The sequence below is a fragment of the Staphylococcus pasteuri genome (assembly GCF_003970495.1).
GTDB classification, from domain to species: Bacteria; Bacillota; Bacilli; order Staphylococcales; family Staphylococcaceae; genus Staphylococcus; species Staphylococcus pasteuri.
Genome location: NZ_RXWW01000002.1, coordinates 1 through 57,671, shown reverse-complemented (window position 1 = coordinate 57,671; position 57,671 = coordinate 1). Strand labels below are relative to the sequence as shown.

The window sequence follows — 57,671 nt, the reverse complement described above, 5'->3', positions numbered from 1 at the left end:
ATAAGCACCATTATCTTTTAACAATAATAGGAATAATTCCCCTTCATTAAGCCAAAAGTTCAAAGCATATTCAAAAAATTGAAGACGATGTGTAAAGTGAATGTTCGCTAAGCGTTTCTTTCCTTTCTTCATCATTGCTTGCTGATATTTAAATAAAAAATCATCTTTATCTTTATAATGTTGATAGAAAGTCCCTCTACTAATACCACTTTTAAGACAAATGTCTTTTACAGTAATTTCATTATATGATTTATTTTCTAATAACTTAATTATGCCTTTTTCTATTCTCATTAACGTTTTATATACACGTTTATCAACCACTTGTTCATCCATTTTCTTCATCTCACTAACTTTATTGAACATCTATTTATGATTTGTCTAATACTTTTCAATTAATATACTTTTATATGTAAATCTGATTTATATTGAATATACAGTAATTAGACACAGTGTCAAATAAGGAGGTAAATGAATATGACAAAGCCAATCGCAGCATTAACTGATGCAGTAAAAATATACGATAAACATAAAGTATTAGATCATATTAGCCTTGAAATTCATGAAGGAGAACTATTAGGACTAATTGGTCCAAGTGGTTCAGGTAAGACAACAACAATTAAATGCTTATTAGGTATGGAAAAATTAAATTCTGGTTCAACACAAGTTTTTAATAAAAAAATGCCCCATCGACGTGTATTGAGTCATATTGGTTATATGGGACAAACTGATGCACTATATGAATCATTATCAGCTAAAGAGAATTTAACCTTTTTTGGTCATTTAGCAGAATTAAAAGGTGAACAATTAAAACAGAGTATTGGTAAAAATTTACAATTAGTCAATTTAGAAAATTCACTAACTAAGACTGTTAATACATTCTCCGGTGGTATGAAACGTCGATTATCACTGGCAATTACACTATTAGCTAATCCAAGCCTTATCATACTAGATGAACCGACTGTCGGTATTGATCCTAAGCTGAGACAACAGGTCTGGTCTCAATTAAAAAATTTAACTCATGAAGGTAAAAGTGTCATTGTCACTACACATGTAATGGACGAAGCTGAACGTTGTGACAAAATAGGTCTCATAGTTGAAGGACGACTATTTGCTATAGGAACACCTAATGAATTAAAACAAAAATTCAAAGTCAAAACAATTGAAGAAGTCTTTATAAAAGCAGAGGAGGTTAAACACTAATGAAACTGATGGCTATCATTCAACGTGTCATTATAGAATTACTAAGAGATAAGCGCACATTGGCACTTATGTTCTTAGCACCTTTATTAGTTCTCACACTCATGTATTTTGTATTTAATTCTGATGAAGATACCGATTTGAAAATTGGTGTTGCCGATTCTGTATCAAGCCATGTTACTGATAATATTAAAAATGATGATGTTTCTTTTAAACACTTTGATTCAGACAAAAATATTAAATCTAAAATAGAAAACAACGATTTAGATGCCTATATTTATCAAGATAAACATACTTTGCATGTCACATATACAAACGAAGATCCAAGTAAATCAGGTTCAATTAAACAATTATTACATCAGTCAATTCAGAAAAATAAAATGTCTGACGTTAAAAAGATAATCAATTCTATGCCTCAAGCTGCAAAAGGAAAACAATCAGAAGATACTAAAATAGACAATAGCTATTTATATGGAGACAAAGATAGTAACTATTTTGATAAAATGTTCCCAATTTTAATGGGATTCTTTGTATTTTTCTTCGTCTTTCTTATTTCAGGAATTGCACTACTGCGTGAACGTACGACAGGTACTTTAGAACGTGTGTTATCAACTCCTATCAGACGTAGTGAAATTGTCTTTGGTTATCTATTCGGCTACGGTATTTTCGCTATTATACAAACGCTTATCATTGTCCTGTTTTCAATCTATTTATTAAGTATCAACTTAGCAGGTAGTCTGGGGTATGTCTTGCTCATTAATATTTTACTAGCTATTACAGCGTTAGTAATGGGAATATTTATCTCTACATTTGCTAATTCAGAATTTCAAATGGTTCAATTCATACCTATCGTTGCCATCCCACAAGTGTTCTTTTCTGGTATCTTTCCACTAGAAAACATGACACCTTGGTTAAGTAATATTGGCTACTTGTTCCCACTTCGATATGCTGGTGACGCTTTAACAAATATTATGATTAAAGGGCAAGGTTGGTATCATATTTGGTTTGATGTAATGATACTTTGTTTATTTATCATTATTTTCATTCTACTCAATATCATTGGACTCAAACGCTATCGAAAAGTTTAATCATTTAATCTTCATAATAAAGAAGTACTTGATTTCAACTATAATCAAGTACTCTTTTTTATTCTAATCTATTTATTTAACAATGCTTTTACTTCACGGGCAACATGTTCTGGTGATTGTGGGTTTTGGCCAGTAACGATTTGTCCATCAACAACAACATATGGACGAAATGGCAATTTAGCTTTACTATAATGTGCGCCACGACGTTTAATTTCGTCTTCTAATTTAAAAGGAACGACATTTTTACGATTGGCCAACACTTCTTCTACATTTGAAAATCCAGTCAATTGATGTTGATCAATAATGAAACGTCCTTTACTATTCTTAGCATTTAATAATCCTGCGATGCCGTGACATACAGCTGAAACAATACCACCATGATTATAAATTTCATTAATTGCATTTTGTGCATCTTTATTATCAGGAAAATCAAACATCACACCATGACCACCTGTAAAATAAATGGCGTCATATTGCTTAGGGTCCGCTTCAGCAATAGGTTGCGCATAGTTCAATAAATTCATAAAGTTCTCATCATATAAATATGATTTAGTCGTTTTATCTAATGTTAGACGTCCAAGACTTACTGGATCGATAGGTGTGTTGCCACCTGTAATGTTGAATAAATCGACTTGGTAGTCATCACTTCTAAATTGATTATAAAAATGTACGAGTTCACTTAACCATAAACCAGTTGGTATTTCAGTACCTTCAAAGACATCAGTACTTGTATTTACTATCATTATTTTTTTCATTGTATCGGCTCCCTATTCTCTATTTATCTTCCATCTTAATAATAATTTTCCCTTTAGCTCTACCGCTATTTGAATATTCAATAGCTTGTTGAGTATCTTTAAAATCATATACTCTATCTATAACTGGTTTAATTTGACCTTTTTCAATTAAGTTGCGAATGATTTCAAGCTGTTCGCCGCTAGGTTCCATAAATAAAAATTCATAATTGACATGATGTTTCTTTGCTTTAAGTAATAGTTTTAAAGATGCCAAGCCTAATAGCGTAGTTTTAGCAAATCCAAGTTTCAAACGTCGTCCTAGTTTAGCTGTTGGAATACCTGAAACTGATGCCACTGTACCGCCAGTCTTGAGTACCTCAAATGAATGATTCAAATTATCTCCACCCAATGTATCAAATACACCATCATAGTTTGATATTTCTTTCCAAAAGTTTTGTTCTCTATAATTAATTATTTTATCAGCACCTAATTGTGATACAAGGTCGTATCCTTTAGGACTTGCTGTTGTCGCTACAAATAATCCCATTGCTTTAGCCAATTGAATAGCAAATGTACCTACACCACCTGATCCAGCTTGAATTAATACTTTATCACCTTTTTTAAGTTTCATCATATCATTAAACGCTTGATATGATGTTAGACCAACAAGAGGTACACTCGCTGCTTCTTCAAAAGTTAAATTATTTGGTTTTAAAGCAATATCATGTTCATCAATTGAAATATACTCTGCAAATGTGCCTATTTTCTTTTTCCGTGGACGACCATATACCTCGTCTCCAATTTTAAATTGTTTTACGTTACTACCAACTTCTGTAATGACACCAGAAAAATCATTTCCTAGTATGAGCGGGAATTGATATTTCAATAATATACGTAACTCACCATCTCTAATTTTAAAATCTATAGGATTTATACTTGCTGCTATAATTTTTACTCTTACTTCATTTGGATTCATACTTGGTATCGGCATACGTGTTTCAGTTACAGGGTTATTTCCATATTGATAGATAACCATTGCCCTCATATCTGTTTTCATCTTTATCTCTCCTTTAAATGAATGTTTAATGATGTCTGCTTAATACTTGTTCTAGTTGATCGAGTTGATTCACGAAGTCGATAAGTTCTTGCTCACTAAATTCATTATTTAATCTTGATTTCAAAGTATTAGCAATTTTTGAAGTTACTTCACTAATCAATTTCTCACCCTCATCAGTTAATGTGATTAATTTAATTCGCTTATTATCAGAAGGTGCTTGCGCTACATAGCCTTTGTCTTGAAGTTTATTTATTCTCTTTGAGGCTGCCGTCTTAAATATATTTTGCTGTGTGGCTAATTCTCCAATAGTCATTGAACCATTAGCTTGTATCATTCTAAGTGCTTCAATTTGTTCTCTTGATAATACATCATCAAGTCCTGTTTCTTTAACCATGTCATCGATTTCTTTATTAATGTGCATCATTACAACATGAAATTGGTTAATGGATTGTTCTAGTTGATTAATATTCATTTTATTGCCCCTATTTCAAAAGTAATTATTTAATAGTACACCGGGTGTACTATTAAATATAAGATACCTTTCTTTATAATTCAAATGATTGATTTGATTAATACTTTTTAGAAATTAAAAACCTCTGATTAGCCGTTCAAAAAGAAGACTATCAGAGGTTTATATAATTATTCTACTTCTTCTGCTAAAGGAATAGAGGCTTGTGCGCCTGATTTTTGTACTGTAAGTGAAGCTGCCCTGTTAGCAAAATCAATGGCTTCAACAAGATTACGTTCTTCCATATTAAATCGACTGACGAAAGCGCCGATAAAAGTATCTCCTGCTGCTGTTGTATCAATGGCTTTTACTTTTTGAGCTGGTACTAATCCAGAATCATTTTCAACGGCATAATATGTACCTTGTTCTCCTAAAGTAATGATGACCACTTTTGCACCTAATCCTAAGAAATAATTCGCATTTTGTGCCATAGACGCTTCATCTGTGACAGGGGTGCCTGATAATATTTCTGCTTCAAATTCATTAGGCACAATCACATCAATTAATTCCAATAATTCTTGTGGTAATTCCTTGGCTGGTGCTGGATTTAAGACTGTCGTTACACCTGCTGCTCTTGCTACTTTGAAAGCTTCAATGATTGCTGGTACCGGTACTTCTAACTGTGCAACAATGAAATCTGCTTGTGTAATTGCCTCTTTAGCACTAACAACATCTTCTGGTGTAATGGCCATATTTGCACCGCCATAGACGTAAATCGTATTTTGACCTTGCGCGTCAACAGTGATAAATGCTTGGCCAGTTGATTCAGTTTCAGATTCTAAAATATAATCTATATTCATACCTGCATCTTTAAAATCGTCGAACATAAATTGCGCTAATCCATCTTTACCTACTTTAGAAATAAATGTCGTATTAGCTTTCATACGTGCTGTTGCAATAGCTTGGTTGGCACCTTTACCGCCACCATAGGATTGTTGTGCTTTTTCCACATGTAATGTTTCCCCTGGTTTGGCATATCGTTCAACTGTTAAAAATTGGTCTACATTTGTAGATCCCAAAATAACGACTTTATTAGTCATAACAACCTCTCCGTTTCAATTAATTAAAATGTTACGTTTGATTCAAGGATGATATTAGAGAATGGTGTAGTTTCACCAGTACGTATATTTCCTTTATTTAATGGATGACTTAAATATGCTTTCATTTCTGAATGTGGAATAAATTCAATTTCCACATCATCATCAATTAAATTTTTAATTTGTTTTAACTGTGTCGCATTATTTGTTTTGATTTCTTCAGCTAAATAAATTTTTTGAATTTTCATTTCTGATAATACTGTTTCTAGTACATCAATAAATTTAGGTAATTCCTTTGTTACTGCTAAATCAATTCTTCTATCATCATTTGGGATAGGCATTCCCGCGTCGTTAACTGTCAGTAAATCATAATGACCAATCGTTGCGATAGCTTTTGATACATGACTATTGAGTAATGCTGTTTTCTTCATCAAAATCTCTCCTCTTTATTATTTGATAAATACTGTTACAGTCGCTGCTACTAAAATAAGTACTAATCCAATGACAGTGACTAACATTTCTTTAGATGTTTTACGTTGGTTTAAGAAGTAAATGCCAGTTAAAGTTGCAAGCACAACAGAAGTTTGAGATAGTACGAAACCTGTTGCTAAACCATTCATATTTGGTTGTGCAGAGATAAGATATGTCAACGCTGCAAATGCAAAGAAGAAACCTGAGATAATTTGCAACCATGTTACTTTCATAGTAAATGGATTACTTTCTTTCATGTTCATCAATCCATAAATAACAGCTACAATCACCATACCGATTGCTTGTGGTAAGAATGCTGCTTTACCACCGATATCTGTCGCTTGTGGTGCTGCTGAATATAACCAATAACCAATTTCACCAATTAATAAAATCACAACTGCTTTTCTTAATGATTTGCTATTTGTTGCTTCTGGATGCTCATCCCAAACTGTCATACGCGCACCAATTAAAATAACAATTAATGCGATAAATCCGATAATTTTATTTGTAACACCAGGCCAGTTACCAAGTGCAAAGACGCCCCATAAAGAAGCACCTAACAATTGAAATGCTGTTGTTACTGGCATTGCACGTGATGATCCTACATATTCAAATGCTTTGAATGTCATGATTTGACCAAAACTCCACCCTGCGCCTGATAACAGTGCAAAGAATAAATCCATACCTGTTGGGAAACTATGACTTGTCGATGCAAAGAACACAATGGCAAAAATTAATGTTCCGACAGTAGCACCTATAATTTGGTTTACTGGTTTACCACCAAATTTTGAAGCGATAGTTGGAAATAGACCCCAACCTATTAGTGGTCCTAAACCAATAAGTATTGCGACTAAATTCATTATTAAACACCTCTATCTATATTTTTTATAATGACCAAATTTTTAGGAAAACGCTTTACTCAAGTATAGCACTATCATGTATAATTGATGAAATATTAAGAGGACAAAAGATTTATTCTGATTTATTGTCATAACTTATTCAAAATATAAAAGGAGCATTCCAATCGGAACGCTCCTTTTTTAAATACTATTATTTATTTGAAAATCCTAACAATTTACTTGCATTGTTATATAAGAATTTTTCTTTTTGTTCATTAGATAATTGATCTGTAGATTCAAGCTGATTCGCTAATAATTTAATTACTTCATCAGTTGTATAAGGCGCATCTGCACCATACACAATTTTATCTTCATCCACCATTTCTAATAATGTTGGTAATTGATAAGGTAATACCATACCAGCTAAATCAAAGTATAAGTTTTTCATAACTTGTTCGATATCATCCGGTCCATTTTCAACATTAAACATTTTATTACCTATGCTCACACGTTGTGCAATCACTGGTAACAATGCACCGCTATGTGGCACAATCCATTTAATATTAGGATATTTACTAAACACATTATTTTGACTCATGAAAATAATCGCGCGTGTCGTATCAAAGAAAAATTCCATCAATGGTGATAGTATTTTTTCTTTAATTGAATCATTAACTGGTTTAGGTTCATTGGGATGAATTGCTACTAATGCGTGACGTTCATCTAGTTTAGCAAGAATTTTATCTAAACGATCATCACCTAAATAAATACCTCGTGCATTGGTTGGTAATGTAAACCCTAATGCATGTTGGTCATCTAAGGCATGGTCGATCATTTGAATACTCTCGTCTACTAAAGGTAATGGTAATGATGCGAAGTAGTCTAATTTATCTTGATGCGCTGTTACCATCTCAGCAGCATAGGTATTCACTTCTTCAGTTAACTCAAGCATTTCTTTATCTGGTGCAGCACTTAAATGTGGGCTTGAAATTGATAATACACTATAATCTATCTCTTCATCTTCCATTAACTTTAAATAACTATCTATTGAAAATGAAGGCGTTGGTACACCGTCACCTTTACCATCAAAATAATCATCTAAAAATTTCACAAATCCTGGTGAAAGATAATGTGAATGTAAGTCTATTTTTTTCATCTTTAATACTCCTTTATTTATATCGTGTCGTTTTGATAAGTTAACCATTGATCTAAACGTTGATAATAATCGTTCAATTGCTCTGGTCGATCAATACCTTGTAATTCATGATTTACACTATAACCAATGTAATTTAGGCAATAACTTAAGCATGCATAACTTGAACGATATGCTTGTAACTGTTCGTCTGGAATAGTAATCGTTGAAGGTACGACTGGTGTAAGACTATCTTTTTCATAAACACATTCCATATTTTGGATATACCAAGTGTCTCCTTCTTTAACTAATCCATACACAATTTTCGCATCTGAATTGAGTTGCATTTGAACATCCTCAATAGGTAATCGTGCTTGGATTGTTGCCTGCATAATTGCAACTGCTCTATGTTGATTAATCCAAATCTGTGAATTATAAATTTGATGCGGTGCATAACGATTCATTTCTTTTGATGATTCTACAAATTCAGCGCCTGACCCTTTAAACCACGAAATATTTACCGTTGAATCTTTTGAAAAACATTGATACATACTGTCCCAAAGACTGTTATCACGACAAAATCTTTCAAATTGAATCAGTTCTAATATATTTTCTTTATCAAGTAATGTTTCGTTCGTAAATGGTTTATTTCTTTCGAATAACATAATCTATCTCCTTTAATTTATAACTAAAGTCTAGTTTTGCTCATTCCAATTAATATGTGGACATCTATCCGTTTATTATGAAAAAGATAAACCTAAATTACAACCAATTTGTAATCGATGCTAAATAATAAAAATAGAGAAACATTGTCCAGGGGTAAACAATGTTTCTCTATTATAGATTTATATTTTTTTAAGGGAGATGGGAAAGGGTAATATCCATGGCTATGGTGTTGTGTGAATTATTTTGCGTTATAGCTTGCGCTTGTGATTTGACCTCCGTCAACTATCACATCTTTGTCTTGGAATGGTTCATTGTTAAAGAAACGATTTAAAATATCTTTTGTACCTTCTTCTATACGTTGTTGTGCTTCTAATGTCATACCTGAATAGTGTACAGTCATTGCATTTCTAGGCATATTTCTCCAAGGGTGATCTGCAGGAGCAGGTTGTGGATACCATACGTCACCAGCATAGCCTTGAATGTGTTTAGATTCTAATTGTTTTACTAATGCTTCTGTATCTACAATTTTACCTCTAGCTGTGTTAACTAAATAACTACCTTCTTTCATTTTACTTAACACATCATTATTAAATAGTGTATCTGTATCTGGTGTAAGTGGTGCATGAATAGTAATTGCATCACTTGTTGATACTAATGTTTCAAAGTCTACAAATTTTGAATGTTCATTATCTTTTTGGTTGATTGGGTCATAATGTTGAATTGTTACGTTAAATGGTGCTAAACGTTCAGCTACTAATTGACCAATTCTACCAAAACCAAAGATACCGATTGTTTTATTTTGTAATTCATGTGCGTCATTACCAACTCTAGAAAGGTTCCATTCGCCTTCAACTGATTGTCTATGACCTTCTTCATAATTACGTAGTAAGATTAATAAGTCCATAACAGCATGTTCTGCAACACTTACTGTATTACTACCTGTTACTTCTACAACACCAACATTGTTTTCACTAGCTGCTTTTAAGTCAACGTGGTCAGAACCAACACCTGCAGTAATAGCTAATTTTAAGTTTGGTGCTTTTTCAAGACGTTCTTTAGTCATATAAGCAGGATAGAATGGCGCGCTAATAACAATATCCATATCTGCTAAGTGTTTATCTAAGTCAGCTTCACCATCTGTTAAGATAACTAATTCATGTCCTTTATCTTCTAAAAATGGTTTTAAACCAATTGCTTTTTTAGTATTTAAAATTTGATTTTCTTCGCCCTCTACATATTCTGGAAATAATGCTACTATTTTCATAAAATAATACACTCCTATAAAATTTTTTATTTAAAATTTAAATTACTTCTTAATACACAAAAATACCTGCTACTATTTGCACATATCACCCCCTTGAATAATTAATTTTATTCAAGCGTAGTTAGCAAACAGCACCAGGTACCTTACACCAGCACGCTTATTCTATTGATTTATCGAAAACAAATATTGATACTACTTCATCAGCAGCTAAATCAACATCTGTAAATAGTTTTACAAATTTAGCACCGACAAGTTCTTCCATCTCATCAGGATTGACCTCATCATATAGACGCTTTACTTCTTGTGTTCGTGCATGACGTAACATTTCTTCATTACGTTCATCACGCAAGTAAAAGTTTTCAACTTTACTTAATGCGCCTTGCATAAAAGCTATTGCCCAATTGTCTTTAAAATCAACATTGATTTTTTCAGGGCCTTTACCCACATGTTCTTTGCGATAGGCACGTACAAGATTAGCAAAGGCTTGCTCTTTTTTTCTTTTATCTATTTGACTCACCTTCTTCTAATTAAGAAGCGTTTTCAATTACGTTACAGATACCATTGTAATACTTTTGACAAAATTTTCAAGAGAAATGATCACAATTTAGACACAAATCTAAATATTTCTTTTTTTTAGTTACATACGTTAGAATTAACAAAACGTTTAGGAGAGATAAAATGACTAAAAAACAAGCACTCATTATTATAGATATACAAAATGATTACTTCGAAGGTGGTAAAAACCCACTTGTTAATCCTGAAACTGCTACAGACAAAGCGGTTCAATTGAAAGATGCATTTAAAGAACAACAATTACCTGTTATTTATATTCAACATATTGATCATACTGAAGGTGCACCTTTATTTGAAGCAGGTACTAATGGTATTGAAATTCATGAAAAATTCAACGTACAATCTGATGATATTATCATTGAAAAGCAATATCCTAATAGCTTTTTAGGTACAACTTTACAAGACACTTTAAAATCACAAGGTGTTGAACAACTTGTGATTACAGGTATGATGACACATATGTGTATTGATTCAACAACAAGAGCTGCGGCTGAACTTGGCTACCAACCTATTCTAGTTGAAGATACAACTGCTACTTGTGACTTAGAGTATAATGGCGAAACAGTCGATGCTAAAAATGTACAAACTGCATATATTTCAGCATTATCAAACTTCGCTTCAGTAACAACAACTTCAGAATTTTTAACTAAATAATAAAGATTTTGCTCTCATATTTGAAATGAGCGATTTATAATCTAATATCTGAATTATAACTAAAGACCTTCTTATTGCATTTTATGTGCAATGAGAAGGTCTTCTTTATTATTAATGATCTGCCATATCAATCTAGATAGGGGAGGGGAATAGCACACTGAAGAAAAGTAGATTTTCAGACTACCGTCACACTAACTTCAGACAAACCGAACACTTACCTCCAGTCAAATAATACCTTCATGACAGTTATATACAAGTATCTCCCAATTAGACTCTTTGACTACATTAATTAGGCAGTTCATTCTCAACATTCTTTCCAACTGGCTCCCATTTCAGTACGAACGTAATTGTTAAACCTATTAAAGGTACAAGACCAATAATTAACATGGTTTGATTTAAACCTACAGTTGCTAAAATAATTGGGAATATGAACGTACCTATAATACTACCTGTTCTACTTACTGATTCTACAATTCCTGTCGCTTGTGAACGTAATTGCGTTGGAAATGACATTGCTCCTATCGTTTTACCTTGTGTACCTGGTCCCCCTGCATGTCCAAATAAGAATAGTGCGATTAAACATGAATTAATTATCATAGGCATAACACTATATAATAATCCCGTCATAATCATGACAAAGAGTACAATAGCAAAGCCTATCATTGTGAGTTTACGTGTACCTATCCGATAGGTATATTGTGCTCCTAAATAAGCACCAATAATACCAGCAATATTAACAATTCCAGTCCCAAGTAGCACACCTAGTTTATCTTCACTTATCATATATTTTGCAATTATAGGGATATATAAACCAACCGCATAATACTGCATTCCTTGTAAGGTAGAAATTGCTGTTGCTAGTGTAATTCTTTTTAAGTATGGCGGCTTTAAAAGTCTTTTATATTCAGGTTTAGCTGTGTCTATTTCTTTAACATCTGTTTCATTTTCTACTAATTGAATTTGAACGTCATAATGCTTTTGAATATATAGTGATGCTTTTTTAAGAGATAAATGATTAACAATCCATGTCGGACTTTCTTTCAAGTATTTCAATCTCATAATGTATAATATGAGGGCAATACCCCCTCCAAATGCAACTGCCATTCTCCATAAGAGTTCTCCAACACCTAATAAGAAAAACATAATGACCACTAATGAAGATATTACAATAGCGATGTACCATACAACTTGCCAGTAATTAACATTACGACCTCTTTGTACTTTATTACTAATTTCTGCAATAAATGTGAAGGCAACTGGACTATCCATACCAATAGCGATTCCCATTAAAAATCGGCTAATTAACAACATAAATAAATTAGGTGATATGGCTGCACATAATGATGTAACGATAAGAATTAAAAGAGAAATAGAAAGGATTCTTTTTCTCCCAAAACGGTGTGCTAAACTCCCTCCAAAAATCGCACCTATCAATGCACCTACAGGTAAAGATGTCATCACAATGGATAACATTGTGGGAGATAAATGAAACTCTTTTGTAATTTGATCAGTCATTGTTCCTAAAATGGTAATATCATATGCATCTAAAAATATCGTTCCCAATACCATTAAAAGTAACATTTTAGAAGTCTGTTGCTTATCAGAATCATCAATAATTCTGTATAAATCTTGCTTAGACTTTACCATTTCCATATTAACCATCCTTTAGATTTTCGTTAGATTAAGCTTAATTAATGATTATTAATTCATTATTAAGTAAAAATAAATATTTATTTAAGCCTTCTTTATTTCGCATATAATATTAATGAATATTTGTTTAATTGATATAAAAAATCGCGCCTATCTTATTAAGGATAGACGCGATACACTCTTAGAATTCTATTCATTTGTTGAAGATTTATTTGAACGAACTTTGTAAACAATGAAGCCAATAATAAAGCCAACCAATGCTGGTAAAATCCATCCCATTCCAATATCGAAGAATGGTAGGTATTTTTCACCTAATGAAATAACGAATTTAGCAAATGATGTTTTTAAAAATGGTTCTGGACTTGCTTTAACTCCGTCAATGAATGAAGCAATCATAGTGAAGAAAATCGTGAATCTATAAACAATAGTTGAGTGGTTAAATAATGGACTAATTAATGTTAATAAAATAATTGTGATCGCTAATGGATAAATGAAAATCAATACAGGTGTTGAATACATAATGATTTTCGTTAAACCAACGTTAGCGAATACACATGCTAAAATACTGACTACTGTCGCAAACATTAAGTAGCTACGTTTCGGGAACAACTCAGTAAACGTTTCAGAAAAGGCTGTGATTAATCCAATAGCTGTTTTTAAACATGCCACAATAACAATCAATGATAGGATAATGATGCCGTAATCTCCAAGATAATGTCTCGCGATTTGTGCTAATGCGATACCTCCATTTTCACTCACTTTGAATTTACCGATACTCATTGTACCCATAAACGCAAGTAAGCTATATATGATACCCATTAATACAATACTGATTGTTCCTGACTTAATTGTTTCTTTAGCAATACTATTAAGATTTGTAATACCTAACTTTTTAATCGTTGTTACGATGATAATACCAAATGCTAGTGACGCTAATGCATCTAAAGTATTATAACCATCAATAAATCCTTTGAGCAGTGGGCTCTTACTATAATCCGCACTTACTGGCGCATTAGTTAATCCACCTAATGGATGGATAAAGGCTAAGACAACAACGATACCTAATAAGATTAAAAATACAGGATTTAAAAATTTCCCTATGTAATCTAAAATTTTAGATGGTTTTCTCGCAAAGAACCATGCTAATAAGAAGAAAATAATACTAAAAACCGGTAAATAAATTTTCGCAGCACCTGGTGAGATAAATGGTGAAAATGCAATTTCAAATGATGTCGTTGCTAACCTAGGTAAAGCAAAGAATGGTCCGATTACTAAATATAGACCTATTGTAAATATGTATGCGTACGTTTTACTTACCCTTGAAGTAATTTCAAAAATGCCATTTGTTTTAGACATACCGATTGCTATGATACCTAAAAATGGTAACCCAATGGCTGTAATTAAAAAGCCTAAATTGGCTATAAATACGTTTGATCCTGCTGTTTGTCCTAGATGAATTGGAAATATGATATTCCCTGCACCAAAGAATAAACCAAATAGCATTGATCCGATAAAAATATTCTCTTTTAATGTCAATTTGTTTTTCATCATGTCTGTTTATTCTCCTAGTTATTTTTTGTTCATTATACATTATATTTTGTAAAGGAAAAATGTAAATAACAAGAAAATTTTTAAAAATTAGACAATAATGGTTCATCATTACACATAAATGTATAAAATTACATTTTAATGCACTTAATAATTGATTTTACATATTTAAACAGACCTTTTTCGTATAGCTTTTCAAAACTTTATTATTAGCCGATTTATTCTTCACTGCAGAAATTAGCGATTCATTAAAACTGTTTATGCCTCTATTCTTCTAATTGTTTAATGACTTTAGCCGGTACACCTGCTGCAAGTGAGTTATCAGGTATATCTTTTGTTACTACTGCACCTGACGCAATAACTACATTATCACCTATCGTAACACCTGGTGTAATAGTTACCTTGCCTCCTATCCAAACATCATTTCCTATATTAACTAGGCTTGCTTGTGCTAAATATTCTCGTCTGCCTTTTGCACTCAAAGGATGATTAACAGTATAAATATCGACGTTTGGACCTATCATGACATGATTGCCTATTGTTACTGGTGCAATATCCAAAATAGTAAGATTATAATTAGTTAATACATCATGCCCTACATGTATATTTCTTCCATTATCGCAATTGAATGTAGCTTGAAAAGAAATGTTATCTCCAGCCGAACCTAATATTTCACGAATTTTCTTTTCCTGTTGTTCTGAATCTGTAGCAGGAATGGCATTAAATTCTTGGCATAATTGCGCGGCTCTTGCTTTACGATCTGCTACTTCTTTATCATCAAAATGATATGGCATACCTTTATCAAGTTTTTCAATTTCTCTCATAGTAATCCACCTTTCGTTTTTATATTATTCAATGTAAATTGAACCTAGTACCTCAACCAATCAATGTCTCTATCTCTATAATCATAAGTTTTTTAAATGATATTCAAAAAGCTGTAGTCTGCCAATAATTAGCAATCTACAGCTTACCCCTTTTATTACTTTACTTGTTGCACTTAAACGTTATAAATATTGATCTGCATGTTCCAATCTATAATGTTCAGTGACTTCTTTTTCGTGGTCAAATTCTTTTTGGCTTAATTTTTTAATGTTTTCCACTGAGTAGCCTACTTTTTTAGCAAATTCTTCTACTTCATCTTTATTTTTAGCAATAACAAACATAGTTAGAACATTATCGTCGACAATATCTTTATTGTGTTGATAATCTAATTTGAAAAATTTCATAAGAATCTCCCCCTCTGTTGTGTATATTATATACCCCAAAACATAAATTTATACATGTAAATTGTTATATTTTATGTCTATATTGTTAAAACATTTATTTTGTAAAAATAAACAAATGATTTCCAAACGAATTGTATACTTTTTTAACTTCTATATAGATTTACAACTCGAATTCTGAATTTGAATTTTCAAAAAGATTAAATATTTAATAATAATTATTTGTGGGCGATTTAATTTTTTGAACATTATGTTACAATTGTGAAATGATTTTTTATAGAGATGGTATTTAAATTGTACTAAAGGGGTTAATATACATGAATATTATTTTAGGCGTTGGAACACTTGTCGCCGTGTTAATTATAATGACTTTATTTTTAAAATTTGCACCATACGGTAAGGAAGGCTTACAAGCATTATCAGGTGCAGCTTGTGCGACATTCCTTCCCCAAGCATTCTTAAGCTATGCCATAGGTGGTATCTTACATATTAAATTCTTACAAGACATCGGGGATCTTGCAGGTAGTCTAGGTGGTATCGCAGTGGGTATACTCACATGTATCAATTTAGGCGTATCACCAGTATTCGCTATTATTGTAGGTCTAGTATTAAAAGATTTCAGTTTATTACCAGCGTTTATCGCTGCATATATTGTTGCATTCATCATTAAATTTATTCAAAAGAAAGTACCAGAAGGTTTAGATTTAATCGTAGTTATACTCATTGCACCAGCATTAGTTTATGGACTCGCTTCTATAATCAATCCAGGAGTTACAGCCGTATTAAACCAAATTGCCGGCGCTGTTAACTCAGTTGGCGATAGTAGTCCTTATGCATTAGCAATTATATTAGGTCTTATTATTCCAGTAACAAGTATGACACCATTAAGCTCAATGGTACTTGCAAGTATTTTAGGTCTAACTGGTCTACCAATGGCTATCGGTGCGATTACTTGTACCGGCGCATCATTTGTAAACTTTACGCTATTCAATATTTTAAAAATTGGCGAAAAACCAAATCGTTTCGCCGTCTTTATAGAACCATTGACACAAATTGATTTAATTGTAAAATATGCGTCCGTATTATACGGAACCAACGCTATTATAGGTATGGTCAATGCTTGCATTATCACATTTAGCGGTCTAAAAATAGGCGTAACTGGTATGGCAACGCCTATTGCAGGTGCCATTGTACTATTTGGCTTTAATAATCCAGTATCATCCGCTATAACAATTATTGCCGTAGCAATTACTAGCTTAATACTCGCTTACATTATTGGCACATTAATTAAAAAATTTGATTTAATGCACTTAAACATTCCTATGCCTGGTAACAAAAAAGCGTAACATTCATAGAATAAAACCATCTCCCAAAACTGCGGATAAACTCGCAATTGGGAGATGGTTTTTTATTATTCTTCACTAATTAATTCTTTTGTATATTTTTTTGTTACTGATTTAATAATAATCAATACCATGGCTGTTACTGCTACTATAACCAACGAAGCGCCACCGACATACTTAAAGACTTCCTCACCGTTAGTATAAGCGACTACATCAGATTCAGTAGTTCTCATTTTTGAAGTTATTAATAGATTTATACCATAAGTTAAAGGTAATGCGCTGACCATACTCCACAATATAATGGGAAATATTCCCCAAGTACTTGTATATTTAAATAATGGTAAAAATAAAAGTAAGTATGGTGTAAATATGACAATGATTGTAACTGGAAATACAATTGCCCAAAGTGTTGCTGCTTCTAACATAAAATAAAACGTGAATTCGTAGATACCTATTGAAATAAGGACAACATAAGCCAAACTCAAACAATATTTTACCCAACTGTCTAACTCTATTGCTATGTCCATTATTCTTTTCTTATTTTTACTTATAGAATTGATTAATTCTACAGCTAATAAAATAATTACAAATACAATGAGGGATGTTATAAACCATTCCATAACAGGCGCTTCAAACATATTTCATTTAATCCTTTCTTATAGAAGTCGTTGATTATAAGGTACATACTTCTTATACATTATTATGAGTTGCATTAAAACTTAATAACCTGATCCTATTTTGTCACCATTTTCATCATATTTCGTCACATAGCCATCATCAACATCTACAGTATATGATCCTGCTAAATTACCGTCTTTATCGTCATATGAGAATCCCCATTTACCATCGCTTGTTTTTTCAGGTTCTTTAAATGTATATTCATTTGTATCTAAATTTTCTCCTTCGTAGGATTCTACTTTATCAATGACGTTATCACGTGTAACTTCTTCAGAATCAGAACTACTATCTGATGAACTATCATCATCTGAACTTGAATCGTCATCACTTTCTTCATCGTCATCATCTGAGTATGTTGGCATTTTATCATAAATATTAATCTTGTTAGCTACTGATTCAAATTCACTAGAATCTTTATATTTTTCGTAGACTTCTTTAGTGTCGTGTTCTTCTCCAACTTTCAAAGCATCTTTATAAGTAGGTATTTGGCTTTGCGTTGCACCGATGAAAATTTTATCGTTACTAACACCAATGATTGATGCGAAATTTCCTACAGAAGGGGATACAACATAAAACTCCATACCTTCTGGTGCATTAGAAATATTTTCCATCTCCCTACTAACCGCGAAGTGCTCTAATTTTTCAGTTTTATCTCCTTCTGTAGATAGGTTTTTATATCTACCAGTCAAAATATCATTCTTAGTTAACGCATATTTACCTGATTCATTCGCTAAAAATACTAAAGCTACTTTCTCTTTCTCAGATAAGTTAGCTATGTCATTACTAGATGAACTTTTCGAACTATCTGAATTACTTTCTTTATTTGAGCTGTCTTTACTAGAAGATGATTTAGAATTATCCCCTTTACTGCTATTTTCACTCTTTTGACTATCTTCTACATTTGATGCACCTTTGTTTCCACTTGATGAGTCATCATTATTACACGCTGCCAATAATAAAAGTGCTGTCCCACTTAAAAATAACAATTTCTTCACTAATAAGTCCCCTTTGTTTAGTTAATGATTTAATTTAAATATACATAAATTTACATTTATTGCAAAAATACTTTATACATACAGACTATACTATATTTTTATATAAATATAGACGCGAAACAAAATATTTCACAATATAGATATAAATGATTGATGTACTATATATCATTAAATAAAATAAACGAAAATAAATTTATACTTTAAGTTTGAATATCTTATAATAATATTGTAAATTAAAAGAGGTAGCGTTTTCACTACCAAAATCATATAGGAGTGATGCTTTATGAAGAAATTAACAAAAACTTTTGTTGCTAGTAGTATTATTCTCGGCACTGCATTAGGAGTAAGTGTTTCTGCAGACAATGTATCATCTCACGAAGCTCATGCTGCTTCATCTCAATATTGGTATAAATATAATGGTTATACCGCTTCTGGTGGCAATTTTGTATTAAGTTCATCTTTCTACAATGGACTAAAAGCAGGTAACGTAGAATTCAACGGTGTGAAAGTAAATAGTAAGTATCAAACACCTAATAATTCTAAAGATATTTATGATCAAAATTTCCAACAATATAAAAACCACAAAGCAAATAATGTAGAATTTAAAATCAAACCAAATACAATTACTTTAAAACAAGTGAAACAAAAATATGGTAATCACTACGATTTCCAAAATCCATTAAATGGTCCTACTAAGAAGAAAGGCGACGGCTTATATAGCTATCAAGTAGGTAAAGGACATATTGTTTTTGTTGTACAAAATGGATATGTCACATACGCGAATGTATCTTAAACATAACTTTTAATATATAAACGAGGCTAGAACCCATTTTGCGGATTCTAGCCTCTATCTTGTTTATTAACTTTTGATTTTTCCTATTATGGCAAAGGCCATATCTCGTATAAAAGCAGCTGGATTTTGATTCGCTTCGTGATTTAATTTGCCTTTAAATGTATCGATAGAAAAATCCTCTTCCACTACTTGGTGTGCTTTCATTCTAGGTAACATCATTCCCACTAACCATTCTAAATCATTATTTTCAGAAGTATGAATCACCGCTTCAGCGAAGTAATCTATATCACGCATACCTATTTCGTTAAATAATTGATATAGTTTTTGTCCAATATGAATATCTCCACCTTCTTTTTCAACAGTATCCCAGATCCACTGTATTGCAGTTTGATGGTTAGGTAATTGGTCTGCACCCGTTCCTCCATTAATCGCATCACTCTCTTGAAAACAAAATTGCCCGCCAGGTTTTAAAAATCCTTTTAATACAGATAAAGCTTGTTTCACATCAGGCAAGTACATTAATACGCGTCGACCAACAATTGCATCAAATTGACCTAACGTCTCGGGTAATTGATAAATATCATGTAACTGATAACTGACATTTTGATATGCATTTCCTTCAATTGCTTTAGCCAATAAGTCTTCATTCAAATCGATACCAATAACTTCTCCTTGTGATCCTACGCGTTCGGCGATTAATTGTGTTACTTCACCAGTAGCACAACCAATATCTAATACGCGCATACCTTCATGAATATCTGAACGCTCTAGCAACTTGTTAATAACTTCATTTCTCTCATTCATCTATTTTTCTCCTTCATCAAACATTTTTGATTATATATCTTACTGAAGCTCACTTTATACAAAAATATAAATGACGCATTAAATCTATTTACAAACTGAACAACAAACTTATATAATATTATCTTAATATAAATACATGGTTAGAAAGGACAGACATCATGAAATCAACTCGCATCTTATATTTATTATCAATCATTTTAAGTATAGTTAATTTATTCGTTGTTTATACAACATTTTTTACTAACTTATTTAATGGTACCACGTTCTCACTATGGTATTGGCCAGGTGCCACTCTTATTATCATAACTTTAATTATCAATTTAATTTCTCTTTTCAAATATGGGCATCGCTTTGCTCTTATCATATTAATAATACTGAACGCAGTCTTACTTCTTATATATTCTGCGCCATTACTATTAGTTTAAATTAAAATGGAGTTAGCCTACGAAGACATATATTATGTTTCCATAGGCTAACTCCAAATACTAAGAAACTAATCCTCATTTAAATAAGTCGTTAATAATTCAATATAGTACTCAACAAATTGATGATATGTTTCTTTATTGACGTGCTCATTGATTTGATGTGGTACAGTTCCAGGTCCAAACATTAAGAATGGAAAGTGTTCATCTTTATCTCGAAGTAAATTAGAGGCATCAGTCACGCCTACAGTTGGAGTCGCAACGACCTCACGATTAAAGATAGTCTTTGCAACTTGTTGACCTAATGCTATTAAGCGATTCTCACCTGTTGTAAGCACTGGATCTAAATCTAAATATATATCCTCTTCAAGATGTCCACCTTCACCATTAATTTGATTGATATGTTTGTCGAATAGTGCTTTTACTTTATCATTATCAAATTCTGGAACAGTTCGGATATTAAAATCCGTTGTGGCCTTATCTGGTATTGAATTCACTTGATTACCACCATGAATCATAGTGTGATTAATAACTAAACCTTTGACTACTTGAGCTAGTTGTTGTTCGTCTATAGGGCCCTGTATTCTTTTCTTAACACCTTCTATAAAATGAGAAAAATCTAATTGCTGATAATTTAATTCTTGTTGAAGTTGTTCATATTCATCATCTATATTACGCACAAAATCTAATAAAGGTTTAATCGCATTTTTACCAACAATTGGCACAGAACTATGTGCTGCTTGTCCTCTAGAAACAATTTGATAATCCATTGAACCCTTATGTGCATAGACAATACCTGACTCAGATGGTTCAGCAATGATAAGCGCATCTACGTCGTCCATATAGCCTGCTTTGTATAATTGTTCGGAACCGAGCTGTTGCATTTCTTCTCCAGCTGTCGCCATTAACTTAATTGTACCTTTTTCCAATAAACCACGTTCATGAATGTCTATCATTGCAATGACTAATGCAGCTAGCCCTGCTTTCATATCCGATGTCCCACGACCATATAAGAAGCCGTCTTCTTCAGTTAATTCAAATGGTGGATATGTCCAATTGCCATAATCACCTTCCGATACTACGTCCATGTGACCAGAAATACCTACAACGGGATGACCCTCGCCAATTGAGGCAATTAGATTAGCACGATGATGATGCCCTTTAATTTCATCAATTTCTGCCTTGATACCGTGCTTTTGTAGTAATGATTGTAAATATTTTGCTACTTCAATTTCATTATCATTTACGGTTTTAATCTTTATCAAATCTTTTAATATTTGTAATTGCTCATCTTTTGAAAATACACTCATGTTAAATACTCCTTTAATACTGTTGTTCCATTAGGATCATTTAATAATATTACCCATATCCTAACCTGCAAAAATTTAATCTTTGGCAACAGATTCATGGTATCTATCAAAGTGTAGTCAATCAAACAATTCATATTGAAATATAGCTATTGCCCTTTAAAATCTTTCGATTGATAGCTGTTACTATTTTAACAATGCGTTACTATTGTCATTAAAAATCTGATGCTGCTCATTTTCATCAAAATAATTAGACGCTCCAATATCTTGTTCCATTTTAGCAATCCAATCGTTAGGTGCATAATGTGCATCTGAGCCAAAAACGATATGAGATGTATCAGTAACTTCTTTCAAACTCGCAAATGTAGAGTCACCTGTTGAAAGTGCTGTATCATAATAAAATCGATGAATATAATCGTCAGCAGAATATTGTAATTGTGACATTCGCTTCAAACTATGTAGATATGTTTTGAACATTTTTCCATAGCGAATAGGATGTTTAGCAACTTCTCCAATCATCTTTGTCTTACTTCCCGTTAAATACGGCTTCAGACGTTCTTTCGGATTCACCATTATATAACTTAATGTTTCAAGTGTTTGGTTAATTCGCCATTCTATATACGGCAACGTACCTCCAGCATGCGCCAAAATAAATGTAATATTTGGATAACGATCTAACGTACCACTCAACATTAAATTAGTCGCTGCTCGCGTAGTATTAAAGGTAAATTCTTCTATAAAATCCGCTACAACATATTGAGGTTTTTTCACTTTATCTGAAGACGAACTAGGGTGCACAAACACCACGCCATGACGATCATTAATTGCTTTCATCACAGGCTCAAATATATCGTCGCCTAAATATTGATCTCCATAATTAGATAACAATCCAATACCGTCTAATTTCAATTCATCTAGAGCATAAGCTACTTCATTGATTGACTGTTTAACATGCGGCATCGGTAGTAAAGCAAAGCTTTTAAAACGTTCTGGGTAGTCTTTCTTTAATTGTGCTTGATACTCATTTACATCTCTAGCTACTTTAGAAGCTTGCTTCTTATTAAACGGTAATGTTGCCGGCTCTGAAATAGAAGTTACACCTATATTTATGTTTAATTCATTCATCATATTAAGACTGTCCTCAGGCTTCCAATCCTTGATAGGATAGCCACCAGCAGTTGTTACACCTATCTTACGTAATGCGTCTTTATATACTTTAGGAATAATGTGATGGTGAATATCTATTATTTGTAAATTCTCTTTCATAATCAAACACTCACTTTCTACTATTGAAATCAATTGCAATATTATTTAAGTTATCTTATATTTTAATAGACAATACGTCTATTAAATAACTTAACAAATTTCCATAATGAATACTCGCAGAAACTTCTCGAATTATAGGTTTAATGTACATATCAATGATATATGTTGATTATCTTTAACATAATAAAGTATTTATGCAATAAAGGATGAAGCAGAAATGGACAAAAGACAAATTCGTACTAACCAATATTTAAAAAAGGGACTTACTCAATTATTAAATCAAGTAAGTTATTCTAATATCACGATTAAACAATTAGCTGACGCTGCTAATATCAATCGCAGTACTTTTTATTTACATTATAAGAGCAAGGACGATTTCTTAAACTCTGTAATTGAGGAAACGATTGATGAGCTTACCGATTATGTAAAACAATCTTCAGTCAATGATGATGCTATATTTAATACTGAATTTAAAGTGTCTTTCACACGGTTATTAGAATATATTGAACTTAATTTTGAGTTTGTAAAAGTACTCATTACAAATATGAATACAACCTATTTTCGCGCATTACTAGTAGAAAAGGTTCGTGAAAATATTTATTATCCATTATTGGAAAAAAACAACGTTGAAATGAACTTCCAAAAAGATATTATATTGAATCATACAATATATGGTGATTTAGGAGTTATTGAAAGTTGGTTTAACAGCGAGAATTATTATAGCTCTCATTATATTGCGGAGGTACTTTTCGATGTTTCTAGCCATTCTCCCATATCACTATTAGGTATTGAATCTGAATTTGAAAATCAATAACCTAACATCAACCTATATCATATTCAAATTCGCACTCTAAAGATTAGTTATTTGTCTAATTTTTAGAGTGCTTTTTAGTTAGCTTAGTTTTAAATCAACACATATTTATCTATTATTTTAATATTGATAGACGATAATATACATACTGTCTATTAAGTCGGATTTTTACAAAATGAAACCAAGATTTTCTAATCAAAATGTGCTATTTTAACTAATAGACACACTGTCTATTATAAAAGAAATCATTATTATTAATATTCAACTATATGGAAAGAGGGGTCATATGGCGTATATAAAATTAGAAAATTATTCAAAAATATTTGGAACTGGTGATCAAAAGGTTTATGCAAATCACGATATTTCATTTGAATTGGAAAAAGGTCAACTTATGGTCATTGTTGGTTCATCTGGTGCAGGTAAATCAACATTATTAAATACATTAGGTGGTATGGATTCAGCTACAGAAGGAAAAGTCATCATTAATGGTACGGATATTGCTCAATTTTCCGAAAAAGAATTAACTACTTATCGACGGAAATCAGTTGGCTTTGTCTTCCAATTTTATAATCTCATTCCTAACCTTACGACTTTAGAAAATTTAGAACTTGCATCTGAACTATCATCAGAAGCATTAGATCCTAAAGAAACGCTAAAAAAAGTTGGTTTAGAAAAAAGAATGGGTAACTTCCCTTCCCAACTATCTGGTGGTGAGCAACAACGTGCTTCTATTGCCCGTGCCGTTGCAAAAAATCCAGACTTACTATTATGTGACGAACCAACAGGCGCATTAGATTACAAAACTGGCAAAAAGATTTTACAAGTGCTACAAGATTTAAGTCATGAAAATAATAAAACGGTCATCATCGTGACGCATAACGCAGCATTAAAAGATATGGCAGACCATGTAATTGAAATATTCGATGGAAAAATTAAAGAAGACTACATCAATGATCATCCTAAACCAATATCAGAAATTGAATATTAAGGAGGATATACATGAATAAATTAAATAAAACGATATTACGTGAATTTAAGTCATCATTTCCTCGCTTCATTTCAATTACTATTTTATTAGCTTTAGGTGCTTTCATATTAATTGGCTTAAAAGTAACTGGCAATGATATGCGACTAACTGGAGATCAATATTTCCAAGACCACCATATGGCTCACGCACAAGTAACAAGTCCTATTGGCTTTTCAAAAGACGATAAACATCACATTAATAATATGGATTATGTGGCTAAGACAGAATATAGCATTTCGAAAGATGCTCGTATTGCAAATTCAAATAAAGCTATTCGATTAAACGAAAACACATCAAAATTATCTACCTACAAAGTTAAAAAAGGTCGTTTGCCAAAAGCTTCTAATGAAATTGCTTTAAATGCGCAAGATACTTCAAAATATAAAATTGGACAAACAATCGATTTTACAAATAATAAAGGTAAAAAAGATATTTCTGGACTTAAACATCATCAATACAAAGTTGTTGGTTTCGTAACCTCAAGTGATTACATGCAAAAGCAAAATTTAGGCGTAACCAATGTCGGTAAGGGGCAAATCGATACATTCGGCGTACTAGCAAAATCTGGATTCAGCACTTCCAAACCAAATGTTGCCAAACTAACTTATAATAACGTCCACGGTAACAGTTACTCAGATCGATTTGAAAAACAAATTAATAGTAATGCTTCAAATAATGCTGATGATTTAGAAAAATGGTCTGACAAACAACGTTCAGATATAAAAGATGATAAACAAGCAGAACTTAACAAAGCGAAAAAAGAGTTAGATAAACAAAAAGATTCAGTTAATGAAAATAAAGCTATGCTTCAACAAACTGGCAAACTAAAAGACGCTCAACAAGATATAGCAAAATCTGAAACACAACTCAAAAATAAAGAAAATGATATTAAAAAATTAGACGATATTAACTACGAAATCCAACCTCGTAGCGACTACAATGAAGGCTATAGTCAATTTGGTGAATCAGCTAAACGTATTGATATTTTATCTAACACATTCCCTATCATTTTCTTTGCAGTAGCAATTTTAGTTACATTTATCACAATGTCTAGAATGGCTGAAGAAAAAAGAATGAATATGGGTGTAATGCGTGCTCTTGGCTATACAAAATTTGACGCTATGAAACTGTTCTTAATTTATGGCACAAGTGCTGCAGTTATAGGTACTGCCCTAGGTAGTTTCTTCGGTACATGGTATTTACCTGAAAAAATTTATCAAGCCTATGCCGCTAACTTGATTGTACCTGAAATCCAAACACCTACTCACTGGTTGTGGATTGGTATTAGTCTATTAGTCGCATTACTTTGTACAGTTGTACCTTCAATATATATTGCTTGGAAAGCTTTAAAAGAACAACCTAAATATTTATTATTACCAAAACCACCAAAAGCCGGTTCAAAAATATTATTAGAACGTCTACCATTTATTTGGAATAAATTGTCATTCAATCATAAAGTGACTGCTCGTAACCTTTTCAGATACAAAGGTCGTATGTTTATGACAATACTCGGCGTGTTTGGCTGTACAGCACTGTTAATTACTGGTTTCGGTATGCGAGATTCATTAAATGGTATTATCCATAACCAATATCAAAATATTATTCACTACGATATTATTAGTGTTTATAATACGCATGCCTCACAACAAGACAAAGATAAATATAATGACAAAATGAATGATTTAGACTCAGTTAAACAAAAAGATGATGTCTACTATCAATCGGTTACTACTAAACCTAAAAACGTTATAGATAATCAACAAATTTCTATGATTGTTCCTAAAAACTCTAATAACTTTAAGGATTATATGACCTTACGTGAAGCCGATTCAGATAAGAAGATGAAATTAAGCAATAATGGTGTTGTTATTTCTGAAAAATTAGCTAAACTTGGCCACTACAAAAAAGGCGATACCCTAACAATTAAAGATGATACTAATGCAAAACATAAAGTCAAAATTGATGGTATCGCTCAAATGTATGCTGGACATTACATGGTGATGAACAAACAATATTACGAAAAAGCATTTGATAAAGATATCGATTACAATGCTAAAATTTTAAATTTAAAAGATAGATCCGCTTCAAATATTAATAAAGTTTCTAGTGAATTAAATGAACAAGATGCGAGCCAAACAGCAGTGCAATCTAACCAAGCTAAAACGGCTATCAATACTATTTTAGACGGTCTTGATAATATCGTCTTAATCATTGTTGTTGCATCATCTGCATTGTCATTCGTTGTACTCTTCACATTAACAAATATTAATGTATCTGAACGTACACGAGAACTCGCCACACTTCGAGTATTAGGCTTTTATAAAAAAGAAACAGTGATGTATATTTACCGAGAAACAATACTTCTCACTATCATCGGTATTTTAACTGGATTTATCGGTGGCACTTATTTACATCACTTTATTATGGATACATTGCCACCTAACAATGCTATGGCTGACTTAACGTTATATTGGACAAACTTTACATTCTCTACGCTATTAACGTTAGTATTTGCATTTATTGTAATGCTGATTATGGCTAGAAAAATAAGTAGAATTGATATGCTCAATGCGTTAAACTCAGCAGATTAAAGTAAATATATGAATATATTCCTGTAATTAAAGGGACATGCAACTCATGAGCGAAGCGTTTTAAGAGTTGAGTGTCCCTACTTTAATATTTGTTAATTTAAAACTATATAATAGTATTTTCAAATTTATATGTATATACTATGAATATTACATTTAAAGGAGCAAATAAAATTAATGAAGACATTACTTATTAATGCGCATCCGTATTTTAATAATTATGCGACTTATACTGCTAAATTGAAAAATTTATTTTTAGAAAAGTTTAATACTGCATTTCCAGAAGGTGAAATTGAAGAATTAAATTTATATGATATTGCACTACCTCGTTTAGAGAGTGATCAATTATTACATGTGTGGTCTAAATTAGGTTCAGGAGAAGAATTATCAGCTGAAGAAAGCCAAATCGCTGAGATGTCTTCATTTTTACTAAACCAATTTAAAGAACATCATCGTATTGTTATTTTGACACCTTTACACAACTTCAATATCACATCTAGATTAAAAGATTATATCGACAATATTATGGTGGCTAGAGAAACATTTAAATATACTGAAGATGGTTCTGTTGGGCTGATGACAGATGACTACAAAGCATTATTACTACAAGCGAGTGGTGGCGTTTATACAAATGATGACCGTTACACACCTCTTGAATTCTCATACCATTATTTAAGAGAAATGTTCAAAGAAATTATGGGCTTTGACGAATTTTACGTAGCTCGTGCGGAAGGTACATCAGTGCTGCCAGAAGATGAAATTATGAAAGGCGCTAAAGAAGACTTAGACCAAGTATTCGATGCGTTTTATACAAAAGGATAATATCAAATAAAGAAACCCGTAATAGAACGATTTAATCGCTCTGTTACGGGTATTTATTTTGTCTTTATATTAAATAATGATATTTAGACTACCTCAAGACTGCCCAAACATTAAAATGCCACTGTACCTACCAACATTGCAATTAATAATAATACGATTGCGAAGCCCCATACCCAGAAGAACGCATATTTGATATATGTTCCCATATTAGCTTCAGCTAATCCAAGTGCAAGCCATAATGCTGGTGCAAATGGGCTCACAAATGTACCAATAATATTACCGATGACCATTGAGTATGCAGTAGATACTTGAGATACGCCAAATTCTGCTGCAGTTTGTTTCACAATTGGTAATAACGCAAAGTAATAAGCGTCTGTACTTGTTAATAAATCAAGTGGCACACCTAATAATCCTACAATAATGTGGATATAAGGGCCTACAGGTTGTGGAATGATCTTAATTAAATCTGTTGCGATTGATTTCAACATTCCTGTATGGTCTAACACACCTAAAAACATACCAGCACCGACGATAACTACTGCCATCATTAATGCGTTAGGTGCATGTGCTTTGACGCGGTCCATTTGTTCATCGACACTCTTATAGTTAATGATTAATGCTAATGCGACACCTATCATAAATGCAAATTCTGGTGGTGCTATATTTGAAAGCATAATGACCATAACTAAAATCGTTAACAGTGTATTAATCCAAATGATAGACCCATGCTCTTTTGCGCGACCTCTAACTGGGAATTTTATCTCTTGATCGTGTTCATAATGTCTCACCAATTTATGTATATCTATGTCTTGTGTTTGTTCAAGCTCTCCATTAGCGATACCTTTTTGAATGCGTCGTTTCTCTCTAAATCCTAAATAAACAGCTAGTATCATGACTAATACAAAGCCAATAATTTGTATAGGTATCAAACCGTACCATAATTCATTAACACTTTTAGCCTTTAACACTGTTGCTACACGAGCCATTGGTCCGCCCCACGGCACCATATTCATAATGGCTGCACTCAGTGCTAATAATAAGATAAGTAAGTAACGACTCATATTCAATGCTTTATAAAGTGGTAATAACGCTGGAATACATAGTAAAAATGTAATCGCTCCTGCACCATCTAATTGCGCAATTGTACCAAGCAATGCTGTCATAATACATACAATAATCACATTACCTCGTGTCATTAATAACAATCTTTTAACGACGGGCTTAAATAAACCACTATCTGTCATAATGCCAAAGAAAATAATCGCGAAAATAAACATAATGACGACATTCATGACTTGTGCCAAACCTTTGTCAAAGAACGTCACTAAATCATGAACGTTATAGCCTAGTATAAGTGCTCCAAGACACGGAATTAGTGTCATCCCCACGAATGGACTAATCTTTTTGGCAATTAATAAACCAACAATTGAAATAATAATGAGTAGACCCATTATCGTTAACCACATATGATCCCCTTGCATGACTAACATCCCCTTTGAAATTATTAAATTTTAAAACCCCTAAATATTTAAGTAGAAAAAATTTTCCGAAAATTTATTTATTACAAATATTTTAACATAAATGATTAATCGAGGAATATATGGGTATTTAAATATATTATTATTTTTAACTTAACTACGCTATTTCATTTTAAATAGTATCTTGTACAATAAAAAACTTTCTAATTAAAAGGGATTAATCATGTTAAAGAAATTTATTTTATGCCTAGTAATCTTTTTAGCGATATTCACTATATTTTTCCAAAAGAAACTAGATAAATCAGAAATAGAAAAAGGCATTACGTTAGATATTGCACGTAAACACTATACAGAACATAGTATTAAGCAAATTATCAAACATCTAAGTAAACATCATGGCACATATTTACAGTTACATTTTTCTGATAATGAAAACTACAGTATCTATTCAAAAATGTTAAAGCAGACATCCAACAAAACGAATTCATACTTTTTAACTAAAAAAGAACTCAAATCTATTATTAAATATGCGAACAAAAGGAATGTGCAGATTATTCCAGAAATAGATTTACCTTCTCACTCAAAATCCATCCTTACTTTATTAAGAAAACATCATCCTGATACATATCAAAAAGTCGTATCGCAAGATGATTCAAGTACGATTGATTTTATAGATAACAAAGATTCATTGAAATTCTCTAAAGATTTAATTTCAGAAATTAGCGATTTATTTAAACAGCCGAAGTATAAAAATGAACAGAAAATGGTCATTGGTGGCGATGAAGTTCCCGGTAGTGGTGCGAACCAACAACAATTCGTAAAATACATCAATCAAATTTCTAACTATGCTAATTCCAATAACTATGAAACTAAAATATGGAACGATTCCATAACTAAAGAAGGTCTGAAACAGTTAGATCAAGCCATTATCATTATGTATTGGCAACAGAAAAATCAAAGTAGCCTAACACCACGAGACTTTTTCAATTACAACCATCAAGTTGAAAACTTTAATAGTCAGTCCTTATATCTATTTCCTAGAGATGAAAAATCAACTTCAACATCTAAAAATATTGATTTAATATCTGACACAAAAATAACGTCATTTAATACGTACCATAATCATCAAAAGAACTATTACGATACAAACCTAAACGGTGTGACGATGAGTTTTTGGGGAGAGTTTGCTTCTTCTCTAAGTCAAAATGATCTCATCAAGTACATCATTAAATACATTAAAATATTTTTCTAATATTAAGCTATTGTTAACACAACATTTTTTGTCCATTGATTTATTGCTAAGTTTTTCCTTTTTGACAGTAAACTAAAACTGTCTAAAGCGTTTTTTCACCCATAAACTCTTTTTACCAACTAAAACTTCTTAAGCATAAAATTTTTAACTCTATTATTAATAATAGAGTTATTTTTGTTTAATAATAATTATACCAATTATAACTTTTTTATATATTAAAAAAGTGTTGCAACTCCTAGAAAACTGCATTATCATCAGTTCATGTTAAAAATTCCTAGGGGGAGAAACATGAACTTATTAAATTTCTTAATACTTTATCCGTTATTTATGTCTGTATTTTGGATAGTAGGAACGATTATTTATATGTTCTTTTCTGAGCTATGGCTTACTCAAAAACCGACTAAAGCCATAGGAGAAGAAGGTATATCATTTTTAGTTCCTTGCTTTAACGAAGAAGAAACAATTAAAGATACAATTGAAAATCTATTGTCATTAGAATTTCCAAACAAACAAATCATTGTCATCAATGATGGAAGTTCAGATAATTCTGCACAGATTATTTATAAGCTTCAAGAAACAATGGATTTCACATTTGTCGATCTTAAAGTCAATCAAGGGAAAGCCAATGCTCTAAACAAAGGTGTTGATTATGCCGAGTATGATTACGTTATGGGCATAGACGCAGACACGCTTATCGATAATTGCGCACCTTACTTTATGATTCAACACTTCCAAGACAATCCTAAATTAGCAGCAGTTACTGGTAATCCAAGAATAAGAAATAAAAAATCTATACTTGGTAAAATCCAAACTATTGAATATGCAAGTATGGTAGGAAGTATCAAACGTGCACAATCTTTAACAGGAAAAATTAATACAATCTCTGGTGTATTTACACTATTTAGAAAATCTGCAGTTATACAGGTTGGAAAATGGGATATCGATATGATTACTGAAGATATTGCCATCTCATGGAAATTCCATCTAGCAGGATTTCAAATTAAATATGAACCTAGAGCACTTTGTAGAATGCTTGTACCCGAAACTGTGGGAGGCCTATGGAAACAACGATTAAGATGGGCACAAGGCGGACAAGAAGTTTTAATTCGTGACTTTAAAGCCAGGTTAAAATCAATGAATCCAGCCATTTATTTACTCGTATTCGAACAAATCTTTTCGCTTATATGGGTTTACTGCGTTGTCTCTATTTTAATCATTCAAATTATAAATGCTAACTTCTTAGACTACTACTTCTTAAATTATAAATTTTCACTCATCATTTTATCGGCCTTATTACTAACATTTATCAATACAGTTCAATTCACAGTTTCACTTATTGCAGATAGTAAATACGAAAAAATTAATATTTTCACTATTTTCTATTTAAGCTGGTATTCAGCTATATATTGGTTGCTTAACGCTTCCGTCGCTATTATTGCCTTTCCAAAAGCACTTACTAGAAAGAAAGGAGAGTTTGCCACATGGACAAGCCCAGACAGAGGAAAAAGCTAAGTACATATTTTTGTTTACATTGTATAAGAGAAGTCATTACTTTTGCATTAAGTATTATATTTTGGGTCTATTTCGCTATAGCCTGCATTCTAATTATTGGCTCACTTTTCAATTTAAGTCATGAATTAGTTTTAATTATAAGAACGTTACTGAACATTGAACAAGACACTATGTTCGAAACTTTCGATTTATTATTAAAATTCATCATTTTTGATGCTATTGTATTCTCATTATTCTTATTAATTAGAAAAAGAATATATAAAAAAGAAGGTATTAATCATGGGAAAGTGTTCTAAACTTATTGCCACCCTATTATTCACGTCATTATTTTTCTTGATGATTTTTTATGACAATACTTCATTCGCTAAAGAAAAGAAAAACCCGTTAAATAGTAAACATCATGAAAACAGCGCTTTAGCATTAAATTACCATCGTGTCCGTGATGGTAATTGGTTTGAAGATACATTATTCACCATTTCAAGTAGTAAAGAAATTAATGATTATAGTGTGACTAAAAAAGAATTTAATAAACAAATTAAGTGGTTGAAAGATCATGATGCACACTTTTTAACAGAAAAGGAATTTCAACATTATAAGAGTAAAGGTAAGTTCCCTGCGCGTAGTGTATGGATCAACTTCGATGATATCGACATGTCCGTTTATGACAGTGCTTATCCGATATTAAAGAAATATAATGTACCAGCAACAGGATTTGTGATTACCGGCCATGTCGGAGAAGACGATTTCCACAATCTTAACCTCATTAACCTAAGTAAATTAAAAGAAATGCAGAAATCAAAGATTTGGACATTCAGTTCTCATACACATAACCTTCACTCATTGACCAAAGACAACAAGTCAATTATTACAAAAAAAGTGGAAAACAAATTAAAAATGATATAAGTAAAAGTAACCATTATATTAACAAAAACTTTGATAAGACTAATAATTCTTTAGCCTTTCCATATGGAGAACCAAGTAAGAAAAATATAAAAATATTGAAATCTGAAAATATTAAATATGCTTATACATTAGCAGACCGCTCAGTCTATCCAGATGATGATAATTATGCTATTCCACGTGTTTTAGTAAACGAGGATTCCTTTAATAAATTAATTAAAAAATGGGATGGTTTTAAAGATGGCAAGTCAAAATAAAAAGAAAAAAGAACTCATCTACCTCAGAGCATTTCTCTGTGTTATTATTATCGTCACACATATACTAACGCAATATATGCGCGGTATAGATGGTGATGATACAGCGCAACTTAAAGTTATTTATTACGCTCAAAATATATTTATCTTTGGCACACCGTGTTTCATCGTGTTGTCTCAATTACTGACAACGTTAAATTATTCTTCATTAAAATTGAATTATTTAACATCACGTTTTAAATACATCATTATGCCCTATCTATTAGTAGGTTGTTTCTATTGTTATAGTGAATCCAGAAAATTAGGAGATCCTTTCTGGCACCAATTCTACCAAAATGTCGTATTAGGATATTGGTATGGTTATTTTATTATCGTTATAGTTCAGTACTTCATATTAAGCTATATCATCTATAAAATATCACCTAAAATATTCAATAGTAAAATTCTATTAATAGGATCATTCATTGTTCAATTTGTATTTTTGCGTTTACTAAATACAAATCATGCATTCGAAACACAATTACATCACATATATCCATTAAGTGATAATACATTTATTTTAGGATGGATCTTTTTCTTCTTCCTAGGTGGTTATATCGGCTATAACTACAATAGAATTATGAAGTTTGTTTATGAATTTCCGTTTATTATACTAACTTTATCTGTAGTGTCTTATTTAATTTTTGTGTTTGCATTTGGTAAACATGATTATTGGAATGTAACAAGTTATACTGAAACATTAATGCTATATCATACATTTATGTTTTTACTATTACTTAGTCTATTTATTCATTTCAATACGCTTATGTATGGCGTCACGAATTTAGTTAATTCATTTTCATTTTTCATATATCTATTACACCCGATCATTTTAGAATATCTATATGAATATACGTCTATTTTCATCAATACAAGTATTATCTTTATAGTAATATCATTAGTGTGTACTTTAGGTATGTGTGTGGGTGTCGGTATTATTCTCCGAGAGTTTGCTCTATGTCGTTTCGTAATTGGTAAACAACCATATAAACTGAATGTGAATTTAAAAGACTAAAACTTTTTATACGAATTTATTGCCATTTGTGGTCTGTAAACAACTTACAGATTACAAATGGTTTTTTTAGTTAGTTTATAGTTGGCTTGGAATTGATGTGTTCAATGACTTTAAGAAATTGTAAATAGAAATTTATATTAGCTTCATAATTCTTATTTATGATGAAGACATCTCGTGATTGAATTTGATTAACTTTAAATTTGATCACGTTACAGTTTAAAAATTTAGTTAATAGAGGTGCTAAAATCATGACAAATAGAACGCATGCTTATAGTATTCGCAAACTAAGTATTGGTGCATCTTCAATTATGGTCGCAACGATGCTCTTAATAGGTGGCGGTAGTGTTGCACATGCAGATGAAACTAAAAACGAAAATAATAACGCACAAACGACTGCTACAACTCAATCAGATCAGCATTCAGCTCAAACTGAACAAACACAAAATGAGAACTCAAATAATCAAAATAACAAAGCTTCATCTATAGCGAATGAAAATGCGCAAACAACTGAAACTAAAGAAGAACATTTAAATTCACAACAAGAAAATAATAATAGTGATGTTTCACGTGAAAATACAAATACTAAAACACCTAATAATAATGAAGAAAAGACTGCAAAAGAATCAGATGATCAGCAGCAAAAATCAACAAAACAAAATCAAGAATCGACTACTCAAGAAGACTCCCTTCAACCTAAAGACAACCAACAAACTAATGATTCATATGTAGATAATAAACAATCTGACAAACCAAACTCAGAAAAACAACAACCTCATGAGCAATCTAGAACAGACCAACAATCTAACACTAAAGTGGAGAAATCGGATCAAACACCATCATTAGAAAAAGACCAAACTTCTAACGAGCATCAACTATCAGCAACTCAAACTAATGACAGCAAAGATAAACAAGAGGTCCCTAAGACATCCCTGCAAGAAGACTCTGATAAAGATGTGTCGTCAGAGGCTCAGTCACAACAATCATCAAAACAACATATTACAGCTAAAGATGCTTCTGCAGCAGAAGAAAAAACTAATGAAGTGAATAATCAGTCACAAACTAAAAACACTCAATCTCAAAATGATATTAAATTGAGTCAGTTAGATAATAGTAATCAAACGCACAGCAGCCCAACAAATGATAAAGATGATGAATCAAAAGACGGTATTAATACACTTACAAAAAACGCCGTAGCAATACATAACAATAAATCTAAGGATAAAGCTGTACAACCAGCTAAAGACCAAACCAATAAAGTTGCGCCTCAAATTCAATATAAAAATCATGACCCTATTATTCTTGTACATGGCTTTAATGGTTACACTGCCGATAATGGTCCCGGCCTTGATAACAGCAATTATTGGGGTGGCGATCGTCTTAAAATCACTCAAGAAGCGCGTGCTAAAGGTTATAACGTCAGTGAAGCTAGTGTCAGTGCATTAGGCAGCAATTATGATAGAGCTGTTGAACTATACTATTACATTAAAGGTGGCACTGTAGATTACGGCGCTGCACATGCTGCAAAATACGGTCACGAACGTTATGGTAAAACTTATGCAGGTGCTTATAAAGATTGGAAACCTGGACAGAAAATTCACTTAGTTGGTCATAGTATGGGCGGACAAACCGTTAGACTATTAGAAGATATGCTTCGTAATGGAGATCCTGAGGAGGTTGAATACCAGAAGCAACATGGTGGCGATATTTCACCGTTATATAAAGGTGGACAAGATAATATGATTTCTTCAATTACAACGCTTGCAACACCTCATAACGGGACACATGCTTCAGATAAATTAGGCAACGAAGCCATCATTAGACAGGTACTATATGACTATGCCAAAACTCAAGGTGGTAAACATTCCCGCTCTGACCTTGGTTTAAGACAATGGGGATTAAAACAACAGCCTAACGAATCTTATACTGAATACGTGAAACGCGTTAAAAACAGCAAACTTTGGACAACTCAAGACAATGGCTTATATGATTTAACCACTCAAGGTGCACAAGAACTTAATAATAAGACATCTTTAAACCCTAATATTGTATACAAAACATATTCAGGTGAATCTACCGAACCAGATAAAAATGGTATTTATAAACGCGATCGTCATATGAACATTAAGTATCTAACAACAGCAAATGTTATTGGTAAACTAGACGATAAAGCTTGGCGAGAGAATGATGGACTGGTATCAACCATTTCTGCCAAACATCCATTCAACCAAAAATATGTGGATGCTTCAGATCGACCTCAAAAAGGTGTATGGCAAGTGACTCCTGTCAAACATAATTGGGATCACGGTGACTTTGTCGGTACACAAAAAAATGAAAAAGATATCTCAGTAGAAGAACTACAAGGATTCTGGGATAACATTTTAGCGGATACTGTCAAAAGTGAGGAAGTTACAGATAAATAGGATATGTAAACAGGTCTTCCAATTTTCTTTTTAGGAAGACCTGTTTCTTTAACGTTTACAAGTTTAGTAGATTACTTCAATATCATGTTCATAATTTTATTTAATACTACCTATACCTTTTAATTCTTCAGAATAAGGCATTGTTAATTCATTACAACTTATTACTTTTCCATCTTCATTAAATTTAAATTCTGCATACACTTCTATTTTCCCACGATTCCCATTCTTTTTTGTAACGTAAACATTATAACGTAAGAATACAGTATTCTGATTTTCGTCAATTAACATTGTTTCAAATTGTTTAATTGTTAGCTTTGAAACTACTTCTTTTAGTTTCCTAAGATGTTCAGTAAACTCATTAATATCAGAAGTTACGTGGTCAGTAGTTTGAACATACAAAGGTGAAAAATAAGTATTTATCTTATCAATATTCAAATCAATCAAAATATCATTATATAGTGCTTGTATCGTTGTTGATAAATAATCTCTATCCATCACTAAACACAACCTTTATTAATGTTTATTATTTATGTTCTATCTATAAATTTAGACTATCATTAAAAACGAAACTATACAAATGTTAAATTATATTTAAAACAATCTATTAACTTAGTATAATATAATCATAAAACTTAGTGAGCCTATTTGTCATATGTTATCACATACACCTATGAATATTTGTAAGTAAAGTGGGGTGATAAGTATGACAATATTCCTTCAAATTGATTTTTCAATCATTGTAAGCATAATAGGAACGTTCTATGTCATTATAGTAATAAAGACAAAAAAATAGCCCCCGTATTGGAAGTACGGGAGCACCTATTACATAGGCTGTAAGTAAATAACATATACCGAGTTATCCAGCTCAACGAATATGTTTACTAAGTTTTACACCTAGTTGTTGATTCGCCATCAGTGACTAGGTGTTTTTTTATACTTTTATAATACTATATTATAGGATTATAGACAATATTTTTAAAATTAATATATCTTAATGTAGCTAATATCTATAGCACGTTTCAATTACTTTCTTTGATGTCATTATATAATTCTAAAAATTTCTTCCCATCTGCACGTGACACGTAATCAAAGATCCAATTTTCGCCTTCTTTTTCAGTAATAACAATTCTAAATGGATTCAAAGATAAACCAAATTTCACACTTTTAATCTCATCAAAATGAAAGACATTTTTAATTTCAGAACCTTTTAAAAACCCATCCGCTTCAAAGTAAATGGAATCTTTTAATAGACAAAGCGTTCCTGGAATACCTTGAGCTTGAACAATTTTCATTAAACCATGAACTGTATAAACTGGCTGATTTAAATTAATTTCCATGTTATATCTCCCCTAATGTTTGTCATTAATATGGTGAGTCTTTACTTTAAACAGATATGAAGATAAACCCATTTGCATTTTTATTATTCTTAATATGAGTATACCTAAAGCATGTGACTCACTCAAATTTTAATATGATATTTTAGGAATAAAAAAAGCTCCCGTATGATCTATACGAGAGCGTCGATTGAATATTAATGACGTTGTTATTGGACTATTTTGATCTGAAAACAAACACTTCTGAATCGTATAATTTCAAGACTTTTGTAAATAAATAGTTGAAGAATATGGCTGCTACCAATGGGACAATAATATATGTAATAGCAACTATTACCAGTCCACTAGCCATACCTCCGTCTAATAATCCTAATGATTTTATAGGTCCTACTAAACCAATTAAACCAAAACCTGCAGAATTTGGTGCACCTTTAATATTAAACAAACCGCCTATAAGTCCTGATACTGCGGCTGAACATACAATTGGTAAGAATATAATCGGATGTCGTATTGTATTAGGCATCATTAATTTAACCGCACCAAGAAGTACTGTAATAGGAACACCTACTTTGTTTACACGCCATGCTCCAACGGCTAACACAATCGCACAAGTACCAGCGCCAATTGCAGCAGAGCCAGCAGCTAATCCTGATATACCAATTGCGACACCTATTCCTATGGACGATATTGGTGATACTATAAGAATTGAAAAGATCATTGCAATCAATATCGTCATAATAATAGGTTGTGTATTCGTTAAACTATTAACAAAATTACCTATGCCAACCGTAATTAATTTAGTATAAGGTAACAGTAACAAACCAATTAAACCAGCGACACCTGCCCCAACAATAGGTAACACAATCATATTAAAATTTTCTACTCGATCTTTAATCAATAATATAATTCCTACTGCAATAGCAGCTGTAATCATTGTGTTGATTAAATCACCTATACCAGTAATAACCCATTTATTATCTGTAATCGTAGTTGCTCCTGAACCCACAAAGGCTGCTGCACCCACTACAGCAGTTTGTAATTGCCCTAATCCAAATTGTATCGCAATAATGACGCCTGTAAGTATTGGAGTCGTATATTGAATACCTTGAACCACAATAGCTATCTTAGCGAAAATTTCATTATACTGACTTAAATATTTACATAATTCTCCTAAAATCGCATTGGGAATCATTCCTACTATAATTGCTATCGCTAATCCATTTAATACATTAAATAAAAATGTTTTGGGTGTAATTATCTGTTTCTCGCCCATATTTCAAATACCTCATGTAACTTTCATAATTTTTCTTAAATTTAAAATATTCTAAATAATATTCTTTAAAAAAACACTCTCGAGGAGAGGACCGGACAAAAGCGCTTAGGATATCGTTAATTCGTTTTCCAGAGCATAAATACTTTATGTCTCAGCCTCTTATACGAAAGTGTTTTCAAGTTATGATTATGATACCATTATTTTCCATAATAGCATAGTTATTTTATAAGTTTTTAAGCAGTTTGGTGATAGCGTTTTCAATTATAGCGAACATGATAGGTACGTTCTATGTCTCTATAATAATAAAGACAAAAAATAGCTCTCGTACTGGAATACGAGAGCACCTACTACCATGTTAGTGACTAAAACAACACCAAGAGTAGCGTTGGAAAAATGATAGCTAAATTAAAGACATTAATCAAAATACTTACTAGAAAAGTATCTGCTTTGTATATAAAGTGGAATATGGTTGAAGCGAGCAATAAGAGGAAACTCGCAATAAGAAAATATAAACAAATATCTAACCCAAATTGACTTAATCGATTAAAATTAATAACAATCAATATAACTAGAACTAAATAGTTAATGATATTCAGCAAGTTTAATGTTAGTTTCATGTATTTGCTCCTAAACACTTTATTACACCCTTTTAAATAATGATAAATACAAAACTAACTCGTCGAACCTTGCCATAGTTCCACTGGTAATATCGTATGTTGTTCTGTTTCATCATTATTGATACGTTGTTCCAAAGCATGCACAGCTTGTTCTGCAATGCTGTTAATCGGTTGAATGATTGTTGTAAGCTCTGGATGCATATGTCTCATTAATTCCGTACCGTCATATCCTATAATTTTGAGATCTTCAGGTACTCTCTTATTATAAGTTGCAGCCATATTATAAATTTGAATCGCATCTGTATCATTAGACGCAAAAATACCATCAACTTTTGGGTGTTCTTCAAAAATTTGTCTAAACTTTTTAGCTTTTTCATCAAAGCTTAATTCAAAATTAATTGTATATGTTATCGGTGTTAAACCATGTTGTTTCATAGTGTCTTCGTAACCTGATTGTCTCAAATTAGCAGTCGTATTTACATCAACTGGCCCATTAGTATGGATAATATGCTTTGCACCTCTATCAATTAAATGCTGTGTTGCAAGTACTCCACCTTCAAAATTATCTGAGCGAATATCAGGAATATCTTCATTAACTACTCTATCTATCGCCACTATCGAAAGGTTTCTATTATTGTATTGCTCAATACCAATATTATGGGTACCAACAATCAATCCATCTAATTGATTTGATAATAACTGATTAATATAATGTGTTTCCTTTTCACAATCATTCATCGAGTTCCCAATAATTACGATATAGCCCATATCATATAATTTTCTTTCAAGTTCTAATACTAACTCTCCGAAAAATGGGTTTGATACAGTAGGAAACAATAGCCCAACTATATTTGTTTTTTGATTATATAATTGTCTAGCTGCAGAATTTGGTTGATAATTTAAAGTTGTCATCGCTTGATAGACTTTATCTTTAGTTTCATCACTAATATATCCACGATTATTTAATACACGCGAAACGGTCGTTTTCGAAACTTGGGCTAGTTTAGCTACATCTTCCAATTTCGGTTTCATCATTATCTACTCCAATTCATTTAAATACTTATGTATATTATGCACGTTTCATAAACAGAATTCGACAGAAAAATAAGAGTTAAGCACAGGCAATTATTTTTACCAATATGTGCTCAACTCTATTTTAACTTACTTTATGTTAATCAAATTGTATTGCTTGCTGTTCCAATTCATAAACTGAAGTTTCTAAATTAACGACTTCCTCTGAAGAAACCCATACTTCTGGTGCCTCTTCACTGTAATATCTTTCTGTGAAAACCGCTTCTCCATCATTAATAAATATTTCAATAGAACTTGTATCAATATATAGTTGTAAATTTAGATTATCGCTAGATTGAACCGTCGCATATCTATAGTCACCAATATCATTTCTATATAACGTGAATTTTTGACTTTCATCATCATATTTTAAAGATAATAAGTCATTGTGTTGATGTTTTAAATGAATAGTGAAATCTGATGCTGGTATATTTAAATTAACTTCTGCTTGTTTCTTACCTTGTGAAATCATCACAGGTTCAGTGAGAGAGTAACTTTCTTGTTTACCATCATCAATACGTAATGACTTTAACTCTTCAACCGGACGCATGTATAAATGGTCTTCCTTCAAATAAAGTTCACGAGGTAATGTTAATGCGCCAGACCAACCATCTTCTTTTTCAGGCATATTCGCTTCCCACATAGCCATCCACCCAATAAGGATTCTTCTTCCATCAGGTGCTTGCATTGTTTGAGGTGCATAAAAGTCATGTCCATGATCTAACTCTTTAAATTGATTTCTTGTGAATTTATGAGTGTTGTAATCAAAGTCCCCAACAAAGTAGCCATTTTGGTATAGATTTAAGTATTGTTCTTCTTCAGCTTCCATTCCTTGTGGTGAAAATAGAAAGATATGTTTCCCATCAAGTTCAAATAAATCTGGACATTCCCACATATAGCCTTCTGTATGTTGTCCATTTGATTCATCTACAGGGCCGATATATTCCCAAGTATATAAATCATCTGAACGATATAAAATAATTCGACCAAGTTCCTTATCATTCTGGCTTCCGACAATCATGTAATAACGGCCATCATGTTCCCATACCTTTGGATCTCTAAAATGATGTGTATTGTCTTTAGGTGGCGTTGGAATAATCGCATTATGCTCATATTTTTGAAAATGAATACCATCTTCGCTATAAGCCATGTTCTGATTTTGCCAAAAATGATCTGGGTCATCATCATTATAATAATGATGCCCTGTATAAAATAAATATAAGATATCGTCTTTTACAATTCCTGTTCCAGAAAAACAACCATTCTTGTCTTCCGTGTCTCCCGGTTCTAAAGCGATAGGTAATGTTTCCCAATGTACTAAATCTTTACTGCGTGCATGTCCCCAATGCATTGGTCCCCATTCAGGTGCATAAGGATAATATTGATAAAACATATGATAATATCCATCAAAATATGAAAAACCATTTGGGTCATTAATCCAACCGTATTTAGGCATAACATGATAACCTAAACGATATCGTGAATTTGTTACTTCTAATTTATTTTGTTCGTCCATTGTTATACAATCTCCTTCTCTTTATGTAAATCTTTGACAAAAGGATCACCATAAACATATTCATTATCTTTTCTTAATGTAAAGAATGCGAAAATACCTGCTAATAACACAATAGATGATATAACGAAGAACGTTGGTTGATAACCAATATTATCTCGTAAAATACCTAATGGACTAGATAAAACGACTTGTCCAATTTGAGCAGAAACATTATATCCAACCATATAAATTGTCGCTGATAATTTAGTATCAAAGTGTAAAGTGATATATCTAAAAATTGGTAATACAAATAATGGTACTTCTAATGCATGGAACATTTTAATAAAGGAAACACTCACTGGTCCACTTGCTATACCACATAATCCGATACGTAAAAACATCACCGTTACACCTAGTAGTAATGTTTTTCTGACACCGATTTTCATCATAATAACGGGAACAACTGCCATCATAATACTTTCGAAAAATACTTGTACAGAATTGAGTGTGCCATACGTTTGTTGACCCATACTTACTGTTGGGAATAATTTAGTATAAAAATCTGGGAACATTTGTTGATCAAATATTGTATAGAATGACCAAGAGAACATAATGAAAATAATAATAACCCATAAATCTTTTACTTTAAGTAGTGAAATGATTTTATTGAATGAAGGTACTGCCTCGCTATCGCCTTCTTCAATATGTTCATTGATTTTGACCTCTTTTTTAGATTTCCAGAAAATCAAAATCAATAATAGTATGAAACCTATAACAGAACCTAACCAAAAATTAAGATGAGGATTTTTCACAAAAGTAAATCCAGCTACAAGTGCCATAACCGCATATCCAAATGAGCCCCATGCACGCGCTTGACCATAATTAAAGTTAAACATACGACTGAATCTTTCACCGACCGCTTCAAATGCACCAACTGCAGCTAAAAATCCACATGAAAGGAAGAACGCACCAATAGGAACTCCTATCCAAAAATGACTTTGTATTAATGGTGCATAAACCCAAATAAAGAAAGGATCAACTAATGTTGAAAATAATGCACAGAAAATAAGTAACCCTCGTTTGATAACTAACTTATCTTGAATAACGCCATAGAAAAACATCAATATCAACGTTACGAAAGAATTGGCTGAATAAATGATACCTACTTTTCCACCATTTAGTCCTAAACCATTACTATCTGATGTTAACCATATTTGGAAAAATGACCACCAAATACTCCAAGACGCAAAGAAAAGCATTATCATAACTGAACTTTGTAAATAATATCTATTTTTGAATGGTGCTGTTAGACGGTTTATATTCATACTATATCTCCTTTATATTAAGAAATCGCTTTATTTAATATGAATTGTAAACGCTTTCTCTTAATGTGTCAACCGGATGACATATAACATAAATTTGTTCATTTGAATTATCTTCCATTATTCGTTACAGTTTAATTGAGAATTATTTTCAATTAAAAGGAGTGGATATGATGGAAACAGTTTATTTAGCTGGCGGTTGTTTATATGGTGTGGAAGCTTATATTAGAACACTTCCTGGTGTTATCGATACGACAAGTGGTAGAGCGAATGGAATTACCGATACTTTAGACGGCGAGTATGATGGTTATGTAGAAGCTGTTAAGACAGAATTCGATCCTGAACAAGTATCAGTGACTGACTTAATGGGATACCTTTTTGAAATTATTGATCCATATAGTCTTCATCAACAAGGACAAGACATTGGTTTGAAATATAGAACAGGCTTATATAGTGAAGATCCAAAACATTTAAAAGAGGCACAAGCGTTTATTGACGCCATCGAAGACCATCATCTTATAGCGACGGAAGTCTTACCACTGACTAATTATGTAAAAAGTGCCGACATGCATCAAAACAGACTAGAACGCTATCCAGATGACTACTGTCACCTACCAAAATCATTGGTATATAAATATAAAAAATAGTGGTTGATTAGATTGGGTGAGTTCAAAAATCGTGGTTGAGGAGTTTAGAAAATCTTAATTAGATATTAAAAATGGTTGGCTATGCAGAGTCGCAAAACCAACCATTTTGTTTGAGTTTATTGTATTTTCCATCATTTTTGAAAAGGAAAGATAATGTGAAAAGAAAGAAGAGAAAACATATTTATCTCACACTTATGTTTGTAGATTTAATAACTGTTCTTATTGTTAGTGCTTTAACTGATATTCCTTACAGTATTGAAAAATATTTCGGCATATTATTTACAATATTACTTACGCTTTATTGCTTAGTACCTAGTGACAAAAAAGATAATAATAATCATTGAAATCTAGGGGTTCATCAAATTTCAGTATCTTATAATTTCTAAATAAAAAAGAGGGAGCTGTGCTTTCACACAAACTTCCCTCTAAAGTAAACTCTGTATTTTAATCTAATCGATGGTAAATTTTCTTAAACAATACAATGAAATGGTCAAAATAAATATACTTGCGACTAATAAAATAGTCTCAGTAGCATCACTATGTTCTACAATAATGATTCTCACAATTGCAGTGATACCAATATAAATAAAGTATTGTAATGAAAAATGATAATTATGTTTGAAATATTGAATAATCAATAAGATAAACTCAATATACATAAATGACACTAATAAATCTTCGATAACTTGACTATATTTCAAATCTTTATCTTGTAAAAATAGATTGTTAAAGAAACCAAAACATTCGGTAAATAAAAATATAACTAAAGTTATAGCTATGATAGCGATACAAATATTAACTGCTAATAACAATGAATTTGAAAATCGCTCACTTATCTTATCTGGTGTGAATTTTTTCATCTGTTCTCCTTAATGTTGTTAATTCTGTTTATAAATAAATTTAAATTTTATAATTCATTATATTTAGAATTGTTATCTTTACTTTTTTCTAATGGGTACTTTTCAGCATTTTTCACTAGTTTCTTGCGAATAATATCATTAATATCAAAATCTAAGTTATCCGCTAACATATAACTATAAATTAAAACATCAGCTAGTTCTTCTGCTAATCTTTCTTGCTTATTTTCTACTACTTCTTCAGATGACTTCCACTGGAATAATTCGAGTAATTCAGCAGCCTCTAAGCTAATAGATAATGATAAATCTTTTTCATTATGGAATTGTCTCCAATTACGAGCATCTCTAAATTGGTTGATTTCTTTTAATATTTCTTTAGTTTCATCCATTATTTTCACCCTTTGCGGCTTTTTTAAGTGCTTCTCTTAATTGATCATCTACTGCATAAATATATAATCCATTAACACCACGAGTTAATAAGACATTTAATTCATTTTTTAAAAGCATATCTGAGAAGTACTGTTTTGACCCATCTTCTAATGTTCTTCTTCGAGTTGCCTTTTTATTAGCACTACTGCTTTCATCAAAGATGATTTTACCATCTCGATATTTAACAGAAGGTCCTATTACAACCCCAGCATAGTTTAAATCTAAACCTTGAATAGTATATGTAGATCCTATTTCATCAATTGTTTGTTGTTGTTCAACCCATGGTAACTTAGATTGGCTTCTTTGAGCTTTTAATTGATAATTCCATGGCATAGACCAGTTTCCAATTTTAACTCGCCAAAAATCCTCATCTTCAGGAGGCTTATTATTGTATTTCCAATCGAAAGTAGCAAGCATTCTTGAAATACCACTATCTGTGTGTTGTGCTTTATTTCTAATAGCATTTTCCAAATCAACTGGCGTATCAAAAATTTTAATTTCATACCCTTTTTTATCTTTAGGTATAGTGTTAATTGTTTGATTATCTACTAAATTTCTAATCCATTTAACTGTGGAATCATCACTATTAATACGCATTTGATTTTTTAAAGTTACAAGATTATTTTTACTTTTTGTAACATCAAAATATTCGTTTAGTTTGTCTGCTTCCCAAATTTGTTCAGTCGTTAATACTTGTTTCAAGTCAAAAACGATTACTTCAACTTTAGCTCTTGCTAATAAATCATCTAGATGATTTTTACCTTGATAACTTTGTTTACCTTGAGTTAAAAGTAAATGTGCCTCGTCTACAATAACAACATCTACCTTTTCATCTGGTGAATGCTTATTAATAAAACTCGTTGGCTTACCAACTATTTTATTGTTTTTGTTAGATATACCTAATTTAGATGCTATTTGATTATATATTGAAACATGCTCATTTTGATTTACTAGAAGATGGATATCTAGATTTTTATCTAAATCCAAATGATATTTTCCTAATTCATATAGTAGTGTACTCATTAAAACAGTTTTTCCAGATCCCGCTTCACCTTCAACAATGATCAATTGTCCATCTTCGTCTAAAAGTATTGATTCTTTAATTTTAGTTAAGATTTCTTCTTTCGCATTAATTTGTTCTTGAGTTAATTTATGGAAAGGAGACGCTTTGAATATAGCTGAATCCTTAATAATACTTTCGATAGGAAATAGAGATTTATTTTCTTTATTTAAAGATTTCCAAATCTCGGAGAAAATTTCGTCTAGCATGTCAGACGTATAATATTCATTTTGTTGATTAGTTCTACTATTATGAACCCTAGTAATATTATCAACGCTTAATAAATACTGCATTAATCTATTTTCAATATCGAGTGTTAACGATTTATTAAATAACTCATGACCAATCACATACATTGATGATTGATTTGATTCAGAAAATTCTTCCCAAAAGGTTTTTACCTTTGTATCAGCATTAAGATGTTGTCTGGTTCTATTTCTAATATCTGCCGTTTCTCCCACATAGACTTCAAAATTGTTTTCACGCTTTTTATCATTAATTATGTATACAGTTGGATACCTTAATAAATATCTTCCATCTGCTGAAGAATTCCATTTTTGTACTGAACTATCCAAATTCTCCAATGAATATTTAATATTTTCTATTTTTAACAAGTTTCCCATCATATCACCTATTGAATTATCATCTATTAATCTCTATTTTATCAATTTTGTGATACTTTTATATAGTTTTTTGATATTTATTACCTTTAATGTTTTAAACTATTATTTACTAAACTTTGACCTTATTTCAAACTCCATTATTTTCCTCCCAAAAATTCATCCATTTAACCACAAAAAGCAGGTGACTTATATCATTAGCCACCTGCTTTGTTATTACTATTCTTTTTTTAGCTCATCCCTACTCAAATTCATTTAACACAATAACTTTGCCGAAGCTATTTGTGCTTTCTAAATAGTCGTGTGCTTTATTGACTTCATCGAGTTTGAATATTTTTTCTGGTTTAACAATAATATTATTGGTTTCTATATAATCAAAGAGTTCTTTTATCTTTACTTCATCAACATTTTCTGAAACAAAGCTTGTTAGGTAACTATTTTTCTTAATATCAAAGATAGGATCAAATTCTTCTAAGTACCACTTACCTCCAAGTATTCCTGTATCACAAAGGATTCCGCCCTCTTTAAGATGTTTAAAACTATCTTTAATGGTAACTGTACCAACCAATTCTAACACTTTATCATATTCAGAACTTGTATCTAGTTCATTTTCTTTATCTTCGATTACTTCATCAAATCCTACTTCTATAAGCAATGACTTCTTACTCATATCCCGTGTGCTACCACTTACTGTAACATCTTTATATTTAGCTTTAATTAGATTAAGAAAAGCTACGCCTACACCACTAGTTGCACCTCTTACTAGCACTTTATCATTATGTTCAATTTTTAAATTTTTCATTGAACCGAATGCCGTATAGTATGTTTCAGGAATAGTAGCTAGCGTCTCCCACGATAAATTAGTATCTATAGGATAAATTTGTTCATTAGGTAATAGTGTATATTGCGCATAACTACCATCAAAGTCACGTCCCATTTCCCCCATTATAGAAACGACTGTTTGATTTTTAGGTAGTCTCTCAGGATCTGTTGATTCTTCAATCACCCCCTACACATTCAATTCCTAATATTCTCGGGAATTGTACAGAAGGTGAAAAGCCTTGTCTCGTGAAAATTTCTGAACGATTAATACCAAATCCCTTTATTTTCACTAGAGACCAGCCTTCTTTGACGACAGGTGTTTCAACATCTTGATATTTTAATTGTTCTGAATCACCAGGATTATATATGACAACTGCTTTCATGTGCTTTCTCCTCCTTTATTTTTGTTGGAAGAACTTCATTTCTTTTTTCCCATTCTATACTAAATTGATACCTTTGTTAAAAGAATATTCTCTTAAGTACTGAATTCCATAAATTGCAGTTTGATTTAACTTTCACTTTAAATAACTAAAACATTTTAAACCACTACCTTTTTCAAAAACAAAAACATAGCGTTGCTACTTAATATAAATTATACAAATAATTAAAAATCATAAATTAATTCAATAATATAGTAGATATAATTATTAAAGTTTGGTAATCTTAAGTTCACTAACCACTGTTTTAAATATTAATATGCCAATTTATATAATTGAAACAATACACAGGTATTTTCAAATAAGAAAAAGAGGAAAATTAAATATGAAAAAAATCATTCAAATATTAACGATTATTGCACTCATTTTGATGATAGGAATAGCAGCAATATTCGGCTATAGTAGCGTTAAAAATTTAACTGCAAGCAACAATCAAAAAGCTACAGAAACAGCTAAAAAAGAGAGTGAAGATAAAGATTCAAAATCAAATGATACTACTACAGATAAGAGTAGCCAACAAGATTATTCCAACAATACGAATCAAAGTAATACACAAAATAGCTCACAAAATAATACAAATGAACAAGCAAACACTACAAATGAAGAAGATCCTAATAACCTTCTCAGATTTGATAAAAATGGGGATGGCTTGATTTCTACATCTGAATTAACTCCTGAAGCACAAAAACTAGCAGACGAAGGTAAATTCCAACCTGTTTCCGATAGAATGGCCCAAGAATGGACTAAAGATAAAAATAATGAAGATAATTCAAACAGCTCTAATCCTAAAACGATTAATGGTAGACCTGCTGGAGATGCTGGTAATGAAGTGAATATGTCAGCTAAAAATGCAAATGTTGATAGCGAAAATACAGAAGATGAAGATGACAGTGAAAATTAATTAAAACGGAGAATATAAAGAATGAAAAATGTAATTATTGCTTTATCAATATTGTTTGTATTAGTCGCATTAGGTTCAGGAATACTATTTGGTTACAGTCAACTTAAAAACAGTGTGTTAGCTTCAAGTGAGAATAAACAAACACAAGATAGTAAAACAAAAGATAATCAAAAATCTGAGACAACTAATGATGACAACCAAACTAGTAATAATAGTAGTCAAAATAATTCCACTAATGAAGCAATACAAAATAATAATGAGCAACAACCAGCTAATAATCAAAGTAATAAAAGTAATACAACTTCTAATAATTCAAATATCGATAACATGTCTGACGAGGAATTAATGAACTATTACACTCAAAATATGGATGATGATAATAAAAAAGTCGTCGAGGGAAGATTTGAATATCAAAAAGGTAACGAGTATGCAAATTATGTTAGAAATCAGCTAAAAAACAACCAGAATCAATAAATACTGAAGAAAAAAATAAAACTAATTGTGCAAAAAGCAGGATAGCTTTTAGAAAATGTATTTTCAACTAAAAATATAATTGAGAATTTAATTAACAACCTATTCGAGTATGATTGATTTTTAACTCATAATTAATGACTTTATCACATAAAACCTCTTACAAGCCGTCACATCAACGGTTCACAAGAGGTTTTTATTTGTTAACAAGATATCATTTTTTCTAGAGTTCAAACGTTAATTATCTAATAAAAGTCCTTAAAGATATTTATGTCAATCCTTCTATATTGAAATCTATTTATATCTGAAACAAGTCTAATAGTTTTGTTAAGAATTGATCTTTAGATAGTTGTTGATTATGTTTTACAAAGTAATAGAAGTCGGATGAAAAGGAATTAAGCATTAAATTAAGTCTGAAATCTAAGTCGTCTGTGTACATGTCTTCTTCGAATTGTTCACTTAATAAATTTTTAAGTCGCTCAAAGAATGGAATATTAATAATCGAATTAAAGTGCTCGCTGGATTTTTCCATGAAATTTAATGTTGTGAAGTTAGCTTCTTTTAACTCTAAATACTTTGATAGTATGATATAGATTTTATCTCGCACAGACCATTGTTCATTTTTCGATAAAATGTCTTCGATTTCTATAAACATTTGATCGACCTTTTTATCCATAATGGCCTGACATAACAATGATTTACTTTCAAAATGACGGTATAATGTACCTACGCCAACACCTGATAGTTTAGCAATATCTGACATTTTTTTAGTGCTTATATCTTCTCCCTGTTCAAGCAAGTCTTCCATTGTTGTTAGGATCATCTGTTGGTTATATTCGGCATCACTACGTTTTTTTCGCTGATTTCTTTCCATAATAACCCTTCTTTTAAAGTTATTTTTAACTTTCTAATCTATCAATTTTAACATCCAAATTAAATTCTTCTTTTAAAAATTGTCTATAATTCTCAGATGTTACGTCATATTTTTCTTTCTTTTGTTGTTTAGTTAAAGTTAAATTATCTTGTGACATTGTAGCACGTCCGTATGACTTAGGCATTGTGACTAATAAACGTTTCACAAAGGTAGAATTAGGATTCGTTTGGTTATATTCAATATTGTAATCAAAATCATGAATATGACGAGGTGTTAATTCCGCTTCATATTGTGTATCCCAGTCATCTTCTTTCCATTTTTGTATATAAAATAAGTTATCGTTGACGTAAATCGCACGAAAATCTCCATTAATATCATGAATAATTGTACTATTATCTTCTTGAGTAATTGGCATTACACTTAATGGCAAATCACCAAATCCCACATCTGAAACATAATCAACGCCATCAATAGGTACTATTAAAGACATATGAGAACCTTTTAAACTTCTGCCACCACCAGGGGTATGAATCGTTGCGGAAACCATATTTACAGTAAATCCTTTATGTTCTAAATACGCTTTAAAGAAATTATTCATCTCATAACAAAAGCCACCACGTTGATGATTAACTACTTTGTTATAAATATCTTCTACTTCTACAGAAATCTTTACTCCATTTTGAACGTCTATATTTTCAAACGGAACAGTTAACATATATTGTTTTAAATAATAATTGAGTGCATCTAAACTAGGCGTATTATATTTTGTATTATCAATATTTAAATATTGTTCTAAACCTTCAAAATTCATTTAAATTACCTCTTTCATTTCTATATGTTCATTTTATTAGATACATAATATCATACCCTCGAATCATTAAATTGACAAACGGAACGCATTCCGTATAAAATAAGTGATAGTAGGTTCCACTTAAAAGCGGGGTGTCAAAATTTGGGAAATGAATATGGTTTTAATATAGATTTGAAGCAACGGAACCGTGTGATAGCTGTCGTAATGATAGGTGCTTTTGTTGGTGTGCTGAATCAAACATTGATGACGACAATACTTCCAGAAATAATGAAAGATTTTGCGATATCAAGTAGTACAGCACAATGGCTCACAACAATTTTTATGCTTGTCAATGGGATTATGATTCCTATCACAGCTTTTTTAATTGAACGTTTTACATTACGTGCTTTATTTTTTAGTGCAACGTGTTTTTTAATTATTGGTTCATTTATATGTATGTTGGGAATTAATTTTCCAATGTTATTAGTAGGACGTAGTATCCAAGCTTTAGGTGCTGGTATGCTGATGCCACTTACACAGACTTTACTTTTCATCATGTTTCCACCTGAAAAACGTGGAATGGCAATGGGAATGTTTGGTCTTGTGATAGGTTTTGCACCCGCAATTGGACCTACTGCAGCTGGTTGGTTCGTCAATATATTCGATTGGCGTTACCTGTTCCTAGTTGTCTTGTTGATAGGTATTATTGATTTTATATTCGGATATCTATCATTAGAGAATATAACAGAACTAAGTAAGCCAACTTTAGACAAACTATCAGTTATTATGTCGACGATCGGCTTTGGCGGCTTATTATATGGCTTTAGTACAGCCGGAAACTTAGGATGGTCACATCCTATGGTTTATATCACTATTATTGTTGCGATAATAGTACTAACCGCATTTATTTTCCGACAATTAAAACTGGAATCACCATTATTAGAGTTTAGAGTGTTTAAATATAATGACTTTTCAGTAGCAATGGTCTTAATTGTACTCATGTTCATGTTATTTATAGGGAATCTAACCATTTTACCGATTTATATGCAAACGATGATGAAATGGTCACCATTAGAATCAGGACTTATTTTATTGCCTGGCGGGTTGATTATGGGATTGTTATCACCTGTAACTGGTAATTTATATGATAAAATTGGCGGCCGTATATTGAGTATCATTGGGATGTTAACCATTATGATTGGCGCATTATTCATGGCTCAATTTAGTGAAAATACAACACCATTATATGTGATTATTTCATTTTCAATTGTCATGTTAGGTAATGCTATGATTATGACGCCTATGACAACTCAAGCTTTGAATGCTTTACCACGTCAATATATTGCTCATGGTACTGCAATGAATAATACGATTAGACAAGTTTCAGCTGCAATAGGTACTGGCATTTTAGTCACATTGATGACTGGACTAGGTAAAACATCATCATTGAGTGGTATTCAAGGCCTTATTCATGGCCTAGATATTACATTTTATGTTGTTGCGTTGATTGCCTTAATAGGTACTATCATTGCATTTTTTGTTAAAAAACAAGGAAATTAATATTATATTGGGGGATTTTTAAATGTTATTAAGACATGTTATTAACGCATATGTAGGTAGTGAAATTTTTAAAAGTAGTCTACCAAAAGTAAAAAACAGTGATGAAATGGCTCAACAATTCGAACAAGGCTTTGGTTTATCACGTAGATCTATGAGATTAGCAGGCGCTTTCGAAATGATTGGATCACTTCTTTTATTTACTTCTATTTTCGGTAAATTAGGTAAGAAATTAGTAGCTGTTGGTACGATTATGATTAACATTGTTATGGGTACAGCAATTTATAACCACTACAAAGCTGGTCATGGTCATAAAGGCGCTCAAGCTGCTTCTAAATTTTTCTTCTTAAATGTATTAAGTTTACTGGAAGTGTTAAGCTTATCTCGTAATAAATAAGATGAATGTTAATGATTAGAATATGAACAACAATTTTTAATGGAGGGGAAATTATGACTGAAACAAAAGCGATTGATACACACGCACATTTATGGAATGAAGATTATTTAGATAAACTTGGTAAATTAGGCAGTCAAGGTACTGAGGTTGCTAAAGGTATTAATCAATCTGCCTCTAAAGAAGATTTAGACAAACGTTTCAAAATGATGGACGATGCAGGCGTAGACTTACAAATTATTTCTGCAACGCCACAATCTCCACAATGGGGTACTAAAGAAGAAGCTCATCAAAGTGCTCAAGAAATCAACGAATTATATGAAGGACTAGTTCAACAATATCCAGATCGTTTCTTAGCATATGGTGCTGTCTCACTTCCTTATGTCGATCAAGCTATTGAAGAGGCACAAGCGCTTTTGAAAAAGGACGAGTTTGTGGGCATTGCTATTCCAACTATCGTGAAAGATAAAGTATCTGTAGCTGACAAACAATTTGAACCTTTCTTTGCAGCAATGAATGAGTTAAATGCTACGATTTATATTCATCCAACAGGTTGTGGTGCTCAAAGTCCGTTAGTCAATGACTATCAATTAGAATGGGTTATTGGCGCACCATTAGAGTCTACATTTATTACCTTACAATTGATTAAAAATGAAATTCCACAGAAATATCCAAATATTAAATTCCATATTTCACATTTAGGTGGCGCATTACCATTCTTTATGACTCGTATTAAAGATAATTATGAAGACTGGAATGCTTTTAATATTGATCCTTATGAAGTATTAAATCGTCAATTTTGGTACGATACAGCTAACTTCCATGAACCTTCATTGATTAGCTCTATTGAAACATTTGGTAAAGATAAATTTATGATGGGGTCAGACTTCCCTTACTTCCAAGATGAGAAATATACTCGCGGCGTAGACTATATTAAAAATAGTGATATCGACCCTGATACCATTGATGGTATTTTAAGAGGTAATGCCATTGAATTTTATCAATTAGGTAAGCATTCATAAGACATTGCTTGAAGATTTAATCGTAACTATAAGCATCGTTTTATATTCTATGAAATGATAAAGAAAACCCCTTTTGATTGGTCGTCCATGATTCTATGAGACAACTTTCAAAAGGGATTTTTATTGTACTTTAGTGATTAATTTAGCTTTTTATGAAACATTTTGTTTGAACCGAAAATGGAAATTTCTTACTTACTACTGAAAAAATTTGTTACCTCTTCAATCATTAGTTGATTAATATCTTTGTTCCATGGATATGACTTTGTAAGTATATATGAGCCTAACTTTTCTACAGAAAATGGAGTCTCAATTACTTTAAGTTGTCCAGATTCAATCTCTTTTTTAACAGTACGATAAGGTAAAAATGAAAAACCAATATTATCTAGTAACAACGATTTGATAACCCCTATACTCCATAATTCAGTTGTTTTTATAATATCTAGTTGATGATTTTGAATGATTTGTTCAAACATATTTCTATATACAGACCCTTTTTCATTAATGACAAAATGATTGTATTGACGGTGTTGTAACAATTCATCAAAGTGATCTGGTGCTTCTTGATGTGCCACGACAACAATGTCTTCCTCACAAATCAAAGTAGAATTCAATTTATGATGATTTACACCATCATTCAATACAAAAGCAATATCTACTTCGTCCTCAAGTAACTTCTCTTGATTCATACTGCAACTGTTATTCTGAAGATTAATATCTATATTAGGATAGTTATGAATCATGTTTTTAATGACTTCACTCAATCCCGTAATCATTAATGATTCTGGTGCAGCTATTCTGACTTTACGGACTGTATTATTATGTGATGATATTTGTTTGATTTGTTGTTCCGCATCATAAATTTGATTAATCATCGGTAAGATTTCTTTAAGAAATGGTGTTGGAAGTAGTTGTTTGTGTCGATAATCAAACAGCTTTTGATTTAAGTTTTTCTCTAGAAGTTGTACTTGCTGAGTCACATTTGATTGTGTGTAATTAAGCCTGCGGGCAGTCTTGGTATAACTACCTGTTTCTATTAATGTTTTAATTATTTTTACTTGTCTCAATTCCATGGTCGATTCACCTTTATATATTAGTAGGATTAATTTCAATATTATTATCATTAATTTCAATATTATTATCATTAATTTCACTTATATTAATATCCTTACTATAATAACATAGAAAGGTAGGCGAATAACGTGTTATCGTTTTTAATATATGTCTTTGTTACTTCTATCACCCCAGGTCCAAGTAATTTATTTATGATGAATACTACAAGAATATATGGTTTACGTGGTGGCAAATCGTTCATTACAGGTATTCTTACAGGATTTGCCTTTTTAGGGTTAGCTTCTTATATTGTCATCCTTTTATTTAGTAAATGGATTGTTTATATTGAAACACCCCTAAAATATTTAGGATTTGCTTACTTGATTTATCTATCCTTTAAAATATTAACTTCAACTAAAAGTAAAGCACCTTCTAAAGCCTACCAAAGCTTTAAAAGCGGTTTTGTGCTTCAAGTACTTAATATGAAATCTCTATTATTTTTTATTACTTTAATGGGTGCTTTTATTATCCCGTCAGTTACTGGCTCAATATGGATTTTGATCTATTTAATCATTAGCGTATTGATTGGTTGGGCGTGTCTCTTAGTTTGGGCATTTGCGGGTAGCATGCTTAACGAATGGTTAAATCAACATCAAACTGCTTTTAATATCGTCATGTCTTTATTACTTTTATATTCAGCTATTTCTATATTTATTTAGAGGAAAATTAAAAGGCTTGTTTCCTAAACAATATAGGAAACAAACCTTTGAAATAGTGTATTTAAATAAAGTTGAACTTTGGGGTCCAGTACAAATACTTAGTATCTATTTTTATTTTAAAAATTATGCGTTATATTTACCAATCATGACTTTTTCAATATATTTGCCATTGTAATTAAAGCTAATTTGTTGTCCATTCACATTATAAATAAGACCATTGTGTGTTTTATCTTCTTTTAATTTATATCGAGCATATGCTTTTTTAACATCAGATACTTTCAATGATTTGTTTGTAACTGAGAATGAAGCAGAAACTGGTTTTTTGTTAATGTATTCGAACTGTTGATCATATTTCTTTTTATAAGTTAATGAACTACCACTTTTGAAGTTTTGAGCTTTAGCGTTTACTTTAATACTATTCATTGTTACATTATTATGTTTCAATGCATTAATAAACGCTTTTTCAGTTACAAATTTTGCGTTGTAACCTGCATTACCATTGTAAGTGTAATGAGGAGTAGTTGCTGCATGTGTTACTGGAG

The 57,671-nt window shown here is 31.6% G+C and carries 58 protein-coding genes and 1 pseudogene (1 of these 59 running past the window's edge); 23 read left to right on the top strand and 36 right to left on the bottom strand.

Annotated elements, in window-relative coordinates; translation table 11 throughout:
- Positions 1 to 333, bottom strand: the 5' portion of a protein-coding gene (locus tag CD121_RS00325) for a TetR/AcrR family transcriptional regulator (protein WP_082082900.1). Its footprint begins 228 nt before the window's first position; only the first 333 of its 561 coding nucleotides appear in the window; it begins with the start codon at positions 331 to 333; its stop codon lies beyond the left edge, outside the window.
- 141 nt (positions 334 to 474) lie between these two features.
- Here CD121_RS00325 and CD121_RS00320 point away from each other — a divergent pair, with 141 nt between their 5' ends.
- The gene (locus CD121_RS00320; RefSeq protein ID WP_017637782.1) at positions 475 to 1,200 is read left to right on the top strand and encodes an ABC transporter ATP-binding protein; all 726 of its coding nucleotides are present in this window, start codon (positions 475 to 477) and stop codon (positions 1,198 to 1,200) included.
- Complete coding sequence (locus tag CD121_RS00315) at positions 1,200 to 2,285, top strand: ABC transporter permease (RefSeq protein WP_017637783.1); 1,086 nt, start codon at positions 1,200 to 1,202, stop codon at positions 2,283 to 2,285. The genes CD121_RS00320 and CD121_RS00315 overlap by 1 nt, the downstream gene beginning before the upstream one ends.
- A 68-nt stretch (positions 2,286 to 2,353) precedes the next feature.
- Here the strand turns inward: CD121_RS00315 and CD121_RS00310 are convergent, their stop codons facing one another.
- The 10 genes from CD121_RS00310 to CD121_RS00265 form a co-directional block, all read right to left on the bottom strand.
- Positions 2,354 to 3,040 (bottom strand): type 1 glutamine amidotransferase domain-containing protein, encoded by a 687-nt coding sequence (locus CD121_RS00310; RefSeq protein ID WP_126567236.1) that lies wholly within the window; start codon positions 3,038 to 3,040, stop codon positions 2,354 to 2,356.
- A 19-nt stretch (positions 3,041 to 3,059) separates the two neighbouring features.
- Complete coding sequence (locus CD121_RS00305; RefSeq protein WP_070451950.1) at positions 3,060 to 4,064, bottom strand: NADP-dependent oxidoreductase; 1,005 nt, start codon at positions 4,062 to 4,064, stop codon at positions 3,060 to 3,062.
- A gap of 37 nt (positions 4,065 to 4,101) precedes the next feature.
- A complete protein-coding gene (locus CD121_RS00300; protein WP_117239442.1) occupies positions 4,102 to 4,548 on the bottom strand; it encodes a MarR family winged helix-turn-helix transcriptional regulator in 447 nt (148 codons plus the stop codon).
- A gap of 167 nt (positions 4,549 to 4,715) precedes the next feature.
- Positions 4,716 to 5,624 (bottom strand): ribokinase, encoded by a 909-nt coding sequence (gene rbsK, locus CD121_RS00295; RefSeq protein WP_046467258.1) that lies wholly within the window; start codon positions 5,622 to 5,624, stop codon positions 4,716 to 4,718.
- Between the two features lie 23 nt (positions 5,625 to 5,647).
- Positions 5,648 to 6,052: a D-ribose pyranase gene (gene rbsD / locus CD121_RS00290; protein ID WP_029056702.1), complete on the bottom strand. Its 405-nt coding sequence runs from the start codon at positions 6,050 to 6,052 to the stop codon at positions 5,648 to 5,650.
- An 18-nt stretch (positions 6,053 to 6,070) separates the two neighbouring features.
- Positions 6,071 to 6,952 carry a ribose/proton symporter RbsU gene (rbsU, locus tag CD121_RS00285; protein WP_126567235.1) on the bottom strand — a complete coding sequence of 294 codons (882 nt, stop codon included), beginning with the start codon at positions 6,950 to 6,952 and terminating at the stop codon, positions 6,071 to 6,073.
- A 190-nt stretch (positions 6,953 to 7,142) separates the two neighbouring features.
- Positions 7,143 to 8,087, bottom strand: coding sequence for an amidohydrolase family protein (locus tag CD121_RS00280; RefSeq protein WP_046467260.1), 945 nt, complete (start codon positions 8,085 to 8,087; stop codon positions 7,143 to 7,145).
- Positions 8,088 to 8,104: 17 nt separating this feature from the next.
- On the bottom strand, positions 8,105 to 8,728 hold the full coding sequence (locus CD121_RS00275; protein ID WP_046467261.1) for a nuclear transport factor 2 family protein: 624 nt from the start codon (positions 8,726 to 8,728) through the stop codon (positions 8,105 to 8,107).
- 239 nt (positions 8,729 to 8,967) lie between these two features.
- Complete coding sequence (locus CD121_RS00270; RefSeq protein WP_126567234.1) at positions 8,968 to 9,993, bottom strand: NAD-dependent formate dehydrogenase; 1,026 nt, start codon at positions 9,991 to 9,993, stop codon at positions 8,968 to 8,970.
- A 157-nt stretch (positions 9,994 to 10,150) separates the two neighbouring features.
- Complete coding sequence (locus tag CD121_RS00265) at positions 10,151 to 10,510, bottom strand: Na-translocating system protein MpsC family protein (RefSeq protein ID WP_017637794.1); 360 nt, start codon at positions 10,508 to 10,510, stop codon at positions 10,151 to 10,153.
- Positions 10,511 to 10,671: 161 nt separating this feature from the next.
- Between CD121_RS00265 and CD121_RS00260 the strand changes: the two genes are divergently transcribed.
- Entirely contained in the window at positions 10,672 to 11,220 is a 549-nt protein-coding gene (locus CD121_RS00260; protein ID WP_126567233.1) for a cysteine hydrolase family protein, read from the top strand.
- Between the two features lie 285 nt (positions 11,221 to 11,505).
- Here CD121_RS00260 and CD121_RS00255 read toward each other — a convergent pair whose 3' ends face one another.
- From CD121_RS00255 to CD121_RS00240, 4 genes are all read right to left on the bottom strand, one after another.
- The gene (locus tag CD121_RS00255) at positions 11,506 to 12,873 is read right to left on the bottom strand and encodes an MFS transporter (protein ID WP_119622639.1); all 1,368 of its coding nucleotides are present in this window, start codon (positions 12,871 to 12,873) and stop codon (positions 11,506 to 11,508) included.
- Between the two features lie 186 nt (positions 12,874 to 13,059).
- The gene (gene brnQ / locus CD121_RS00250) at positions 13,060 to 14,421 is read right to left on the bottom strand and encodes a branched-chain amino acid transport system II carrier protein (RefSeq protein WP_185817732.1); all 1,362 of its coding nucleotides are present in this window, start codon (positions 14,419 to 14,421) and stop codon (positions 13,060 to 13,062) included.
- A 263-nt stretch (positions 14,422 to 14,684) separates the two neighbouring features.
- Positions 14,685 to 15,242, bottom strand: coding sequence for a sugar O-acetyltransferase (locus CD121_RS00245; RefSeq protein WP_126567232.1), 558 nt, complete (start codon positions 15,240 to 15,242; stop codon positions 14,685 to 14,687).
- A gap of 180 nt (positions 15,243 to 15,422) precedes the next feature.
- Positions 15,423 to 15,644, bottom strand: a complete 222-nt coding sequence (locus CD121_RS00240) for a hypothetical protein (RefSeq protein WP_126567231.1) — start codon at positions 15,642 to 15,644, stop codon at positions 15,423 to 15,425.
- 314 nt (positions 15,645 to 15,958) lie between these two features.
- Here CD121_RS00240 and CD121_RS00235 point away from each other — a divergent pair, with 314 nt between their 5' ends.
- The gene (locus tag CD121_RS00235; RefSeq protein ID WP_126567230.1) at positions 15,959 to 16,987 is read left to right on the top strand and encodes a PTS sugar transporter subunit IIC; all 1,029 of its coding nucleotides are present in this window, start codon (positions 15,959 to 15,961) and stop codon (positions 16,985 to 16,987) included.
- 65 nt (positions 16,988 to 17,052) lie between these two features.
- On the opposite strand, the gene CD121_RS00230 is transcribed toward CD121_RS00235, so the two are convergent.
- Positions 17,053 to 17,622 carry a hypothetical protein gene (locus CD121_RS00230; RefSeq protein WP_017637800.1) on the bottom strand — a complete coding sequence of 190 codons (570 nt, stop codon included), beginning with the start codon at positions 17,620 to 17,622 and terminating at the stop codon, positions 17,053 to 17,055.
- A gap of 81 nt (positions 17,623 to 17,703) precedes the next feature.
- On the bottom strand, positions 17,704 to 18,657 hold the full coding sequence (locus tag CD121_RS00225; RefSeq protein WP_126567229.1) for a hypothetical protein: 954 nt from the start codon (positions 18,655 to 18,657) through the stop codon (positions 17,704 to 17,706).
- Positions 18,658 to 18,940: 283 nt separating this feature from the next.
- Between CD121_RS00225 and isaB (CD121_RS00220) the strand changes: the two genes are divergently transcribed.
- Complete coding sequence (gene isaB / locus CD121_RS00220) at positions 18,941 to 19,450, top strand: immunodominant staphylococcal antigen IsaB family protein (protein ID WP_046467270.1); 510 nt, start codon at positions 18,941 to 18,943, stop codon at positions 19,448 to 19,450.
- 66 nt (positions 19,451 to 19,516) lie between these two features.
- Here isaB (CD121_RS00220) and CD121_RS00215 read toward each other — a convergent pair whose 3' ends face one another.
- The 3 genes from CD121_RS00215 to CD121_RS00205 form a co-directional block, all read right to left on the bottom strand.
- Positions 19,517 to 20,254 (bottom strand): class I SAM-dependent methyltransferase, encoded by a 738-nt coding sequence (locus tag CD121_RS00215; protein WP_126567228.1) that lies wholly within the window; start codon positions 20,252 to 20,254, stop codon positions 19,517 to 19,519.
- A gap of 493 nt (positions 20,255 to 20,747) precedes the next feature.
- Complete coding sequence (locus CD121_RS00210; RefSeq protein WP_126567227.1) at positions 20,748 to 21,986, bottom strand: ArgE/DapE family deacylase; 1,239 nt, start codon at positions 21,984 to 21,986, stop codon at positions 20,748 to 20,750.
- A 183-nt stretch (positions 21,987 to 22,169) separates the two neighbouring features.
- Positions 22,170 to 23,249: an amidohydrolase family protein gene (locus tag CD121_RS00205; RefSeq protein WP_126567226.1), complete on the bottom strand. Its 1,080-nt coding sequence runs from the start codon at positions 23,247 to 23,249 to the stop codon at positions 22,170 to 22,172.
- Positions 23,250 to 23,466: 217 nt separating this feature from the next.
- Between CD121_RS00205 and CD121_RS00200 the strand changes: the two genes are divergently transcribed.
- The 4 genes from CD121_RS00200 to CD121_RS00185 all read left to right on the top strand — a co-directional run bounded on the left by CD121_RS00200 (position 23,467) and on the right by CD121_RS00185 (position 28,497).
- Positions 23,467 to 24,063 (top strand): TetR/AcrR family transcriptional regulator, encoded by a 597-nt coding sequence (locus CD121_RS00200; RefSeq protein ID WP_017637806.1) that lies wholly within the window; start codon positions 23,467 to 23,469, stop codon positions 24,061 to 24,063.
- A gap of 283 nt (positions 24,064 to 24,346) precedes the next feature.
- The gene (locus CD121_RS00195; RefSeq protein WP_107999838.1) at positions 24,347 to 25,048 is read left to right on the top strand and encodes an ABC transporter ATP-binding protein; all 702 of its coding nucleotides are present in this window, start codon (positions 24,347 to 24,349) and stop codon (positions 25,046 to 25,048) included.
- An 11-nt stretch (positions 25,049 to 25,059) separates the two neighbouring features.
- Entirely contained in the window at positions 25,060 to 27,678 is a 2,619-nt protein-coding gene (locus CD121_RS00190) for an ABC transporter permease (RefSeq protein WP_126567225.1), read from the top strand.
- A gap of 174 nt (positions 27,679 to 27,852) precedes the next feature.
- On the top strand, positions 27,853 to 28,497 hold the full coding sequence (locus CD121_RS00185) for an FMN-dependent NADH-azoreductase (protein WP_046467276.1): 645 nt from the start codon (positions 27,853 to 27,855) through the stop codon (positions 28,495 to 28,497).
- 110 nt (positions 28,498 to 28,607) lie between these two features.
- Here the strand turns inward: CD121_RS00185 and CD121_RS00180 are convergent, their stop codons facing one another.
- Positions 28,608 to 29,978, bottom strand: coding sequence for a CitMHS family transporter (locus tag CD121_RS00180; protein WP_126567224.1), 1,371 nt, complete (start codon positions 29,976 to 29,978; stop codon positions 28,608 to 28,610).
- Positions 29,979 to 30,198: 220 nt separating this feature from the next.
- Here CD121_RS00180 and CD121_RS00175 point away from each other — a divergent pair, with 220 nt between their 5' ends.
- The 6 genes and pseudogenes from CD121_RS00175 (at position 30,199) to lip (ending at position 37,367) form a co-directional block, all read left to right on the top strand.
- Positions 30,199 to 31,227, top strand: a complete 1,029-nt coding sequence (locus CD121_RS00175; RefSeq protein WP_070451686.1) for a family 20 glycosylhydrolase — start codon at positions 30,199 to 30,201, stop codon at positions 31,225 to 31,227.
- 288 nt (positions 31,228 to 31,515) lie between these two features.
- Complete coding sequence (gene icaA, locus CD121_RS00170) at positions 31,516 to 32,739, top strand: poly-beta-1,6 N-acetyl-D-glucosamine synthase IcaA (protein ID WP_126567223.1); 1,224 nt, start codon at positions 31,516 to 31,518, stop codon at positions 32,737 to 32,739.
- Positions 32,709 to 33,035, top strand: a complete 327-nt coding sequence (gene icaD / locus CD121_RS00165; RefSeq protein WP_029056683.1) for an intracellular adhesion protein IcaD — start codon at positions 32,709 to 32,711, stop codon at positions 33,033 to 33,035. Before icaA ends, icaD begins: the two co-directional genes overlap by 31 nt.
- A pseudogene (icaB, locus tag CD121_RS00160) lies at positions 33,019 to 33,896 on the top strand (intercellular adhesin biosynthesis polysaccharide N-deacetylase). Before icaD ends, icaB begins: the two are co-directional and overlap by 17 nt.
- Entirely contained in the window at positions 33,880 to 34,947 is a 1,068-nt protein-coding gene (gene icaC / locus CD121_RS00155) for a polysaccharide intercellular adhesin biosynthesis/export protein IcaC (RefSeq protein WP_126567222.1), read from the top strand. The pseudogene icaB and the gene icaC overlap by 17 nt, the downstream one beginning before the upstream one ends.
- Before the next feature lie 248 nt (positions 34,948 to 35,195).
- Positions 35,196 to 37,367 carry a YSIRK-targeted triacylglycerol lipase gene (gene lip, locus CD121_RS00150; protein WP_126567221.1) on the top strand — a complete coding sequence of 724 codons (2,172 nt, stop codon included), beginning with the start codon at positions 35,196 to 35,198 and terminating at the stop codon, positions 37,365 to 37,367.
- A 96-nt stretch (positions 37,368 to 37,463) separates the two neighbouring features.
- Here the strand turns inward: lip and CD121_RS00145 are convergent, their stop codons facing one another.
- The 6 genes from CD121_RS00145 to CD121_RS00115 all read right to left on the bottom strand — a co-directional run bounded on the left by CD121_RS00145 (position 37,464) and on the right by CD121_RS00115 (position 44,482).
- Positions 37,464 to 37,862 (bottom strand): hypothetical protein, encoded by a 399-nt coding sequence (locus CD121_RS00145; RefSeq protein WP_070451693.1) that lies wholly within the window; start codon positions 37,860 to 37,862, stop codon positions 37,464 to 37,466.
- 524 nt (positions 37,863 to 38,386) lie between these two features.
- Entirely contained in the window at positions 38,387 to 38,704 is a 318-nt protein-coding gene (locus CD121_RS00140; RefSeq protein ID WP_126567220.1) for a hypothetical protein, read from the bottom strand.
- A 214-nt stretch (positions 38,705 to 38,918) separates the two neighbouring features.
- Complete coding sequence (locus tag CD121_RS00135) at positions 38,919 to 39,974, bottom strand: PTS sugar transporter subunit IIC (RefSeq protein WP_029056677.1); 1,056 nt, start codon at positions 39,972 to 39,974, stop codon at positions 38,919 to 38,921.
- Between the two features lie 671 nt (positions 39,975 to 40,645).
- Positions 40,646 to 41,623: a LacI family DNA-binding transcriptional regulator gene (locus CD121_RS00125; protein ID WP_107999847.1), complete on the bottom strand. Its 978-nt coding sequence runs from the start codon at positions 41,621 to 41,623 to the stop codon at positions 40,646 to 40,648.
- A 139-nt stretch (positions 41,624 to 41,762) separates the two neighbouring features.
- The gene (locus CD121_RS00120) at positions 41,763 to 43,178 is read right to left on the bottom strand and encodes a glycoside hydrolase family 32 protein (RefSeq protein ID WP_126567219.1); all 1,416 of its coding nucleotides are present in this window, start codon (positions 43,176 to 43,178) and stop codon (positions 41,763 to 41,765) included.
- Between the two features lie 2 nt (positions 43,179 to 43,180).
- Positions 43,181 to 44,482: an MFS transporter gene (locus CD121_RS00115; RefSeq protein ID WP_126567218.1), complete on the bottom strand. Its 1,302-nt coding sequence runs from the start codon at positions 44,480 to 44,482 to the stop codon at positions 43,181 to 43,183.
- A 170-nt stretch (positions 44,483 to 44,652) separates the two neighbouring features.
- Here CD121_RS00115 and CD121_RS00110 point away from each other — a divergent pair, with 170 nt between their 5' ends.
- Both CD121_RS00110 and CD121_RS00105 read left to right on the top strand, forming a co-directional pair.
- Entirely contained in the window at positions 44,653 to 45,126 is a 474-nt protein-coding gene (locus CD121_RS00110) for a peptide-methionine (S)-S-oxide reductase (RefSeq protein WP_017637820.1), read from the top strand.
- Between the two features lie 155 nt (positions 45,127 to 45,281).
- Positions 45,282 to 45,470 (top strand): hypothetical protein, encoded by a 189-nt coding sequence (locus tag CD121_RS00105; protein WP_126567217.1) that lies wholly within the window; start codon positions 45,282 to 45,284, stop codon positions 45,468 to 45,470.
- A gap of 105 nt (positions 45,471 to 45,575) precedes the next feature.
- Here CD121_RS00105 and CD121_RS00100 read toward each other — a convergent pair whose 3' ends face one another.
- The 5 genes from CD121_RS00100 to CD121_RS12305 all read right to left on the bottom strand — a co-directional run bounded on the left by CD121_RS00100 (position 45,576) and on the right by CD121_RS12305 (position 49,297).
- Positions 45,576 to 45,986, bottom strand: coding sequence for a phosphate-starvation-inducible protein PsiE (locus CD121_RS00100; RefSeq protein ID WP_126567216.1), 411 nt, complete (start codon positions 45,984 to 45,986; stop codon positions 45,576 to 45,578).
- A 47-nt stretch (positions 45,987 to 46,033) separates the two neighbouring features.
- Positions 46,034 to 46,372, bottom strand: coding sequence for a nucleotide pyrophosphohydrolase (locus CD121_RS00095; protein WP_126567215.1), 339 nt, complete (start codon positions 46,370 to 46,372; stop codon positions 46,034 to 46,036).
- On the bottom strand, positions 46,365 to 48,095 hold the full coding sequence (locus tag CD121_RS00090; protein ID WP_126567214.1) for a DUF2075 domain-containing protein: 1,731 nt from the start codon (positions 48,093 to 48,095) through the stop codon (positions 46,365 to 46,367). The genes CD121_RS00095 and CD121_RS00090 overlap by 8 nt, the downstream gene beginning before the upstream one ends.
- 238 nt (positions 48,096 to 48,333) lie before the next feature.
- Positions 48,334 to 49,098 carry a zinc-binding dehydrogenase gene (locus CD121_RS00085; protein WP_200271314.1) on the bottom strand — a complete coding sequence of 255 codons (765 nt, stop codon included), beginning with the start codon at positions 49,096 to 49,098 and terminating at the stop codon, positions 48,334 to 48,336.
- Positions 49,091 to 49,297, bottom strand: coding sequence for an alcohol dehydrogenase catalytic domain-containing protein (locus CD121_RS12305; RefSeq protein WP_200271312.1), 207 nt, complete (start codon positions 49,295 to 49,297; stop codon positions 49,091 to 49,093). Before CD121_RS12305 ends, CD121_RS00085 begins: the two co-directional genes overlap by 8 nt.
- Before the next feature lie 379 nt (positions 49,298 to 49,676).
- Here CD121_RS12305 and CD121_RS00080 point away from each other — a divergent pair, with 379 nt between their 5' ends.
- Positions 49,677 to 50,252, top strand: a complete 576-nt coding sequence (locus CD121_RS00080; RefSeq protein ID WP_126567213.1) for a hypothetical protein — start codon at positions 49,677 to 49,679, stop codon at positions 50,250 to 50,252.
- Between the two features lie 21 nt (positions 50,253 to 50,273).
- The gene (locus CD121_RS00075; protein ID WP_126567212.1) at positions 50,274 to 50,726 is read left to right on the top strand and encodes a hypothetical protein; all 453 of its coding nucleotides are present in this window, start codon (positions 50,274 to 50,276) and stop codon (positions 50,724 to 50,726) included.
- A 295-nt stretch (positions 50,727 to 51,021) separates the two neighbouring features.
- Here CD121_RS00075 and CD121_RS00070 read toward each other — a convergent pair whose 3' ends face one another.
- Together CD121_RS00070 and CD121_RS00065 are read right to left on the bottom strand one after the other, a co-directional pair.
- Complete coding sequence (locus CD121_RS00070; RefSeq protein WP_126567211.1) at positions 51,022 to 51,597, bottom strand: TetR/AcrR family transcriptional regulator; 576 nt, start codon at positions 51,595 to 51,597, stop codon at positions 51,022 to 51,024.
- Positions 51,598 to 51,622: 25 nt separating this feature from the next.
- Entirely contained in the window at positions 51,623 to 52,408 is a 786-nt protein-coding gene (locus CD121_RS00065; protein ID WP_070451728.1) for an arylamine N-acetyltransferase, read from the bottom strand.
- Positions 52,409 to 52,549: 141 nt separating this feature from the next.
- Between CD121_RS00065 and CD121_RS00060 the strand changes: the two genes are divergently transcribed.
- The 3 genes from CD121_RS00060 to CD121_RS00050 are packed head-to-tail and all read left to right on the top strand — an operon-like array spanning position 52,550 to position 55,360.
- Positions 52,550 to 53,947, top strand: a complete 1,398-nt coding sequence (locus CD121_RS00060) for an MDR family MFS transporter (protein ID WP_126567210.1) — start codon at positions 52,550 to 52,552, stop codon at positions 53,945 to 53,947.
- 22 nt (positions 53,948 to 53,969) lie between these two features.
- Entirely contained in the window at positions 53,970 to 54,341 is a 372-nt protein-coding gene (locus tag CD121_RS00055; RefSeq protein WP_108000551.1) for a DoxX family protein, read from the top strand.
- A gap of 53 nt (positions 54,342 to 54,394) precedes the next feature.
- Positions 54,395 to 55,360 carry an amidohydrolase family protein gene (locus CD121_RS00050; protein ID WP_126567209.1) on the top strand — a complete coding sequence of 322 codons (966 nt, stop codon included), beginning with the start codon at positions 54,395 to 54,397 and terminating at the stop codon, positions 55,358 to 55,360.
- Positions 55,361 to 55,548: 188 nt separating this feature from the next.
- Here CD121_RS00050 and CD121_RS00045 read toward each other — a convergent pair whose 3' ends face one another.
- The gene (locus CD121_RS00045; RefSeq protein ID WP_126567208.1) at positions 55,549 to 56,430 is read right to left on the bottom strand and encodes a LysR family transcriptional regulator; all 882 of its coding nucleotides are present in this window, start codon (positions 56,428 to 56,430) and stop codon (positions 55,549 to 55,551) included.
- A gap of 129 nt (positions 56,431 to 56,559) precedes the next feature.
- On the opposite strand from CD121_RS00045, the gene CD121_RS00040 reads away from it, so the two are divergent.
- Positions 56,560 to 57,129, top strand: coding sequence for a LysE family translocator (locus tag CD121_RS00040; RefSeq protein WP_126567207.1), 570 nt, complete (start codon positions 56,560 to 56,562; stop codon positions 57,127 to 57,129).
- 123 nt (positions 57,130 to 57,252) lie between these two features.
- On the opposite strand, the gene isaB (CD121_RS12170) is transcribed toward CD121_RS00040, so the two are convergent.
- A partial coding sequence (gene isaB / locus CD121_RS12170) for an immunodominant staphylococcal antigen IsaB family protein (RefSeq protein WP_185817731.1) occupies positions 57,253 to 57,671 on the bottom strand: 419 nt, incomplete at its 5' end.

Bases quoted from the DNA above. Each gene is read 5' to 3' on its own strand.
- CD121_RS00320 (WP_017637782.1), top strand. From the start codon at position 475: ATGACAAAGCCAATCGCAGCATTAACTGATGCAGTAAAAATATACGAT.
- CD121_RS00315 (WP_017637783.1), top strand. From the start codon at position 1,200: ATGAAACTGATGGCTATCATTCAACGTGTCATTATAGAATTACTAAGA.
- CD121_RS00310 (WP_126567236.1), bottom strand. From the start codon at position 3,040: ATGAAAAAAATAATGATAGTAAATACAAGTACTGATGTCTTTGAAGGT.
- CD121_RS00305 (WP_070451950.1), bottom strand. From the start codon at position 4,064: ATGAGGGCAATGGTTATCTATCAATATGGAAATAACCCTGTAACTGAA.
- CD121_RS00300 (WP_117239442.1), bottom strand. From the start codon at position 4,548: ATGAATATTAATCAACTAGAACAATCCATTAACCAATTTCATGTTGTA.
- rbsK (WP_046467258.1), bottom strand. From the start codon at position 5,624: ATGACTAATAAAGTCGTTATTTTGGGATCTACAAATGTAGACCAATTT.
- rbsD (WP_029056702.1), bottom strand. From the start codon at position 6,052: ATGAAGAAAACAGCATTACTCAATAGTCATGTATCAAAAGCTATCGCA.
- rbsU (WP_126567235.1), bottom strand. From the start codon at position 6,952: ATGAATTTAGTCGCAATACTTATTGGTTTAGGACCACTAATAGGTTGG.
- CD121_RS00280 (WP_046467260.1), bottom strand. From the start codon at position 8,087: ATGAAAAAAATAGACTTACATTCACATTATCTTTCACCAGGATTTGTG.
- CD121_RS00275 (WP_046467261.1), bottom strand. From the start codon at position 8,728: ATGTTATTCGAAAGAAATAAACCATTTACGAACGAAACATTACTTGAT.
- CD121_RS00270 (WP_126567234.1), bottom strand. From the start codon at position 9,993: ATGAAAATAGTAGCATTATTTCCAGAATATGTAGAGGGCGAAGAAAAT.
- CD121_RS00260 (WP_126567233.1), top strand. From the start codon at position 10,672: ATGACTAAAAAACAAGCACTCATTATTATAGATATACAAAATGATTAC.
- CD121_RS00255 (WP_119622639.1), bottom strand. From the start codon at position 12,873: ATGGAAATGGTAAAGTCTAAGCAAGATTTATACAGAATTATTGATGAT.
- brnQ (WP_185817732.1), bottom strand. From the start codon at position 14,421: ATGATGAAAAACAAATTGACATTAAAAGAGAATATTTTTATCGGATCA.
- CD121_RS00245 (WP_126567232.1), bottom strand. From the start codon at position 15,242: ATGAGAGAAATTGAAAAACTTGATAAAGGTATGCCATATCATTTTGAT.
- CD121_RS00240 (WP_126567231.1), bottom strand. From the start codon at position 15,644: ATGAAATTTTTCAAATTAGATTATCAACACAATAAAGATATTGTCGAC.
- CD121_RS00235 (WP_126567230.1), top strand. From the start codon at position 15,959: ATGAATATTATTTTAGGCGTTGGAACACTTGTCGCCGTGTTAATTATA.
- CD121_RS00230 (WP_017637800.1), bottom strand. From the start codon at position 17,622: ATGTTTGAAGCGCCTGTTATGGAATGGTTTATAACATCCCTCATTGTA.
- isaB (WP_046467270.1), top strand. From the start codon at position 18,941: ATGAAGAAATTAACAAAAACTTTTGTTGCTAGTAGTATTATTCTCGGC.
- CD121_RS00215 (WP_126567228.1), bottom strand. From the start codon at position 20,254: ATGAATGAGAGAAATGAAGTTATTAACAAGTTGCTAGAGCGTTCAGAT.
- CD121_RS00210 (WP_126567227.1), bottom strand. From the start codon at position 21,986: ATGAGTGTATTTTCAAAAGATGAGCAATTACAAATATTAAAAGATTTG.
- CD121_RS00205 (WP_126567226.1), bottom strand. From the start codon at position 23,249: ATGAAAGAGAATTTACAAATAATAGATATTCACCATCACATTATTCCT.
- CD121_RS00200 (WP_017637806.1), top strand. From the start codon at position 23,467: ATGGACAAAAGACAAATTCGTACTAACCAATATTTAAAAAAGGGACTT.
- CD121_RS00195 (WP_107999838.1), top strand. From the start codon at position 24,347: ATGGCGTATATAAAATTAGAAAATTATTCAAAAATATTTGGAACTGGT.
- CD121_RS00190 (WP_126567225.1), top strand. From the start codon at position 25,060: ATGAATAAATTAAATAAAACGATATTACGTGAATTTAAGTCATCATTT.
- CD121_RS00185 (WP_046467276.1), top strand. From the start codon at position 27,853: ATGAAGACATTACTTATTAATGCGCATCCGTATTTTAATAATTATGCG.
- CD121_RS00180 (WP_126567224.1), bottom strand. From the start codon at position 29,978: ATGCAAGGGGATCATATGTGGTTAACGATAATGGGTCTACTCATTATT.
- CD121_RS00175 (WP_070451686.1), top strand. From the start codon at position 30,199: ATGTTAAAGAAATTTATTTTATGCCTAGTAATCTTTTTAGCGATATTC.
- icaA (WP_126567223.1), top strand. From the start codon at position 31,516: ATGAACTTATTAAATTTCTTAATACTTTATCCGTTATTTATGTCTGTA.
- icaD (WP_029056683.1), top strand. From the start codon at position 32,709: ATGGACAAGCCCAGACAGAGGAAAAAGCTAAGTACATATTTTTGTTTA.
- icaC (WP_126567222.1), top strand. From the start codon at position 33,880: ATGGCAAGTCAAAATAAAAAGAAAAAAGAACTCATCTACCTCAGAGCA.
- lip (WP_126567221.1), top strand. From the start codon at position 35,196: ATGACAAATAGAACGCATGCTTATAGTATTCGCAAACTAAGTATTGGT.
- CD121_RS00145 (WP_070451693.1), bottom strand. From the start codon at position 37,862: ATGGATAGAGATTATTTATCAACAACGATACAAGCACTATATAATGAT.
- CD121_RS00140 (WP_126567220.1), bottom strand. From the start codon at position 38,704: ATGGAAATTAATTTAAATCAGCCAGTTTATACAGTTCATGGTTTAATG.
- CD121_RS00135 (WP_029056677.1), bottom strand. From the start codon at position 39,974: ATGGGCGAGAAACAGATAATTACACCCAAAACATTTTTATTTAATGTA.
- CD121_RS00125 (WP_107999847.1), bottom strand. From the start codon at position 41,623: ATGAAACCGAAATTGGAAGATGTAGCTAAACTAGCCCAAGTTTCGAAA.
- CD121_RS00120 (WP_126567219.1), bottom strand. From the start codon at position 43,178: ATGGACGAACAAAATAAATTAGAAGTAACAAATTCACGATATCGTTTA.
- CD121_RS00115 (WP_126567218.1), bottom strand. From the start codon at position 44,482: ATGAATATAAACCGTCTAACAGCACCATTCAAAAATAGATATTATTTA.
- CD121_RS00110 (WP_017637820.1), top strand. From the start codon at position 44,653: ATGGAAACAGTTTATTTAGCTGGCGGTTGTTTATATGGTGTGGAAGCT.
- CD121_RS00100 (WP_126567216.1), bottom strand. From the start codon at position 45,986: ATGAAAAAATTCACACCAGATAAGATAAGTGAGCGATTTTCAAATTCA.
- CD121_RS00095 (WP_126567215.1), bottom strand. From the start codon at position 46,372: ATGGATGAAACTAAAGAAATATTAAAAGAAATCAACCAATTTAGAGAT.
- CD121_RS00090 (WP_126567214.1), bottom strand. From the start codon at position 48,095: ATGGGAAACTTGTTAAAAATAGAAAATATTAAATATTCATTGGAGAAT.
- CD121_RS12305 (WP_200271312.1), bottom strand. From the start codon at position 49,297: ATGAAAGCAGTTGTCATATATAATCCTGGTGATTCAGAACAATTAAAA.
- CD121_RS00080 (WP_126567213.1), top strand. From the start codon at position 49,677: ATGAAAAAAATCATTCAAATATTAACGATTATTGCACTCATTTTGATG.
- CD121_RS00075 (WP_126567212.1), top strand. From the start codon at position 50,274: ATGAAAAATGTAATTATTGCTTTATCAATATTGTTTGTATTAGTCGCA.
- CD121_RS00070 (WP_126567211.1), bottom strand. From the start codon at position 51,597: ATGGAAAGAAATCAGCGAAAAAAACGTAGTGATGCCGAATATAACCAA.
- CD121_RS00065 (WP_070451728.1), bottom strand. From the start codon at position 52,408: ATGAATTTTGAAGGTTTAGAACAATATTTAAATATTGATAATACAAAA.
- CD121_RS00055 (WP_108000551.1), top strand. From the start codon at position 53,970: ATGTTATTAAGACATGTTATTAACGCATATGTAGGTAGTGAAATTTTT.
- CD121_RS00050 (WP_126567209.1), top strand. From the start codon at position 54,395: ATGACTGAAACAAAAGCGATTGATACACACGCACATTTATGGAATGAA.
- CD121_RS00045 (WP_126567208.1), bottom strand. From the start codon at position 56,430: ATGGAATTGAGACAAGTAAAAATAATTAAAACATTAATAGAAACAGGT.